At 54.8% G+C, this 57,671-nt stretch carries 54 protein-coding genes (2 of these 54 cut by a window edge); 27 read left to right on the forward strand and 27 right to left on the reverse strand.

Annotation, left to right across the window (positions count from 1 at the left end):
• On the reverse strand, positions 1 to 1,440 hold the 5' portion of the coding sequence (gene hrpB / locus B3511_RS15010) for an ATP-dependent helicase HrpB (RefSeq protein WP_286783699.1). 990 nt of this gene lie to the left of the window's left edge; only the first 1,440 of its 2,430 coding nucleotides appear in the window; it begins with the start codon at positions 1,438 to 1,440; its stop codon lies beyond the left edge, outside the window.
• Positions 1,441 to 1,513: 73 nt separating this feature from the next.
• Here hrpB and thpR point away from each other — a divergent pair, with 73 nt between their 5' ends.
• From thpR to panD, 9 genes are all read left to right on the forward strand, one after another.
• A complete protein-coding gene (gene thpR / locus B3511_RS15015; protein WP_040077114.1) occupies positions 1,514 to 2,044 on the forward strand; it encodes an RNA 2',3'-cyclic phosphodiesterase in 531 nt (176 codons plus the stop codon).
• A 12-nt stretch (positions 2,045 to 2,056) separates the two neighbouring features.
• On the forward strand, positions 2,057 to 2,761 hold the full coding sequence (gene sfsA, locus B3511_RS15020) for a DNA/RNA nuclease SfsA (protein WP_286783700.1): 705 nt from the start codon (positions 2,057 to 2,059) through the stop codon (positions 2,759 to 2,761).
• Positions 2,762 to 2,936: 175 nt separating this feature from the next.
• Positions 2,937 to 3,392 carry an RNA polymerase-binding protein DksA gene (gene dksA / locus B3511_RS15025; RefSeq protein ID WP_012016093.1) on the forward strand — a complete coding sequence of 152 codons (456 nt, stop codon included), beginning with the start codon at positions 2,937 to 2,939 and terminating at the stop codon, positions 3,390 to 3,392.
• 71 nt (positions 3,393 to 3,463) lie between these two features.
• Complete coding sequence (gene gluQRS, locus B3511_RS15030) at positions 3,464 to 4,354, forward strand: tRNA glutamyl-Q(34) synthetase GluQRS (protein WP_207293016.1); 891 nt, start codon at positions 3,464 to 3,466, stop codon at positions 4,352 to 4,354.
• A gap of 54 nt (positions 4,355 to 4,408) precedes the next feature.
• Positions 4,409 to 5,806, forward strand: coding sequence for a polynucleotide adenylyltransferase PcnB (gene pcnB, locus B3511_RS15035; RefSeq protein ID WP_207293808.1), 1,398 nt, complete (start codon positions 4,409 to 4,411; stop codon positions 5,804 to 5,806).
• Positions 5,803 to 6,282 (forward strand): 2-amino-4-hydroxy-6-hydroxymethyldihydropteridine diphosphokinase, encoded by a 480-nt coding sequence (gene folK / locus B3511_RS15040; protein ID WP_046884963.1) that lies wholly within the window; start codon positions 5,803 to 5,805, stop codon positions 6,280 to 6,282. Before pcnB ends, folK begins: the two co-directional genes overlap by 4 nt.
• A 122-nt stretch (positions 6,283 to 6,404) precedes the next feature.
• Positions 6,405 to 7,196 (forward strand): 3-methyl-2-oxobutanoate hydroxymethyltransferase, encoded by a 792-nt coding sequence (gene panB / locus B3511_RS15045; RefSeq protein ID WP_040077119.1) that lies wholly within the window; start codon positions 6,405 to 6,407, stop codon positions 7,194 to 7,196.
• 11 nt (positions 7,197 to 7,207) lie between these two features.
• On the forward strand, positions 7,208 to 8,062 hold the full coding sequence (gene panC / locus B3511_RS15050) for a pantoate--beta-alanine ligase (protein WP_286783701.1): 855 nt from the start codon (positions 7,208 to 7,210) through the stop codon (positions 8,060 to 8,062).
• An 86-nt stretch (positions 8,063 to 8,148) separates the two neighbouring features.
• Complete coding sequence (gene panD / locus B3511_RS15055; protein ID WP_039030334.1) at positions 8,149 to 8,529, forward strand: aspartate 1-decarboxylase; 381 nt, start codon at positions 8,149 to 8,151, stop codon at positions 8,527 to 8,529.
• A gap of 3 nt (positions 8,530 to 8,532) precedes the next feature.
• Here panD and B3511_RS15060 read toward each other — a convergent pair whose 3' ends face one another.
• The 4 genes from B3511_RS15060 to B3511_RS15075 form a co-directional block, all read right to left on the reverse strand.
• The gene (locus tag B3511_RS15060; protein ID WP_286783702.1) at positions 8,533 to 9,780 is read right to left on the reverse strand and encodes a polysaccharide deacetylase family protein; all 1,248 of its coding nucleotides are present in this window, start codon (positions 9,778 to 9,780) and stop codon (positions 8,533 to 8,535) included.
• A 63-nt stretch (positions 9,781 to 9,843) separates the two neighbouring features.
• A complete protein-coding gene (locus tag B3511_RS15065) occupies positions 9,844 to 10,284 on the reverse strand; it encodes a PTS sugar transporter subunit IIA (RefSeq protein WP_207293012.1) in 441 nt (146 codons plus the stop codon).
• Positions 10,285 to 10,397: 113 nt separating this feature from the next.
• Positions 10,398 to 11,168, reverse strand: coding sequence for an ABC transporter permease (locus B3511_RS15070; protein WP_040077124.1), 771 nt, complete (start codon positions 11,166 to 11,168; stop codon positions 10,398 to 10,400).
• Positions 11,165 to 12,091, reverse strand: a complete 927-nt coding sequence (locus tag B3511_RS15075) for an ABC transporter ATP-binding protein (RefSeq protein WP_040077125.1) — start codon at positions 12,089 to 12,091, stop codon at positions 11,165 to 11,167. The genes B3511_RS15070 and B3511_RS15075 overlap by 4 nt, the downstream gene beginning before the upstream one ends.
• A gap of 107 nt (positions 12,092 to 12,198) precedes the next feature.
• On the opposite strand from B3511_RS15075, the gene can reads away from it, so the two are divergent.
• Positions 12,199 to 12,861 carry a carbonate dehydratase gene (gene can / locus B3511_RS15080; RefSeq protein ID WP_040077126.1) on the forward strand — a complete coding sequence of 221 codons (663 nt, stop codon included), beginning with the start codon at positions 12,199 to 12,201 and terminating at the stop codon, positions 12,859 to 12,861.
• Between the two features lie 66 nt (positions 12,862 to 12,927).
• Here the strand turns inward: can and hpt are convergent, their stop codons facing one another.
• Positions 12,928 to 13,464: a hypoxanthine phosphoribosyltransferase gene (gene hpt, locus B3511_RS15085; protein ID WP_046884965.1), complete on the reverse strand. Its 537-nt coding sequence runs from the start codon at positions 13,462 to 13,464 to the stop codon at positions 12,928 to 12,930.
• A gap of 207 nt (positions 13,465 to 13,671) precedes the next feature.
• Between hpt and B3511_RS15090 the strand changes: the two genes are divergently transcribed.
• Complete coding sequence (locus B3511_RS15090; protein WP_046884966.1) at positions 13,672 to 16,062, forward strand: glucose/quinate/shikimate family membrane-bound PQQ-dependent dehydrogenase; 2,391 nt, start codon at positions 13,672 to 13,674, stop codon at positions 16,060 to 16,062.
• Positions 16,063 to 16,247: 185 nt separating this feature from the next.
• On the opposite strand, the gene cueO is transcribed toward B3511_RS15090, so the two are convergent.
• Positions 16,248 to 17,807, reverse strand: coding sequence for a multicopper oxidase CueO (gene cueO / locus B3511_RS15095; RefSeq protein ID WP_286783703.1), 1,560 nt, complete (start codon positions 17,805 to 17,807; stop codon positions 16,248 to 16,250).
• Between the two features lie 145 nt (positions 17,808 to 17,952).
• Between cueO and B3511_RS15100 the strand changes: the two genes are divergently transcribed.
• From B3511_RS15100 to speD, 3 genes are all read left to right on the forward strand, one after another.
• Positions 17,953 to 18,300: a YacC family pilotin-like protein gene (locus tag B3511_RS15100; RefSeq protein WP_040078596.1), complete on the forward strand. Its 348-nt coding sequence runs from the start codon at positions 17,953 to 17,955 to the stop codon at positions 18,298 to 18,300.
• 106 nt (positions 18,301 to 18,406) lie between these two features.
• Positions 18,407 to 19,276: a polyamine aminopropyltransferase gene (speE, locus tag B3511_RS15105; RefSeq protein WP_212477191.1), complete on the forward strand. Its 870-nt coding sequence runs from the start codon at positions 18,407 to 18,409 to the stop codon at positions 19,274 to 19,276.
• A gap of 1 nt (position 19,277) precedes the next feature.
• Positions 19,278 to 20,072 carry an adenosylmethionine decarboxylase gene (gene speD / locus B3511_RS15110; RefSeq protein ID WP_040077131.1) on the forward strand — a complete coding sequence of 265 codons (795 nt, stop codon included), beginning with the start codon at positions 19,278 to 19,280 and terminating at the stop codon, positions 20,070 to 20,072.
• Positions 20,073 to 20,103: 31 nt separating this feature from the next.
• On the opposite strand, the gene yacL is transcribed toward speD, so the two are convergent.
• From yacL to B3511_RS15125, 3 genes are all read right to left on the reverse strand, one after another.
• The gene (gene yacL / locus B3511_RS15115) at positions 20,104 to 20,466 is read right to left on the reverse strand and encodes a protein YacL (protein ID WP_040077132.1); all 363 of its coding nucleotides are present in this window, start codon (positions 20,464 to 20,466) and stop codon (positions 20,104 to 20,106) included.
• 190 nt (positions 20,467 to 20,656) lie between these two features.
• Positions 20,657 to 23,254 (reverse strand): bifunctional aconitate hydratase 2/2-methylisocitrate dehydratase, encoded by a 2,598-nt coding sequence (gene acnB, locus B3511_RS15120; RefSeq protein ID WP_286783704.1) that lies wholly within the window; start codon positions 23,252 to 23,254, stop codon positions 20,657 to 20,659.
• Between the two features lie 246 nt (positions 23,255 to 23,500).
• Positions 23,501 to 23,689 (reverse strand): hypothetical protein, encoded by a 189-nt coding sequence (locus B3511_RS15125; protein WP_286783705.1) that lies wholly within the window; start codon positions 23,687 to 23,689, stop codon positions 23,501 to 23,503.
• 123 nt (positions 23,690 to 23,812) lie between these two features.
• Here B3511_RS15125 and B3511_RS15130 point away from each other — a divergent pair, with 123 nt between their 5' ends.
• The 3 genes from B3511_RS15130 to B3511_RS15140 all read left to right on the forward strand — a co-directional run bounded on the left by B3511_RS15130 (position 23,813) and on the right by B3511_RS15140 (position 26,491).
• On the forward strand, positions 23,813 to 23,944 hold the full coding sequence (locus B3511_RS15130) for a hypothetical protein (protein ID WP_286783706.1): 132 nt from the start codon (positions 23,813 to 23,815) through the stop codon (positions 23,942 to 23,944).
• 206 nt (positions 23,945 to 24,150) lie between these two features.
• Positions 24,151 to 25,686 (forward strand): DUF3300 domain-containing protein, encoded by a 1,536-nt coding sequence (locus tag B3511_RS15135; RefSeq protein ID WP_286783707.1) that lies wholly within the window; start codon positions 24,151 to 24,153, stop codon positions 25,684 to 25,686.
• A gap of 10 nt (positions 25,687 to 25,696) precedes the next feature.
• Positions 25,697 to 26,491 (forward strand): DUF2950 family protein, encoded by a 795-nt coding sequence (locus B3511_RS15140; RefSeq protein ID WP_286783708.1) that lies wholly within the window; start codon positions 25,697 to 25,699, stop codon positions 26,489 to 26,491.
• Positions 26,492 to 26,540: 49 nt separating this feature from the next.
• Here B3511_RS15140 and lpdA read toward each other — a convergent pair whose 3' ends face one another.
• The 4 genes from lpdA to pdhR form a co-directional block, all read right to left on the reverse strand.
• Positions 26,541 to 27,965 (reverse strand): dihydrolipoyl dehydrogenase, encoded by a 1,425-nt coding sequence (lpdA, locus tag B3511_RS15145; RefSeq protein ID WP_046884973.1) that lies wholly within the window; start codon positions 27,963 to 27,965, stop codon positions 26,541 to 26,543.
• Between the two features lie 174 nt (positions 27,966 to 28,139).
• Positions 28,140 to 30,041 (reverse strand): pyruvate dehydrogenase complex dihydrolipoyllysine-residue acetyltransferase, encoded by a 1,902-nt coding sequence (gene aceF / locus B3511_RS15150; RefSeq protein ID WP_286783709.1) that lies wholly within the window; start codon positions 30,039 to 30,041, stop codon positions 28,140 to 28,142.
• A gap of 14 nt (positions 30,042 to 30,055) precedes the next feature.
• Positions 30,056 to 32,719 carry a pyruvate dehydrogenase (acetyl-transferring), homodimeric type gene (gene aceE, locus B3511_RS15155; protein WP_286783710.1) on the reverse strand — a complete coding sequence of 888 codons (2,664 nt, stop codon included), beginning with the start codon at positions 32,717 to 32,719 and terminating at the stop codon, positions 30,056 to 30,058.
• A 121-nt stretch (positions 32,720 to 32,840) separates the two neighbouring features.
• Positions 32,841 to 33,605 (reverse strand): pyruvate dehydrogenase complex transcriptional repressor PdhR, encoded by a 765-nt coding sequence (gene pdhR / locus B3511_RS15160; RefSeq protein WP_040077141.1) that lies wholly within the window; start codon positions 33,603 to 33,605, stop codon positions 32,841 to 32,843.
• A 533-nt stretch (positions 33,606 to 34,138) separates the two neighbouring features.
• Between pdhR and aroP the strand changes: the two genes are divergently transcribed.
• From aroP to B3511_RS15175, 3 genes are all read left to right on the forward strand, one after another.
• Positions 34,139 to 35,512 carry an aromatic amino acid transporter AroP gene (gene aroP / locus B3511_RS15165; RefSeq protein WP_154298787.1) on the forward strand — a complete coding sequence of 458 codons (1,374 nt, stop codon included), beginning with the start codon at positions 34,139 to 34,141 and terminating at the stop codon, positions 35,510 to 35,512.
• A 162-nt stretch (positions 35,513 to 35,674) separates the two neighbouring features.
• Positions 35,675 to 37,072 carry a glycoside-pentoside-hexuronide (GPH):cation symporter gene (locus B3511_RS15170; RefSeq protein WP_046884975.1) on the forward strand — a complete coding sequence of 466 codons (1,398 nt, stop codon included), beginning with the start codon at positions 35,675 to 35,677 and terminating at the stop codon, positions 37,070 to 37,072.
• Between the two features lie 10 nt (positions 37,073 to 37,082).
• Positions 37,083 to 38,033, forward strand: coding sequence for a family 43 glycosylhydrolase (locus tag B3511_RS15175; RefSeq protein WP_286783711.1), 951 nt, complete (start codon positions 37,083 to 37,085; stop codon positions 38,031 to 38,033).
• Between the two features lie 18 nt (positions 38,034 to 38,051).
• Here the strand turns inward: B3511_RS15175 and ampE are convergent, their stop codons facing one another.
• Together ampE and ampD are read right to left on the reverse strand one after the other, a co-directional pair.
• The gene (gene ampE / locus B3511_RS15180) at positions 38,052 to 38,906 is read right to left on the reverse strand and encodes a beta-lactamase regulator AmpE (RefSeq protein WP_040077145.1); all 855 of its coding nucleotides are present in this window, start codon (positions 38,904 to 38,906) and stop codon (positions 38,052 to 38,054) included.
• Positions 38,903 to 39,466 (reverse strand): 1,6-anhydro-N-acetylmuramyl-L-alanine amidase AmpD, encoded by a 564-nt coding sequence (gene ampD, locus B3511_RS15185; RefSeq protein WP_040077146.1) that lies wholly within the window; start codon positions 39,464 to 39,466, stop codon positions 38,903 to 38,905. The genes ampE and ampD overlap by 4 nt, the downstream gene beginning before the upstream one ends.
• Positions 39,467 to 39,553: 87 nt before the next feature.
• On the opposite strand from ampD, the gene nadC reads away from it, so the two are divergent.
• The 4 genes from nadC (at position 39,554) to hofC (ending at position 43,662) form a co-directional block, all read left to right on the forward strand.
• Positions 39,554 to 40,447: a carboxylating nicotinate-nucleotide diphosphorylase gene (gene nadC, locus B3511_RS15190; RefSeq protein ID WP_286783712.1), complete on the forward strand. Its 894-nt coding sequence runs from the start codon at positions 39,554 to 39,556 to the stop codon at positions 40,445 to 40,447.
• Between the two features lie 192 nt (positions 40,448 to 40,639).
• Positions 40,640 to 41,098: a prepilin peptidase-dependent pilin gene (gene ppdD / locus B3511_RS15195; RefSeq protein ID WP_040077149.1), complete on the forward strand. Its 459-nt coding sequence runs from the start codon at positions 40,640 to 40,642 to the stop codon at positions 41,096 to 41,098.
• Positions 41,088 to 42,473: a type II secretion system protein GspE gene (gspE, locus tag B3511_RS15200; RefSeq protein WP_286783713.1), complete on the forward strand. Its 1,386-nt coding sequence runs from the start codon at positions 41,088 to 41,090 to the stop codon at positions 42,471 to 42,473. The genes ppdD and gspE overlap by 11 nt, the downstream gene beginning before the upstream one ends.
• Positions 42,463 to 43,662, forward strand: a complete 1,200-nt coding sequence (hofC, locus tag B3511_RS15205) for a protein transport protein HofC (RefSeq protein ID WP_286783714.1) — start codon at positions 42,463 to 42,465, stop codon at positions 43,660 to 43,662. The genes gspE and hofC overlap by 11 nt, the downstream gene beginning before the upstream one ends.
• A gap of 31 nt (positions 43,663 to 43,693) precedes the next feature.
• On the opposite strand, the gene B3511_RS15210 is transcribed toward hofC, so the two are convergent.
• Entirely contained in the window at positions 43,694 to 44,737 is a 1,044-nt protein-coding gene (locus B3511_RS15210; RefSeq protein ID WP_040077152.1) for a GMP reductase, read from the reverse strand.
• Positions 44,738 to 44,964: 227 nt separating this feature from the next.
• Here B3511_RS15210 and coaE point away from each other — a divergent pair, with 227 nt between their 5' ends.
• Genes coaE through yacG form a run of 3 tightly spaced genes read left to right on the forward strand, consistent with a single transcriptional unit; the run spans position 44,965 to position 46,532 of the window.
• Positions 44,965 to 45,585: a dephospho-CoA kinase gene (coaE, locus tag B3511_RS15215; protein WP_040077154.1), complete on the forward strand. Its 621-nt coding sequence runs from the start codon at positions 44,965 to 44,967 to the stop codon at positions 45,583 to 45,585.
• On the forward strand, positions 45,585 to 46,328 hold the full coding sequence (gene zapD, locus B3511_RS15220) for a cell division protein ZapD (protein ID WP_040077155.1): 744 nt from the start codon (positions 45,585 to 45,587) through the stop codon (positions 46,326 to 46,328). The genes coaE and zapD overlap by 1 nt, the downstream gene beginning before the upstream one ends.
• A gap of 9 nt (positions 46,329 to 46,337) precedes the next feature.
• Positions 46,338 to 46,532, forward strand: a complete 195-nt coding sequence (yacG, locus tag B3511_RS15225; RefSeq protein ID WP_040077156.1) for a DNA gyrase inhibitor YacG — start codon at positions 46,338 to 46,340, stop codon at positions 46,530 to 46,532.
• Between the two features lie 34 nt (positions 46,533 to 46,566).
• Here yacG and mutT read toward each other — a convergent pair whose 3' ends face one another.
• The 10 genes from mutT to murG form a co-directional block, all read right to left on the reverse strand.
• Entirely contained in the window at positions 46,567 to 46,959 is a 393-nt protein-coding gene (gene mutT, locus B3511_RS15230; protein ID WP_286783715.1) for an 8-oxo-dGTP diphosphatase MutT, read from the reverse strand.
• 57 nt (positions 46,960 to 47,016) lie between these two features.
• Entirely contained in the window at positions 47,017 to 49,722 is a 2,706-nt protein-coding gene (secA, locus tag B3511_RS15235) for a preprotein translocase subunit SecA (protein WP_040077158.1), read from the reverse strand.
• Positions 49,723 to 49,782: 60 nt separating this feature from the next.
• Positions 49,783 to 50,283: a secA translation cis-regulator SecM gene (gene secM, locus B3511_RS15240; protein ID WP_212477213.1), complete on the reverse strand. Its 501-nt coding sequence runs from the start codon at positions 50,281 to 50,283 to the stop codon at positions 49,783 to 49,785.
• 250 nt (positions 50,284 to 50,533) lie between these two features.
• A complete protein-coding gene (lpxC, locus tag B3511_RS15245) occupies positions 50,534 to 51,451 on the reverse strand; it encodes a UDP-3-O-acyl-N-acetylglucosamine deacetylase (RefSeq protein WP_040077161.1) in 918 nt (305 codons plus the stop codon).
• Positions 51,452 to 51,552: 101 nt separating this feature from the next.
• Positions 51,553 to 52,704, reverse strand: a complete 1,152-nt coding sequence (gene ftsZ / locus B3511_RS15250; RefSeq protein ID WP_040077163.1) for a cell division protein FtsZ — start codon at positions 52,702 to 52,704, stop codon at positions 51,553 to 51,555.
• A 63-nt stretch (positions 52,705 to 52,767) separates the two neighbouring features.
• Positions 52,768 to 54,024, reverse strand: coding sequence for a cell division protein FtsA (gene ftsA / locus B3511_RS15255; RefSeq protein ID WP_046884982.1), 1,257 nt, complete (start codon positions 54,022 to 54,024; stop codon positions 52,768 to 52,770).
• Positions 54,021 to 54,860, reverse strand: coding sequence for a cell division protein FtsQ (gene ftsQ, locus B3511_RS15260; protein ID WP_046884983.1), 840 nt, complete (start codon positions 54,858 to 54,860; stop codon positions 54,021 to 54,023). The genes ftsA and ftsQ overlap by 4 nt, the downstream gene beginning before the upstream one ends.
• A gap of 1 nt (position 54,861) precedes the next feature.
• Entirely contained in the window at positions 54,862 to 55,782 is a 921-nt protein-coding gene (locus B3511_RS15265) for a D-alanine--D-alanine ligase (RefSeq protein ID WP_286783716.1), read from the reverse strand.
• A complete protein-coding gene (gene murC / locus B3511_RS15270) occupies positions 55,775 to 57,250 on the reverse strand; it encodes a UDP-N-acetylmuramate--L-alanine ligase (protein ID WP_040077168.1) in 1,476 nt (491 codons plus the stop codon). Before murC ends, B3511_RS15265 begins: the two co-directional genes overlap by 8 nt.
• A gap of 56 nt (positions 57,251 to 57,306) precedes the next feature.
• Positions 57,307 to 57,671, reverse strand: the final stretch of a protein-coding gene (gene murG, locus B3511_RS15275) for an undecaprenyldiphospho-muramoylpentapeptide beta-N-acetylglucosaminyltransferase (protein WP_286783717.1). Its footprint extends 700 nt past the window's final position; the window shows 365 of its 1,065 coding nt (coding positions 701–1,065); its start codon lies off the right edge, out of view; it ends in the stop codon at positions 57,307 to 57,309.

Here is a 57,671-nt window from a genome sequence, read left to right on the forward strand (position 1 = left end):
ACCGTTACTGTTCAAACGCTTCATCAGCGTTTTAGCGCGCTGCTGCCAGCCTGGCTGATGGCGCGAAAATGCCAGCGCCAGATCGCTATTCCCTCCGCGCGGTGGCTCCTCAAGAATAGCCGCCAGTTTCGCCGCCGTGGCGATTTCATCGTCGCCCTTTGCGCCAGCCAGCATTGCAGCCAGCCGCGGGTCATTGCCCAGCGCCGCCATTTTCTGGCCAAAGGCGGTGAGCCGCTCGCCTGCCAGCGCCCCAAGCTGGGTAAGCAAGCGCCGTGCGGCAAGCAGGTTGACGGCTGGGGGGTGATCCAGCCAGCAGAGCTGGGTCGGATCCTGACACCCCCACTGCAATAGCTCCAGCAGCAGGCCGCTCAGATCGCTTTGCAGGATCTCCGGCGTGGCTTGCGCCGCCGCGCGTTCTGCCTGCTCAAATGGGATCAGATGCAGGCAGATGCCCGGCTCCAGACGACCGGCGCGACCTGCGCGCTGGGTCATCGACGCCTGACTGATACGCTGGGTGATAAGCTTTGTTAGCCCGGTGCGCGGATCGAACTGGGCTACGCGCTCCTGGGCGGTGTCGACCACCAGACGGATCCCTTCAATGGTCAGGCTGGTTTCGGCAATATTGGTGGCCAGCACCACTTTACGCATCCCCTGCGCAGGCGGCAGGATCGCTTTACGCTGCTCGGCGAGCGTTAAGGCGCCGTAGAGTGGACAAAGCAGCACATCGCTTCCCACCCGGGAGGCGAGATGTTCCTGCACCCGCTGAATCTCTCGGGTGCCGGGCAAAAATAGCAACACGGACCCGCTCTCCTGACGCAGCAGCTCCGCGGTGGCGACGGCGACGGCCTCGTCGAAGCGCAGTTGCGCGGAAAGCGTCTGATAGCGGCGTTCCACCGGAAAAGTGCGTCCTTCAGAAGTGATAACTGGCGCATCCGGTAATAGCCGTTGCAGACGATCGTTATCCAGCGTTGCCGACATGATTAACAATTTCAGATCGTCGCGCAGTCCCTGCTGCACATCCAGCAATAGCGCCAGCGCCAGATCGGCCTGCAGGCTGCGTTCGTGATACTCGTCAAGGATCACCAGACCGATGCCCGTCAGCTCAGGATCCTGCTGCAGCATACGGGTGAGGATCCCTTCGGTCACCACCTCCAGCCGGGTGGCGTCACTGACGCAACTTTCGGCGCGCATTCGATACCCTACCGTCTCGCCCGGCTTCTCGCCCAAGAGTTCGGCCAGACGTTGCGCCACGTTACGGGCAGCGAGCCGTCTTGGCTCCAGCAGTATGATTTTGCCCGGAATGAGACCCTGGTTGAGGATTTGCAGCGGTAGCCACGTCGACTTACCTGCGCCAGTAGGGGCATTGAGCAATATCTGCGGCGCGTGTTGTAAGGCGGTGAGAAGTTCAGGAAGGACTGCGGCGACCGGCAACGAGGACACGTTTGGCTCCAGAGGGTTAACATTAGCGGGCGTACATTGTAGCATCGCCTCAAACCATAACCGAGCACCCCGAATGTCTGAGACGAAAAGGCTTTTTTTCGCCATTGAACTGCCCGCCCCGCTGCAGCGTAAGATTGTGCGCTGGCGCGCCGAGAACTTCGTACCTGAGGCAGGACGTCCGGTGCAGGCAGCGAATCTGCATCTAACGCTGGCTTTCCTCGGCGAGGTGAGCGATGAAAAGCGGCAGGCGCTGGCAGCCATGGCGGGTCGTATTCGCCAGCCGGGGTTTACCCTGCAGCTTGACGATGCCGGACAGTGGCTGCGTTCCCGCGTCGTCTGGCTGGGGACTCGCCAGCCGCCGCGTGGTTTATTACAACTTGCCAGTATGTTGCGGGCGCAGGCTGCACGCAGCGGCTGTTATCAAAGCCCCCAGCCATTTCATCCGCATATCACTCTGCTGCGCGATGCCAGCCACGCGGTAGCCATTCCGCCGCCAGGGTTTTCCTGGCACTTTCCGGTCACAGATTTCGTACTTTATGAGAGCGTGTTCGCCCGCGGGCGCACCCGCTATACGCCGCTTCAGCGCTGGACGCTGAACGAGTAATAAGGAATTTACATGCAGTTTATCCCGGCCTTACAACCCGCTATCCTGGTTCAGCGCTACAAACGCTTTCTTGCCGATGTGGTCACGCCTGAGGGGGAGACCCTCACCCTGCACTGCCCGAATACCGGCGCGATGACCGGTTGCGCCACGTCGGGCGATACCGTCTGGTACTCCACCTCGCTTAATGCTAAACGCAAATATCCGCATACCTGGGAAATTACCCAAACCACGCAGGGGGCGTTTATTTGCGTCAATACGCTACGGGCAAACCAGCTGGTAAAAGAGGCGATCGCCCTTGATATGCTTGCCGAACTGCGTGGCTACAGCAGTATCAAAAGTGAAGTGAAGTATGGCGCAGAGGGCAGCAGAATTGACTTTATGTTACAGGCAGAGGATCGCCCCGAGTGCTATATTGAAGTGAAATCAGTGACGTTAGCTGACCAAGATAACGGCTATTTTCCGGACGCGGTGACCCTGCGCGGTCAAAAGCATCTCCGGGAGTTGATAAGTGTAGCGGCGGCGGGCAAACGCGCCGTGTTGCTGTTTGCGGTTTTACACTCAGCAATTGAACGATTTTCACCTGCCCGCCATATTGACCCCAAATACGCGCAACTGTTGAATGAGGCACAAAAGCAGGGGGTGGAGGTTTTCGCTTATAAAGCGGAACTTTCTGCCGATAATATGACTCTGAGATCGGCTCTTCCCGTTACGTTTTAAGGGGCTAGTCGATTGACTATTAAGTATTCTGGTCGTGTGCGCAAATACGCTTTTCCTCACAGGCTTGTCAAGTGTTACGTTTAGATAATTGCCATCCGGAAAAGCATCTGCTATTTATAGCGGCCTGATTTTTCCCCCAACCGGGGATCGATAGTGCGTGTTAAGGAGAAGCAACATGCAAGAAGGGCAAAACCGTAAAACATCGTCCCTGAGTATTCTCGCCATCGCTGGGGTGGAGCCGTATCAAGAGAAGCCGGGCGAAGAGTATATGAACGAAGCCCAGCTGTCGCACTTCAAGCGAATCCTTGAAGCATGGCGTAATCAACTTAGGGATGAAGTGGATCGCACCGTTACACATATGCAGGACGAAGCTGCAAACTTCCCGGATCCGGTAGACCGTGCCGCTCAGGAAGAAGAGTTCAGCCTCGAACTGCGTAACCGTGACCGCGAACGCAAACTGATTAAAAAGATCGAGAAAACGCTGAAAAAAGTCGAAGACGAAGATTTCGGCTTTTGCGAATCCTGTGGTGTCGAAATCGGTATTCGTCGTCTGGAAGCGCGTCCTACAGCCGACCTGTGCATCGACTGCAAAACACTGGCAGAGATCCGCGAAAAACAGATGGCAGGTTAATCCCCGCTCTGTCAGCACGTTCACAAAGGCGGGAGTCTCTCCCGCCTTGTTACTTTTAGTCTCCCGGTACCATGCCTGAATCTGACTATATTGGCCGCTTTGCCCCCTCGCCTTCGGGTGAGCTGCATTTCGGTTCCCTTATCGCTGCCCTCGGCAGCTATCTGCAAGCGCGAGCCCGCCGCGGTATCTGGCGTGTGCGTATTGAAGATATCGACCCCCCGCGTGAAGTTCCCGGTGCGGCAGAGACCATTCTGCGTCAGCTGGAACATTACGGCCTGCACTGGGATGGCGACATCCTTTGGCAATCTCAGCGCCATGAAGCCTACCGTGAACGCCTGGCCTGGCTACGCGAGCAAGGTTTTTCATACTATTGCACCTGCACCCGCGCCCGTATTCAGAGCGTGGGCGGCGTGTATGATGGCCATTGTCGTACCCTGAATAATGGCCCCGAAAACGCTGCCGTTCGATTAATGCAGCACCACCCTGTGACCCAGTTTCATGATGGTCTGCTTGGCGAAATCCACGCAGACGCGCGGCTGGCGCGCGAAGATTTTATCGTACATCGTCGTGACGGGTTGTTTGCTTATAACCTGGCGGTGGTGGTCGATGATCATTTCCAGGGCGTGACGGAAATTGTGCGCGGTGCCGATCTGATTGAACCCACCGTGCGCCAGATTTCGCTCTATCAGCAGTTCGGCTGGGCTATCCCTGATTATGTCCATCTGCCGTTAGCACTGAATCGCGAAGGGTTAAAGTTATCAAAGCAGAACCATGCCCCGGCATTGCCGAAAGGCGATCCTCGCCCTGTGCTTATCAATGCTTTACAATTTCTCAACCAGGATGTAACACATGAGTGGCAGGATTTGCGAACCGAAGAATTGCTGCAAAAAGCCATTGCTGGCTGGACGCTAAATAGCGTGCCGAAAATCCAGCATTCTCAAACGCGTCTCGCTGAGCTATGATTAGCCGCTATTTTTTTGTCCTGAAGCCTGACACACACACTACCGAGGTGCACTATTTTTACCCGAGTCGCTAATTTTTGCCGTAAGGTGCTAAGCCGCGATGAGAGCATGGCGGACGACGTCATTGCTCAACACTCTATGTCGGTTATTCCGCGCGAGCAGCATGCTATTTCCCGCAAAGATATCAGTGAAAATGCCCTCAAGGTACTTTATCGCCTGAATAAAGCGGGTTACGAAGCTTATCTCGTAGGGGGTGGCGTGCGCGATCTGCTGCTTGGCAAAAAACCAAAAGATTTCGACGTGACCACCAGTGCCACGCCGGAGCAGGTGCGTAAATTATTCCGTAACTGCCGGCTGGTAGGTCGTCGCTTCCGTCTCGCCCACGTTATGTTTGGGCCAGAAATCATTGAAGTCGCCACTTTCCGTGGGCACCACGAAGGCACGCCAACTGACCGCACGACCTCCCAGCGCGGCCAGAACGGTATGCTGCTGCGTGACAATATCTTCGGCAATATCGAAGAAGATGCCCAGCGCCGCGACTTTACCATCAACAGCCTTTACTACAGCGTGGCGGACTTTACCGTTCGCGATTACGTCGGCGGTATGCAGGATCTGAAAGAGGGAATGATTCGCCTGATCGGCAATCCTGAAACCCGCTATCGAGAAGATCCGGTGCGCATGCTGCGCGCGGTACGTTTCGCCGCTAAGCTCGGAATGCGTATCAGCCCGGAAACCGCCGAGCCGATCCCACGTCTGGCGACGCTTATCAACGATGTGCCGCCGGCACGTCTGTTTGAAGAGGCATTGAAACTGCTGCAGGCAGGCTACGGCTTCGAAACCTATAAGCTGCTGCGTGAATACAGCCTGTTCCAGCCGCTGTTCCCGATCATTACCCGCAACTTCACCGAGCAGGGTGATAGCGCCATGGAGCGCATCATCAATCAGGTGCTGAAGAATACCGACACCCGCATTCACAGCGATATGCGCGTTAACCCGGCCTTCCTCTTTGCGGCGATGTTCTGGTATCCGCTGCTGGAAACGGCGCAGAAAATTGCGCAGGAGAGCGGTCTCGCCTATTACGACGCCTTTGCGCTGGCAACGAACGACGTGCTGGACGAAGCCTGCCGTTCGCTGGCCATTCCAAAACGCATTACCACCCTTATCCGTGATATCTGGCAGCTCCAGCTGCGTATGTCACGCCGCCAGGGTAAACGCGCCTGGAAGCTGATGGAACATCCAAAATTCCGCGCGGCTTACGATCTGCTGGCCCTGCGTGCCGAGGCTGAGAATAACCACGAGCTGCAGCGTCTGGCGCAGTGGTGGGGTGAGTTCCAGGTCTCTGCGCCGCCGGAGCAGAAAGATATGTTGACCGACCTGGGTGACGATCCGGAACCCCGCCGCCGTCATCGCCGTCCGCGTAAGCGTGCTCCGCGTCGCGAAGGGGCAGCATGACCCTGGCGTATATCGCCATCGGCAGCAATCTGGCCTCTCCGCTGGAGCAGGTTAATGCTGCCGTTCAGGCGCTGGGCGACATCCCGCAAAGTCGTATTGTCGCCCTTTCCGCTTTCTACCGTACACCTCCGCTTGGCCCGCAGGATCAGCCCGATTATCTCAATGCCGCTGTTGCGCTGGAGACCGCGCTCAGCCCCGACGCGTTGCTCGACCACACCCAGCGCATTGAGTTACAGCAAGGCCGCGTGCGTAAAGCCGAGCGCTGGGGACCCCGCACCCTGGATCTTGATATCATGCTGTTTGGGGATGCGGTGATCGCCACCGAACGTCTGACCGTGCCGCATTACGATATGAAAAATCGCGGGTTTATGCTCTGGCCGCTGGCTGAAATCGCCCCGCAGTTAACCTTTCCGGACGGTGAGTCCCTTACCGCCCTGCTGCAACGGCTGAACGCCGAAAAACCGGCACGCTGGTAGCCGTCTTTCTTTGTCGATTAACCATGAATAATTTATGGTTAATCGCTTAGCTAAAATCATTGTTCCCCCCAATCTTACTGTTAGAATGCGCAAAGATTTGCTTTGGGCTATCAGGAAACAGTATGAAACCAACCACCATCTCCGCATTGCAGAAATGCAAACAGGAAAAGCAGCGCTTCGCGACCATCACCGCCTATGACTACAGCTTCGCCAAACTCTTCGCCGAAGAAGGCATCAACGTCATGCTGGTGGGCGATTCGTTAGGGATGACGGTCCAGGGACATGATTCAACTCTGCCGGTGACGGTTGAAGATATTGCTTATCACACACGCGCCGTGCGCCGTGGTGCTCCGGCTTGCCTGCTGCTCTCCGATCTGCCGTTTATGGCTTATGCGACGCCGGAGCAGGCCTTTGAAAACGCAGCAACCGTGATGCGTGCCGGGGCGAATATGGTCAAAATTGAAGGTGGTGCCTGGCTTATCGATACCATCAAAATGCTCACCGACCGTGCCGTACCTGTCTGTGGTCATCTGGGGCTTACGCCGCAGTCGGTCAATATCTTTGGCGGCTATAAAGTGCAGGGGCGCGGCGACGCAGCCCAGACGTTGTTCGACGACGCGAAGGCTATCGAAGCCGCGGGCGCACAGCTGCTGGTACTTGAATGCGTGCCGGTTGAACTGGCGAAACGTATTACCGATGCGCTCTCTATCCCCGTTATCGGGATTGGCGCGGGCAATGTGACCGACGGCCAGATCCTGGTGATGCACGACGCCTTCGGTATTACCGGCGGTCACATTCCAAAATTTGCAAAGAATTTCCTCAGTGAAGCGGGCGACATGCGCGCCGCAGTCAGGCAGTATATTACCGAGGTTGAATCCGGTGTTTACCCGGCTGAAGAACACAGTTTCCATTAAGGAGTCTCGTTGTGCTAATCATTGAAACCCTGCCGCTGCTCCGTCAGCACATCCGTCGTCTGCGTCAGGAAGGTAAACGTATCGCGCTGGTGCCTACAATGGGCAACCTGCACGACGGGCATATGAAGCTGGTAGACGAAGCTAAAGCCCGCGCCGATGTGGTGGTGGTGAGTATCTTCGTGAACCCGATGCAGTTCGACCGCGTCGACGACCTGGCGCGGTATCCGCGTACGTTGCAGGAGGATTGCGAGAAGCTGAATAAGCGTCACGTTGATTTGGTCTTCGCCCCGGCACCGAACGAAGTCTGGCCGAAAGGGACCGAGGGGACCACCTACGTCGACGTCCCTGGCATCTCCACAATGCTCGAAGGTGCCAGCCGCCCTGGCCACTTCCGCGGGGTCTCTACTGTCGTCAGTAAGCTTTTTAATCTGGTCCAGCCGGATATCGCCTGCTTTGGTGAGAAAGATTTCCAGCAGCTGGCGCTGATTCGCAAGATGGTTGACGATCTGGGTTACGACATCGAGATTGTCGGCGTGCCAATTGTGCGCGCGAAAGATGGCCTGGCCCTGAGTTCACGCAATGGTTACCTCACCGCAGACCAGCGTAAACTGGCACCGGGTCTGTATAAAGTTATGAGCGACATGGTCGAGCAGCTGCAGCAAAAAGCATTAAGCAGCGAAGAGATTATTGCTATCGCTGAGCAGGCATTGAATGACAAGGGCTTTCGCGCGGATGATATCCAGATTCGGGATGCCGATACGCTATTGGCGCTTTCGACAACCAGCAAACGCGCAGTCATTCTGGTTGCCGCCTGGCTGGGTCAGGCGCGGCTGATTGATAACACAGTAGTTGAACTGGCTCAGTAATGGCTGAGCCGATAGAGAGCTAACGGATTAGTTACCCCTCCCGCTTATTGATCGGCGGGTTACGACAGAGAGTAAAGGTAAACGTAATGATTCGCAAAATGCTGCAAGGTAAGCTGCACCGTGTCAAAGTCACCCAGGCCGACCTGCACTATGAAGGCTCCTGCGCGATCGATCAGGATTTTCTCGACGCGGCGGGTATTCTTGAAAACGAAGCCATTGATATCTGGAACGTGAGCAACGGCAACCGTTTCTCCACCTATGCCATTGCGGCTGAACGGGGGTCTAAAATCATCTCCGTTAACGGTGCCGCTGCGCACTGCGCTAACGTCGGTGATATTGTCATTATCGCCAGCTTTGTCATGATGTCCGATGAAGAAGCGCGCCGCTGGCAGCCAAAAGTCGCCTATTTCGAAGGCGACAACGAAATGAAACGTACCGCGAAGGCTATTCCGGTCCAGGTTGCCTGAGTATTACCCCTGCGGCTGATTACTGATCAGCCGCGACATCGTCTCCAGGGAGTCCGTCCTGAGAATATATAACCGTTTGAGTAAAAACGGATTATCTCCCGGCTTCACCTTCCCTTTCACCGTTGTCACCGCCAGATGAAAACCGGCGTCGTTCGCTGCTTTCACCGCTTTATCGTTATAACCACCAAACGGATACGAGAGGTACAACACGTGCGGGTTGAACTGCGCCAACGCCCGCCGTGAGTGTTTAAAGTCCATCACAATATTATGGTAACTGCGGCTCAGCAGAATCGGATGATGATAGCCATCTACCCGATGCAGAAAATGGGTATGTGACTGGAAATCAAACACCGACTGAATTTCACGTAGCTCGGAGAGGCTCATAAACTGCAGCGCTTTGGGATCCCACTTCTGCGGATGGCGTTTAATACGCGACGAGATAATAAACGCGGTGGCGTTGAACCCGTACGCTTTCAGAATGGGGTAAGCATAGCGACTCACCGATTTTAAACCGTCGTCAAACGTAATCACTACCGCCTTCGCGGGCAGGTTAATCTTGTTACGGACATACCCTTCCAGCTGATAGAGGTTCAGCGTGGTGTAGCCCTGATCGCGCAGCCACGCCATCTGGTTATTAAACGCACGTACGCTGGTCGTGGTGGAGGTATGGCGAAAACGGGTGTTCTCTTCATCACGCAAAATGTGGTGATAAGTGAGTACCGGCAGGCCGTTATCTTCCTGCGCATCCAGGCTACTGACCCACGCGAGGCGATTACCGATACGAATCTGGAACCAGGTCTGGTTTAAACGATCTTTCAGCTTGCTCTGAATGGGATAACGCAGGTTATTTGCCAGAGTGCCAAAGGGGGCGCTGCCGGTATTTGGCGCGTTATAAACCGGGGTGTCTTTCCAGGTGATCAGATTCTGATTACTGAGGGGTTTATTCAGATCGCCGAGGCTGTCTTCTACGCGCTGCTTCCCCTGCACCTCTTCCAGATGGCCTTTATCAATAAAACCGGTGCCGAAGCCAAAGCGGAATTCAAAGTAATCGGCCGCGGTAGGCACGACGGCCAGAATCTGTCCGGCGCGAATATTGCCGACGTTAATCACCCCGTTGCCGACCTGCGCCCAAATCGCCGCATCTTCGGTGGTTTGCATATAGCGGGTGGGAAGCCCTTGCTGGCTTAACAGGCTGGCGGTCGCGCCGCCTGAGAGCAGCAGCAATAACAGAAGAACAATTCGCGAGAACATAAGAGCTTAATCGGGAGCTAAAAACTGGCGTCATTGTAACAAAAGCGACGCTGATACCAATGATTAATGTTTGTACGGGTCGTTTAGCAGGACAAAGGGGGGATTTTTTTGCTGCTGATGCCAGAGGCTGCTAACAAGCGGCGCACCCTGGGCCACGATGCGATCGCGAAAGGTCGCACTGTCCAGGGATTCACGCAGTGGATACATCGCCTCCAGAAGCGGATAGCTGATCCCGGTGATCACTTCACAGTTGCGGTGTTTATGGCTGAGCAGTGCCGCTGCGCGATACGGCGCGGCGCCGGTGATATCGGTCAGGAAGATGACACCCTCTCCGCTGTCGGTATGGTGTAGCGCATCGCACATCATGCGGCTCAGCATGTTAGTGCTCAGACCACGCCAGAAGTTGACCACCTGGCACTGTACCAGCGGTCCAAAGCTGGCCGTCAGCTGATCCAATAGCGCCTGCCCTTGTTCATCATGGCATGTGATTACCCAACCCAGCATACAATTCTCCTTTTGCAGAGGCGTAGTGTAGCGGCAGCCGGGATTTGCGGGGGTGATGACCGTCAAAAAACCGTATCTCATGACCCGGCGGCGGGCGCCGCCGGGCAGGAAGGTTAGGTACGCAGGCCGCGTCCCCGTTGAATCAGGGTGTAGCAGAGAAGATAAAACGCCACGATAAAGATCGCCAGCACGCCCACTGTCGTCACCAACGGCACATCAGAGATGCCAAGGAAACCGAAACGGAAACCGCTAATCATGTAGACGATGGGGTTCAGGTGTGACAGCGCCTGCCAGAACGGCGGCAGCAGCGTCAGCGAGTAGAACACCCCGCCAAGGTAGGTCAGCGGCGTCAGCACGAACGTGGGGATCAGGCTGATATCATCAAAGGTTTTCGCAAAGACAGCATTGAGCAGGCCTGCCAACGAGAAGAGTACTGCCGTTAACAGCAGCGTCAGCCCGACAAACAGCCAGGAGTGTACCTGGAACGGCACAAAGAACAGTGAAATTGCCGTTACCAGTACCCCTACGCACAAGCCACGTGCTACCCCGCCCCCTACGTAACCGGCGATGATCACATGCGTCGGTACCGGTGCCACCAGCAACTCTTCAATGTTGCGCTGGAACTTGGCGCTGAAGAACGACGATGCCACGTTGGCGTAGGCGTTGGTGATCACCGCCATCATAATCAAACCTGGCACGATGAACTGCATGTAAGTAAAGCCGTGCATCTCACCAATTCGCGACCCAATCAGATTGCCGAAGATAATGAAATAGAGGGTCATGGTGATCACCGGCGGCACCAGCGTCTGGATCCAGATACGCATAAAGCGGTTGATCTCTTTGGCCCAGATACTCTTCAGCGCCACCCAGTAAAGCTGCATCATGCGCTTTCTCCTTGTTTCTGATGGACCAGCGAGACGAACAGCTCTTCCAGTCGGTTGGCTTTGTTACGCATACTCAACACCTGAATCCCCTGGGCACTCAGCTGACTAAATACGCTATTAATTCCCTGCTCACGCAGAACTTCCACTTCAAGCGTGGACGTATCCACCAGCCGGTATTGATAGCCTTCCAGCTTCGGCAGCGCGCTTTTCGCCGCCAGATCGAGAATAAAGGTCTCTGACTTCAGCTTTGAGAGCAGGTTTTTCATGGAGGTGTTTTCCACCAGCTCGCCATGCTGAATGATGCCGATATTACGGCACAGCATCTCCGCCTCTTCGAGGTAGTGAGTTGTCAGAATAATGGTGGTGCCTTTGTCGTTCAGATCTTTCAGGAACCCCCACATGGAACGACGCAGCTCGATATCGACACCCGCGGTCGGTTCATCAAGTATCAGCAGCTTTGGCTCGTGCATCAGCGCACGGGCAATCATCAGACGGCGCTTCATACCGCCGGAGAGCATCCGCGCACGCTCATTGCGCTTTTCCCACAGGTCGAGCTGTTTCAGGTATTTTTCGCTACGCTCAACGGCATCTTTGCGCTCAACCCCGTAATAGCCCGCCTGGTTTACGACGATCTGCTGTACGGTCTCGAACGGGTTGAAGTTGAACTCCTGCGGCACCAACCCCAGTTGACGCTTGGCATTGACGACATCTTTTTCCAGGTCGTAGCCGAAGACGCTGACCCGGCCAGAGGTTTTATTAACCAGTGAGCTGATAATGCCGATAGTGGTGGATTTTCCTGCCCCGTTAGGCCCCAGAAGCGCGTAAAAATCACCGGCCTCCACCTTCAGATCTATACCACGGAGCGCCTGAACGCCGCCGGGATAGGTTTTCTTAAGCTGTTCAAGCTCCAGTGCAATCGTCATGGATTAGACTTACCTTAAGTTCTTTCACATCGAGTGTGGTTTTAAAAAAAATCACGTTGCCCTATATTAGCGCAACGCACTCACTTGGTTACAGGCCGTTAACCGCCATGAAAGACATAGATACACTCATCAGCAATAATGCACTATGGTCAAAAATGCTGGTGGAAGAGGATCCCGGCTTTTTCGAAACGCTGGCGCAGGCGCAGAAACCGCGCTTTTTATGGATAGGGTGTTCTGACAGCCGCGTTCCTGCTGAGCGGCTCACCGGCCTTGAACCCGGCGAACTTTTTGTCCACCGTAACGTCGCCAATCTGGTCATCCATACCGACCTTAACTGTCTCTCTGTCGTGCAATATGCCGTCGATGTTCTGGAAGTCGAACATATCATTATTTGTGGCCACTACGGCTGCGGCGGCGTTCAGGCGGCGGTTGAAAACACGGAACTGGGGCTGATTGACAACTGGCTGCTGCACATCCGCGATATCTGGTTCAAACATAGCTCACTGCTGGGAGAAATGCCGCAGGAGCGCCGCCTCGATACCCTGTGTGAACTCAACGTCATGGAGCAGGTGTACAACCTGGGCCACTCAACAATCATGCAGTCAGCGTGGAAGCGCGGGCAAAAGGTGACCATTCACGGCCTGGCGTACGGAATTCATGATGGCTTGCTGCGCAATCTGGAAGTGACCGCCACCAACCGCGAGACGCTGGAGCAACGCTATCGTTCCGGGATTGCCAACCTGAGACAGAAGCACGTTAATCACAAGTAAACGCCCGAAAAACAAAACGGCAACCTCAGTGTTGCCGTTTGTCTCTTACGGATCTCATCCAGCCGATCACTCGTCCAGCAGCACCACTTTGCCGATGTAAGGCAGATGGCGATAACGCTGAGCGTAGTCGATACCGTAGCCCACAACGAACTCATCCGGGATAGAGAAACCGATATACTCTACCGGCACGTCCACTTCACGACGGGTCGGTTTATCCAGCAGGGTACAGATGGCGAGGGATTTCGGCCCACGCAGGCTCAGGATTTCGCGCACTTTGGAGAGCGTGTTGCCAGAGTCGATGATGTCCTCAACGATCAGTACATCTTTACCGCGAATATCCTCATCCAGATCTTTGAGGATTTTCACATCGCGGGTTGTCGACATGCCGCTGCCATAGCTGGAGGCGGTCATAAAATCGACTTCATGGGATACCTGGACTTCACGGCACAGGTCGGCCATAAACATGAAGGAACCGCGTAACAGCCCCACCAGCACCATATCGGAACCGCTGTCTTTATAATGCGCGGTAATTTCACGGCCCAGCTCGGCGATACGCGCTTTGATCTCCGCTTCCGGGATCATCACTTCAACAGTATGTTTCATATTACTAACCGTTTGATTGTAAAACACATCTCTCAATGCGGATGAACCTGCGTCCGTCATCGATTCACAAGCGGGCCATTATAACAGCAAATGGATAGCCCTGGCGCATGAGATATAAAAAGCAAAATTTGTGATTCCGATCACACTTGTTAATACCTATAATTAATTGCTAGCAAATAATTAACAAAACTGACGAGTACATTTTCTATGGCTGAAACAAAATCTCAACAGCCCCGTCTACTGGTGACATTAACGGCGGTGTTCGCAGCTTTCTGCGCGCTGTATCTGTTAATCGGTGGCGTCTGGCTGGTCGCAATTGGCGGCTCCTGGTACTATCCGATCGCGGGTCTGGTGATGGTTGGCGTCACCGTCCTGCTGTGGCGTAGAAAGCAATCAGCACTGTGGCTGTATGCCGCTCTGCTCCTTGCAACAATGATTTGGGGCGTCTGGGAAGTCGGTTTCGATTTCTGGGCACTGACGCCGCGCAGTGACATCCTGGTCTTCTTTGGCATCTGGCTGATCCTGCCATTCGTCTGGCGTCGTCTTTGGGTGCCGTCCAGCGGTGCCGTTGCGGCGCTGGTCGTGGCGCTGTTAATCAGCGGTGGCATCCTGACATGGGCGGGTTTTAACGATCCGCAGGAAGTCAAAGGCACCCTGAGTAGCGAATCGACGCCTGCCGCAGCGATTTCGCAGGTGGCTGATGGCGACTGGCCGGCCTACGGGCGTAACCAGGAAGGTCAGCGTTACTCTCCGTTAAAACAGATCAACGCCGATAACGTTAAAGATCTGAAAGAAGCCTGGGTCTTCCGTACTGGCGACCTGAAAATGCCTAACGATCCGGGCGAACTGACCAACGAAGTGACGCCAATCAAAGTGGGCAACATGCTCTACCTGTGTACGGCGCACCAGCGTCTGTTCGCGCTCGACGCGGCCACCGGTAAAGAGAAATGGCACTTCGATCCACAGCTGAACTCCAACCCGTCGTTCCAGCACGTTACCTGCCGCGGTGTCTCTTACCACGAAGCGCGTGCCGATAATGCCAGCCCGGAAGTCATTGCCGACTGTCCGCGCCGCATTATGCTGCCGGTCAACGATGGTCGTCTGTTTGCCATCAACGCCGAAACGGGCAAGCTGTGCGAAACCTTCGCTAACAAGGGTATCCTGAATCTGCAGACCAACATGCCGGATACCACGCCGGGTCTGTATGAGCCGACCTCTCCACCAATCATCACCGATAAAACCATCGTGATTGCCGGTTCGGTAACGGATAACTTCTCTACCCGCGAAACCTCGGGCGTTATCCGTGGCTTTGACGTGAATACCGGTAAACTGCTGTGGGCCTTCGACCCGGGCGCGAAAGATCCAAACGCGATCCCGTCAGACGAACATACCTTTACCTTTAACTCGCCAAACTCCTGGGCCCCTGCCGCGTATGACGCGAAGCTGGACCTGGTCTACCTGCCGATGGGCGTGTCCACGCCGGATATCTGGGGCGGTAACCGTACGCCGGAGCAGGAGCGCTACGCGAGCGCCATCGTGGCGCTGAACGCGACCACCGGTAAGCTGGCATGGAGCTATCAGACCGTTCACCACGATTTGTGGGATATGGATATGCCGTCCCAGCCGACGCTGGCGGACATTACCGTTAACGGTAAAACCGTTCCGGTGATCTACGCTCCGGCGAAAACCGGCAACATCTTCGTGCTGGATCGCAGCAACGGTAAGCTGGTCGTCCCTGCTCCGGAAAAACCGGTTCCACAGGGCGCAGCCAAAGGCGACTACGTCAGCAAAACGCAGCCGTTCTCTGACCTGAGCTTCCGTCCGAAGAAAGACCTCAGCGGTGCAGACATGTGGGGTGCCACCATGTTTGACCAGCTGGTGTGCCGCGTGATGTTCCATCAGCTGCGCTATGAAGGTATCTTCACTCCGCCGTCTGAACAGGGCACGCTGGTCTTCCCGGGTAACCTGGGGATGTTTGAATGGGGCGGGATCTCCGTTGACCCTAACCGTCAGGTGGCAATTGCTAACCCGATGGCGCTGCCGTTTGTCTCGAAACTGATTCCGCGCGGCCCGGGCAACCCAATGGAGCAGCCGAAAGATGCGAAAGGCAGCGGTACCGAAGCCGGTATTCAGCCGCAGTATGGCGTGCCGTATGGCGTGACGCTGAACCCGTTCCTCTCTCCGTTTGGCCTACCGTGTAAACAGCCTGCCTGGGGTTACATCTCTGCGCTGGATCTGAAAACCAATCAGGTTGTCTGGAAAAAACGTATTGGTACGCCGCAGGACAGCATGCCGTTCCCGATGCCGGTTCCTGTGCCGTTCAATATGGGTATGCCAATGCTGGGTGGCCCAATCTCTACCGCCGGTAACGTGCTGTTCATTGCCGCAACCGCAGATAACTACCTGCGTGCGTACAATATGACCAACGGTGAGAAGCTGTGGCAAGGCCGTCTGCCAGCGGGTGGACAAGCCACGCCGATGACCTATGAAGTGAATGGCAAGCAGTATGTTGTCATCTCTGCAGGTGGTCACGGTTCGTTTGGTACGAAGATGGGCGACTACATTGTTGCTTATGCTCTGCCGGACGACAAAAAGTAAAAGCGAAACGGCAACTTCGGTTGCCGTTTTTAGTGTTTGTCCCCTCTCCCCGTGGGAGAGGGCCAGGGTGAGGGCATCAGGCCGCACCGGGTAAAAGCAAAACGGCAACTTCGGTTGCCGTTTTTTGTGTTTGTTCCCTCTCCCCATGGGAGAGGGCCAGGGTGAGGGCTTTAGTCAGCTCAGAGCTAAACCGTGAACCCCAGCATCATTCCCGTATCTTCATGTTCCAGCAGATGACAGTGCGCCATATAAGCAAACGCCTTCGGCGCGTCGTGATCAAACTTCACCAGCACCTCGCTCACGCCCCCTTCTACCTTCACGGTATCTTTCCAGCCTGAACGATGCGCGGCAGGCGCGTTGCCGTTTTCCGAGAGAATGCGGAACTGGGTACCGTGAATGTGGAACGGGTGCAGCATCATGTCCCCCTCGCCGGAGATGAACCAGCGTTCATACAGCCCTTTGGTCGCCGCGAACATCGGGGTGTTCATATCGAAGGCTTTGCCGTTGATCATATTAGCATTGTGCAAATCGAATCCATGCCCGCCATGGTTCATGCCGCCCATCTTGCCGTGATCCATATTCATATGGCCTTCCATCTGCCCGTGCTGCATACCGGACATTGCCTGATGGCCATAGCGCTTCATCAGGGCCTGCATGCCCATCATATCGAGCATCGGGTCCATCGAAAGCTGTAGCTTACGCTCCGTAAGCCCCTCCAGCGCGGGTAACGCCGGCAGGCTGGCCAGTTTATCGGGTAGCGTGCCGGAGGCCGCCACCAGGAGCGGCTGGACGCGCAATACCGGATGCGGCTTATCAAATGGCGCAACGGCCATCCCCATCTGGCTGACCGGCAGGGTCACCAGGTCAAATGCCTTACCGTCGCTGATATCCACCAACACCTCAAAGCGTTCGCCCATCAGCATCGGCAACTCGCTTACCTTAACCGGCTCCGGCAGCAGACCGCCGTCGCTCGCCACCACATACAGCGGGCGCTTGTCGCTGGTAGCAAAGTTGAGGGAGCGGGCGTTACACCCGTTGAGCAGGCGCAGACGCAGCCAGCCTTTGGGTGCGCTGTGCTGAGGATAAACCGCACCGTTGGTTAACAGCGTGTCGCCAAACCAGCCTACGGCTGCGCTCATCACGTCGAGCTGATAATCGATCTGCCCGTCGGCAGTAAACTTCTTGTCCTGCACAATCACTGGCACATCATCAATGCCCCACTGCTTCGGCAGACGCAGCAATCGGCTTTCATCGTCTTCAATCAGCACCAGCCCGGCTAATCCCATCGCCACCTGATGGCCGGTTTTGCCGTGCTGATGGGGATGAAACCAGCAGGTTGCCGCACGCTGTTGCGGCGTAAAAGAGACCGTGCGCTGACCGCCTGGTTTGATAACCCCCTGCGGCCCACCATCCACCTCGCCGGGCACTTCCAGTCCGTGCCAGTGAAGCGTGGTCTCCTGAGCGAGGGTATTGTGAATATTAACGGTAACAGCTTTACCCTGGCGCAGCTGGAGTGCCGGGCCGAGCAGATTACCGTTATAGCCCCATGTGGTGGCCTGATGTGGGCCAAAGGTGGTTTTCCCCTGCTGGACGACCAGACGGATTTGATTTCGTGCATCGGGAGCGATTAAGTCAGGGATAGGCAAAGCGGGCCTGTCGGCGGCAAATACCGCACGACTCCAGAGCGGAAGCGCGCTGGCGACACCCAGCGCAGCAGAATATTTTAAAAAATCACGGCGTTGCATGTTCATTTCCTTAATTCCAGCAGACGGGTATCAGAGCATAAACCCTCCCCTTAGCGGAAGGTCAATAAGTGCAGACAGAATAAAGATCGTCGCACCGGCGGGAAGTGTGCTAACGTTGAATTTCCGTGACGTATTGGTAGAAGCAATGAAGACGTTTTTCCGCACAATTCTGTTCAGCAGCCTTATGATTAGTTGCGCAAATAGCTATGCGCTGAGTGAAAATGAAGCCGAAGATATGGCGGATCTGACGGCAGTGTTTGTGTTTCTGAAAAACGATTGCGGCTACCAGAATTTACCCAACGGACAGATTCGTCGTGCTTTAGTCTTTTTTGCCCAGCAAAACCAGTGGGATCTCAGCAACTACGATAGCTTTGACATGAAGGCGCTCGGTGAAGACAGCTACCGCGATCTCAGCGGCATCGGCATTCCTACCGCGAAAAAATGCAAAGCGCTGGCCCGCGACTCGTTGAGTCTTCTTGCCTACGTAAAGTAACCTTTCTGACGCCTCCTTGTTGAAATTATGGCCGTGCAACCCCCGGGGTTGTTAGCTATGATGTTGCGCCTGGTTTTCTCGGGTGTTAACAAAGGAGGTATCACCAATGACCAAAAATGCGCTGTGGCATGAAACGCTGCACGATCACTTTGGGCAGTACTTTGCCGTTGATAACGTGCTGTATCATGAAAAGACCGATCATCAGGATCTGATTATCTTCGAGAACACGGCTTTTGGCCGCGTGATGGCGCTGGATGGCGTTGTACAAACCACCGAACGTGATGAATTCATCTATCACGAAATGATGACCCACGTCCCGCTGTTGGCTCACGGCCACGCCAAACATGTGCTGATCATCGGCGGCGGCGACGGCGCGATGCTGCGCGAAGTCTCGCGTCATAAGTCGATTGAAAGCATCACCATGGTGGAAATTGATGCCGGCGTGGTCTCCTTCTGTCGCCAGTATTTACCCAACCACAACGCGGGCAGCTACGACGATCCGCGCTTTAGCCTGGTCATCGATGATGGGGTTAACTTTGTTAATCAGACCACGCAAACCTTTGACGTGATCATCTCCGACTGTACCGACCCTATCGGCCCCGGTGAGAGCCTGTTTACCTCAGCATTTTATGAGGGCTGCAAGCGCTGCCTGAAACCGGGCGGCATCTTTGTTGCCCAGAATGGCGTCTGCTTCCTGCAGCAGGACGAAGCCCTCGATAGCCACCGCAAATTGAGCAATTACTTTGCCGATGTGAGCTTCTACCAGGCGGCGATTCCGACCTACTACGGCGGCGTGATGACGTTTGCCTGGGCCACGGATAACGAAGCCCTGCGCCACCTCTCCACTGAAATCATCCAGGCGCGCTTCCATCAGGCTAATCTGACCTGCCGCTACTATAATCCCGCGGTTCATACCGCAGCATTCGCACTACCACAATATCTGAAAGACGCACTGACATCTAAGGGGGTGAGCTAAATTGAAAAAGCTTAAACTGCATGGCTTTAACAACCTGACCAAAAGCCTGAGTTTTTGTATCTACGATATCTGCTATGCAAAGACAGCGGAAGAGCGCGATGGTTATATCGCCTATATCGATGAACTCTACAACGCCAACCGCCTGACTGAAATCTTGTCAGAAACCTGCTCAATTATCGGCGCCAATATCCTGAACGTTGCACGCCAGGATTATGAACCGCAAGGCGCCAGCGTGACCATTCTGGTCAGCGAAGAGCCGATCGATCCCAAGCTTATTGACCAGACTGAACACCCAGGTCCGCTACCTGAAACGGTGGTGGCTCACCTCGATAAAAGCCATATCTGCGTACATACCTATCCGGAAAGCCACCCTGAAGGCGGCCTTTGCACGTTCCGCGCAGATATTGAAGTCTCGACCTGCGGGGTGATTTCACCATTAAAAGCGCTGAATTACCTGATTCATCAACTTGAATCCGATATTGTGACCGTCGATTATCGCGTACGTGGTTTTACGCGTGATATCAACGGGATGAAGCACTTTATCGATCATGAAATAAACTCGATTCAGAACTTCATGTCCGAAGATATGAAAGCGCTGTACGACATGGTGGACGTGAACGTTTACCAGGAAAATATCTTCCATACCAAAATGTTGCTAAAGGATTTCGACCTTAAGCACTACATGTTCCATACCAAACCGGAAGATTTAAGCGAAGAAGAGCGTAAGGTCATTACCGACCTGCTCTGGAAAGAGATGCGCGAGATTTATTACGGCCGCAATATTCCGGCCGTATAAAAGGTACCGGGAGCAGGGATGCTCCGGTCCATTATTTCTGTTTCATAAAGTCGCGGTAAGCGGCCACCACCTGCAGGAAATCCTCTACGCCGCACAGCGACAGGCTCTCTTCGTCGTAGTAGTTCATCCCCTCTTCCATTTCGTCGCCGGAAAACTCCAGTTGATTAGCGCGAACCATCACCTCTTCGCCGTCCATCCACAGAGTGTATTCATGCCCGGCGCGTTGCCATGAGCGCTCGCTCCCTTTCACGGTGCGTGCCGCCTGTTCCACTTCATCCAGCAGGGCAAGGTTCTCTTTCACTTCTTCATTGAACCAGTGCCCGACCACTTCGTGGCCCATCGACATGCGCACTTTCACCACACCGGTGATATCGCGCAGAAATTCGTAATCCATGGTGTTTTCCTCTGCAAAGCCATTAGGGTAATTATCGCAGCAGAGAGGAAGAAAAAAAGCGTGGAGGGGGGAAGGAATGAAAATAAAAAGGTGAAAGCAAGACCCTGCGGCCTGATGCCCTCACCCCGTCCCTCTCCCACGGGAGAGGGTGCAAACACTAAAAACCGTCTCGTGGAGACGGTTTTGCTGTTTATACTGCCGTCTGGAAGATAACCCCGTCCGCTTTCTCTGTGTACTGAGAGAGCTGATCGAAGTTCAGATAGCGATAGGTATCAACAGCCGTCTTATCAACCTGAGCCACAAAGGTCTGGTACTCTTCCGGCGTTGGCAGCTTGCCAATCAGCGCCGCAACCGCCGCCAGCTCCGCAGAGGCCAGGAAGACGTTTGCACCGGTACCTAAACGGTTCGGGAAGTTACGGGTAGAGGTGGAGACCACCGTCGCACCGTCCGCCACGCGCGCCTGGTTACCCATGCACAGGGAGCAGCCAGGGATTTCGATACGCGCACCGCTCTTACCAAACACGCTGTAGTAGCCCTCTTCGGTCAGCTGAGCCGCGTCCATACGGGTTGGCGGTGCCACCCACAGGCGGGTTGGCAGCTGGCCTTTGTGGGTATCCAGCAGCTTACCGGCAGCACGGAAGTGGCCGATGTTGGTCATACAGGAACCGATGAACACTTCGTCGATCTTCTCGCCCTGCACTGCAGAGAGTGGACGCGCATCGTCCGGATCGTTCGGTGCACAGAGGATCGGCTCTTTGATATCAGCCAGATCGATGTCGATCACGGCCGCGTATTCTGCATCAGCGTCAGCTTCCAGCAGCTGCGGATCCGCCAGCCATTTTTCCATGCCCTGAATACGACGCTCCAGGGTACGACGATCGCCATAGCCTTCGGCAATCATCCACTTCAGCAGGACGATGTTGGAGGTCAGATACTCTTCAATCGGCGCCTGGTTCAGCTTGATGGTACAGCCTGCAGCAGAACGCTCAGCGGAGGCATCGGTCAGTTCGAACGCCTGCTCCACTTTCAGATCCGGCAGACCTTCGATCTCCAGGATACGGCCAGAGAAGATGTTTTTCTTGCCCTTCTTCTCAACGGTCAGCAGGCCCTGTTTGATAGCGTACAGCGGGATGGCGTGAACCAGGTCGCGCAGAGTGATACCCGGCTGCATTTTGCCTTTGAAGCGCACCAGCACGGACTCCGGCATATCCAGTGGCATAACGCCGGTCGCAGCGGCGAAGGCCACCAGACCGGAGCCCGCCGGGAAGGAGATCCCGATTGGGAAACGGGTGTGGGAGTCACCGCCGGTACCCACGGTATCTGGCAACAGCATGCGGTTCAGCCAGGAGTGGATAACGCCATCGCCCGGACGCAGAGAGACGCCGCCACGGTTCATGATGAAGTCTGGCAGCGTGTGGTGCGTGGTCACATCAACCGGCTTCGGATAGGCCGCCGTGTGGCAGAAGGACTGCATCACCAGATCGGAAGAGAAGCCCAGGCACGCCAGGTCTTTCAGTTCGTCACGGGTCATTGGGCCGGTGGTATCCTGAGAACCGACAGAGGTCATCTTCGGTTCGCAGTACGCGCCCGGACGGACGCCCGCGACGCCGCACGCGCGGCCAACCATTTTCTGCGCCAGAGAGAAACCACGGCTGCTTTCAGCCACGTCTTTCGCCTGACGGAACACATCGCTGTGCGGCAGACCGAGCGCTTCACGCGCTTTGGTGGTCAGGCCACGGCCAATGATCAGCGGAATACGGCCACCGGCGCGGACTTCGTCAATCAGCACGTCGGTTTTCAGCGCGAAGCTGGCCAGCAGTTCGTTGGTTTCGTGGTTACGCACTTCGCCTTTGAACGGGTAAACGTCAATCACGTCGCCCATGTTCAGGTTAGAAACATCCACTTCGATTGGCAGCGCGCCCGCATCTTCCATGGTGTTAAAGAAGATAGGGGCAATTTTGCCACCGAGGCACAGACCGCCGCCGCGTTTGTTCGGCACATGCGGGATATCATCGCCCATGAACCACAGCACGGAGTTGGTTGCCGATTTACGGGAAGAACCGGTACCCACAACGTCACCAACGTAGGCCAGCGGGAAACCTTTCTGCTGCAGGGCTTCGATCTGCTTGATCGGGCCCACGCTGCCAGGCTGATCCGGCTCGATACCTTCACGGGCGTTTTTCAGCATCGCCAGGGCGTGCAGAGGGATGTCCGGGCGAGACCACGCATCCGGTGCCGGAGAGAGGTCATCGGTGTTAGTTTCACCGGTCACTTTGAAGACGGTAACGGTGATTTTTTCAGCCAGCGCAGGACGGTTCAGGAACCATTCAGCATCGGCCCAGGACTGCATCACCTGCTTCGCGTAGACGTTGCCCGCTTTCGCTTTCTCTTCTACATCGTAGAAGTTATCGAACATCAGCAGCGTTGAAGAGAGCGCTTTCGCGGCAATCGGTGCCAGCTTGTCGTTATCCAGCGCATCAATCAGCGGATGAATGTTATAGCCGCCCTGCATGGTGCCGAGCAGTTCAATCGCTTTTTCAGGAGTAACCAGGGGGGAGGTCGCATCGCCTTTAGCAATGGCGGCAAGGAATCCGGCTTTGACATAGGCAGCTTCATCTACGCCAGGCGGTACACGGTTGATCAACAGATCTAACAGGAATTCTTCTTCGCCCTTAGGCGGATTCTTCAGCAGCTCGACGAGCGCGGCCATTTGGGTTGCATCTAAAGGTTTGGGTACAATTCCCTCGGCGGCACGTTCTGCTACGTGCTTACGGTATTCTTCTAGCACGACGGTTCTCCTCGCTCTCATTGTCATATGCGGCCGGCGTTCTCTTCACGCTCCTGTGAGACAGCAGTTTGTAGGGTAAATGCCCGATACCGCGTCGGGCAGCATAGCAGGATTTCTGCACAGTGTTAATCTGTTTACAAAAAAGCAACATTAAATACTTTGCTGAATCGTTAAGAATGGTATAGCAGGGAGAGAGGACGTGTTCAGGGCACAAAAAAACCGCCAAAAAGCGGTTAATTTGTTGCCTTAGGGTGGTAGCACACCGGGCTGGCAGATTTGCGGCAAAACCCCAACGCAGAGAATATTGCTCCCCTTCATATCGACTTGCAAGGTGATTTTTTTATTCTGCGCGGCGCCTTCCCGTTTTCGATGAAACCCTATGTAAATGCTGTTTTTCTCTTCTTCACATCCTTTAAATCCACTACGCTTTTCCACGGCCTGCTTCGCTGGTGTAGCAACCAGCCACCGGGCCCGGGAGCAGTTCCTTCCTCTACGTGGCAAAACCCCAATTTGCCTGGTTCTGCCTTTCCCGGTGAAGAATGAACCCGCGTAGCCTGAATGGGAACGCACGCAATGGAGATGCGAATTTATGCGCTGATCGTTGTGACCGGTTTACTGCTTACCGCACTGCACGGTGGCTGGAGCATATCCGACATCACGGTGCTGTTTGTTATTAACCTCGGCAACTAGCTGTTGGCCGCTCGCCAGAGCGGCCATCTGATTTACCCGATGCCTGTTCAGCCATCCGATATAATTGCGTAATAAATACTCACACTCTTTATCCGGATGCACCGGGCCATTACCAATAAAAGTCAAAAAGTAAAAGGGCGGGTGAATAATACTCACGCCAACCCTAATGCCTCGCGGCACAGCGCTGGTCTCGTTGGAGTCATATTATGAAGATGCCCTTTAAGCCCCCTCTGCTTGTCCTTCTGTGCAGTGCCGGGCTGTTCGCCGCCTCAGGCGCGATGTTCGTTAACAGCCGCACAACGGAGCCTGCCCCACCAGCACCAGCAGCACAACCCACAGCGGCACAACCTGCGGCCCCTGTCACCGATCCCGTCGTTGCGCCAGCCTTTACAGCCGCGCAGATCGATCAGTGGGTCGCCCCCATCGCGCTCTACCCGGATGCCCTGCTGTCGCAAATTTTGATGGCTTCGACCTACCCGACCAATGTCCTGCAGGCGGCACAATGGTCAAAAGACAATCCAAAAATGCAGGGCGACGCGGCCATTCAGGCCGCTGCTGCGCAACCGTGGGACCCGTCAGTAAAATCGCTGGTGGCATTCCCACAGCTCATGTCCCTGATGGGGGAAAACCCGCCCTGGGTACAAAACCTGGGCAATGCGTTTCTTGCACAACCGAAAGATGTGATGGACTCAGTGCAACGCCTGCGTTTACTGGCGCAACAGGCCGGAGCATTACAATCGACACCACAGCAAAAAGTCACCACAGTGACAAAATCGGCCCCGGCGGCAACTGCCTCCAGCCAGACGGCCGCTACCACTACACCCACCACAAGCCCAACGGTGATAAAGATTGAATCGGCCGACCCGCAGGTCGTGTATGTTCCAACCTATAATCCCAACACCCTGTATGGCACCTGGCCCAACAGCGCTTATCCGCCGGTCTATTTACCTCCCTCCCCCGGCGAGCAGTTTACTGACAGCCTGGTAAAAGGTTTAGGCTTCAGCCTGGGCGTGGCGACCACCTATGCCCTCTTCAGCAACATCAACTGGGATGACGACTGGGATCACCACCATCATGACGATGACTGGGATCATCACGGCGGCTATAACCGCAACGGTGATAACAACATCAATATCAACGTTAATAATTTCAACAAAATCAGCGGACAGCATCTGACGGACGCCAGCCGTCGCTGGCAACATAATCCGGCCTATCGGGAGGGGGTACCCTACCCTACCAGCCAGCTCAGCGATCGTTTTCACTCCACCCATGCGGCTGCCGGGCTGAGTTCGACACAACAAAAACCGGTCAACAGGGAGGGTCAGCGTCAGGCAGCCCTGAACCAGATGGAGAAATCGACGGGCAAAACCTTCGCGCAGACCGTGCGACCTGCCACCCGGGACGCGCAGCGCCAGGCGTCTACGGAACAGCTCAGGCAGATCTCCCAACGCAACAACTACCGTGGCTACGACAGCGGTCATCAAACGGCGCAACATGCGCGCCGCCAGCCCCTGGCACGCAGCCCCGAACACCGGGTTTCACACTCCGGGCAGCAACGTGATGTTCAGCAGCGCATCAACCAGAACCGCGCCAATGCGCTGAGTGGTAACGACAGCCGCTCCGCTAACTGGCAGGCCCAGCAGCAGCGCGGTGCGCAGAGCCGACAACTGGCGACTCGCCAACATCAATCCCGTCAAATGCCAGCCGGACATGCTGAACATCGTGAATTCCGTCACCGTTAAGGGAGCCGACATGAAAAATAAATTACTCTGCGGAGTGGCGATATGCCTGCTTTCGACCGCCGCGCTGGCGCAGCAATCTTTCAGCACGCCAGAGCAAGCGACCGATGCGCTGGCAACGGCCATCAGTGAGCAAAATGAAAGCGCGATGAGTAGCCTGCTGGGGGAAAACTGGCGCGATATCTTACCGCCGGAAGGGGTCGATCCCGGGGCTGTCGATCGCTTCATGCGCGACTGGAAAGTCCGTCATAACACGGTGGTTAACGGTGATACCGCACACCTGGTGGTGGGGAGCCACGACTGGCAATTACCGATACCCGTGGTAAGAAGCGCTTCTGGCTGGCACTTTGACCTCAAAGAGGCGGCAGAAGCGATCCTGACCCGCGAGATTGGCCGCAACGAACTGGCCGCGATAGACGCGCTGCACGTCTACGTAGATGCCCAGCAACGCTATTTTGCAGTCACTCAACGTTACGCCGACAAAATTGTCAGCACAGCGGGGAAGCAGGATGGCCTCTACTGGCCCGCCGCCCCCGGAGAGGCGCCCAGCCCGCTCGGCCCGGCATTTAGCCCAACTACACCCGGTGCGGGCTATCATGGATATCGGTTCCGCATTTTGCCGGAGGGAAAAGGCTTTGCCATGATAGCCTGGCCGGTTGAATACGGTCAGACAGGGGTGATGAGCTTCGTGATTAATCAGGATGATAGGGTGTATCAAACTAACTTAGGCCCTGATTCAGCCCAGAAAGCGCAGGCATTGACCGCCTATCGCCCGGATAAAACCTGGCAGCCTGTCGCCCCGGACTAAAGGCAAAAAAAAACGCCTCCGGAGGAGGCGTTTCGCATTCAGGAAGAACTTACTTCTTCTTCGCTTTAGCGTTTGGCAGGTCGGTGATGCTACCTTCAAACACTTCTGCCGCCAGGCCCACGGACTCGTGCAGAGTTGGGTGAGCGTGGATGGTCAGCGCGATGTCTTCAGCGTCACAGCCCATTTCGATCGCCAGGCCGATTTCGCCCAGCAGCTCGCCGCCGTTGGTGCCGACAATCGCACCACCGATCACACGGTGAGATTCTTTGTCGAAGATCAGCTTGGTCATACCGTCTGCGCAGTCGGAAGCGATAGCACGGCCAGAAGCAGCCCACGGGAAGGTGGCGGTTTCGTAGCTGATGCCTTTCTCTTTCGCTTCTTTCTCAGTCAGACCAACCCAGGCAACTTCTGGCTCAGTGTAGGCGATAGATGGGATCACTTTTGGATCGAAGTAGTGTTTCATGCCGGCGATAACTTCCGCGGCAACGTGACCTTCGTGAACACCTTTGTGCGCCAGCATTGGCTGACCAACGATGTCGCCGATAGCAAAGATGTGCGGCACGTTGGTACGCAGCTGCTTGTCAACGCGGATGAAGCCACGGTCGTCCACTTCCACGCCAGCTTTGCCCGCGTCGAGGTTTTTACCGTTCGGCACACGGCCGATTGCCACCAGCACGGCGTCGTAACGCTGTGGTTCAGCAGGGGCTTTTTTGCCTTCCATGGAAACGTAAATACCGTCTTCTTTCGCTTCAACGGCAGTCACTTTGGTTTCCAGCATCAGGTTGAACTTCTTGCTGATGCGCTTGGTGAAGACTTTAACGATGTCTTTGTCAGCAGCCGGGATAACCTGGTCGAACATTTCAACCACGTCAATCTCTGAACCCAGCGCGTGGTACACAGTACCCATTTCCAGACCGATGATACCGCCACCCATAACCAGCAGGCGCTTAGGCACTTCTTTCAGCTCCAGCGCATCGGTAGAGTCCCACACGCGTGGATCTTCATGTGGAATGAACGGCAGTTCAATTGGACGAGAACCCGCGGCGATGATCGCGTTGTCGAAGTTGATCACTGTTTTACCGTTCTCGCCTTCCACTTCCAGGGTGTTCGCGCCGGTGAATTTACCCAGACCGTTTACCACTTTCACTTTACGGCCTTTGGCCATACCCGCCAGACCGCCGGTCAGCTGAGTGATAACTTTCTCTTTCCAGGTACGAATTTTGTCGATGTCAGTTTTCGGCTCACCGAAGACGATACCGTGTTCAGCCAGTGCTTTGGCTTCTTCGATAACTTTCGCTACGTGCAGCAGCGCTTTAGAAGGGATACAGCCGACGTTCAGACAAACACCGCCAAGGGTGTTGTAACGTTCTACGATGACGGTTTCCAGACCTAAATCCGCCGCGCGGAATGCTGCGGAATAACCTGCCGGGCCTGCCCCAAGTACTACGACCTGAGTTTTGATTTCTGTGCTCATCATGACCTCTTAATTTATACCCGTCGTCCACCGGGTCGTTCTATCCGCCCGTATTTTACAAAATTGTTAACAATTTTGAAACAACAAACGGCTCATGAATTCTCGCTTTCGCAGTAACCTTGCTGACGCGCCGAGGTTACCAGAAAAAAGCCGGCCGACTGGCCGGCTTTTCGATTACATCACCAGGCGGCGAATGTCGCTCAGGGTGTTGTTGATGATGGTGATGAAACGCGCACCATCAGCACCGTCGATCACGCGGTGGTCGAAGGAGAGAGAGATTGGCATCATCAGACGCGGCACAAACTCTTTACCATTCCACACCGGCTCCATCGCGGACTTGGACACACCGAGGATCGCCACTTCCGGCGCGTTCACAATCGGCGCGAAGTGGGTAGTACCCAGGCCGCCGATGCTGGAGATAGTGAAGCAGCCGCCCTGCATTTCGCCGGCAGTCAGCTTACCATCACGCGCTTTTTTGGAGATGGTGGTCAGTTCACGGGACAGCTCGGTAATGCTCTTCTTGTTCACGTCTTTGAAGACCGGAACAACCAGACCATTTGGCGTATCAACCGCAACACCGATGTTGATGTATTTCTTCAGCGTCAGCTTCTGGCCATCTTCAGACAGGGAGCTGTTGAAGCGAGGCATCTGTTCCAGCGCCGCAGCAACCGCTTTCATGATGAAGACCACTGGGGTGAATTTCACATCCAGTTTACGCTTCTCAGCTTCGGCGTTCTGCTGTTTACGGAACGCTTCCAGATCGGTGATATCGGTCTTGTCGAAGTGAGTAACGTGCGGGATCATCACCCAGTTACGGCTCAGGTTAGCACCCGAGATTTTCTGGATACGGCCCAGTTCCACTTCTTCGATTTCGCCGAACTTGCTGAAGTCCACTTTTGGCCATGGCAGCATGCCCGGGATACCGCCGCCAGCGGCAGCAGCAGGTGCAGCTTCGGCGCGTTTCACCGCGTCTTTCACGTAGCTCTGAACGTCTTCGCGCAGGATACGACCTTTACGACCGGTCCCTTTCACTTTCGCCAGGTTCACACCGAACTCGCGCGCCAGGCGACGAATCAGCGGTGTTGCGTGGACGTAAGCGTCGTTTTCAGCGAACTCAGATTTGCCTTCCGCTTTTGCAGCAGGGGCCGCAGCAGGTTTAGCAGCCTGAGCCGGTGCAGCAGCCGGAGCTGGAGCAGCAGCGGCAGCCGGAGCGGCCGCAGATGCAGCGCCTTCTACTTCGAAGACCATGATCAGAGAACCGGTAGAGACTTTGTCGCCGGTGCTGATTTTGATCTCTTTAACGGTACCGGCGAACGGCGCAGGGACTTCCATAGAAGCCTTGTCGCCTTCTACGGTGATCAGTGACTGTTCAGCGGCAACTTTGTCGCCCACTTTTACCATCACTTCGGTCACTTCAACTTCGTCACCGCCGATGTCCGGTACGTTAACGTCTTTCGCACCGCCAGCCGCTGCTGGTGCAGCCGCCTGGGCCGGAGCCGCTTCGGCTTTCGCCGGAGCCGCCGCGCCTTCAGCGCCAGCCACTTCAAAGACCATGATCAGGGAGCCGGTAGAGACTTTGTCACCGGTGTTGATCTTGATCTCTTTAACGGTACCCGCGAACGGCGCCGGGACTTCCATAGAGGCTTTGTCGCCTTCTACAGTGATCAGGGACTGTTCAGCTTCAACTTTGTCGCCCACTTTCACCAGGATTTCAGTGACTTCAACTTCGTCACCGCCGATGTCAGGCACGTTAACGTCTTTCGCTGCCGCAGCAGCAGGTGCTGCAGCCGGAGCGGCTTCTTTCTTCTCTTCTGCCTTAGCAGGTGCAGCATCAGCTGCACCGTCGGCGGAATCGAAAATCATGATCAGTTTGCCGGTCTCGGTTTTATCGCCAACAGAGACTTTGATCTCTTTAACGATGCCAGCCTGAGGAGACGGGACTTCCATAGAGGCTTTGTCGCCCTCTACGGTGATCAGCGACTGTTCAGCTTCAACTTTGTCGCCTACTTTGACCAGGATCTCGGTGATTTCAACTTCATCAGCTCCGATGTCCGGTACATTGATTTCGATAGCCATTATTCTTTTACCTCTTACGCCAGACGCGGGTTAACTTTTTCTGCATCGATGTTGAATTTGGTAATTGCATCCGCAACCACTTTCTTATCGATTTCGCCACGTTTAGCCAGTTCGCCCAGGGCTGCTACAACCACGTAAGAAGCATCAACTTCGAAGTGGTGACGCAGGTTTTCGCGGCTGTCAGAACGACCGAAGCCGTCAGTACCCAGAACGCGATAATCATCCGCTGGTACGTAAGTACGAACCTGCTCAGCGAACAGTTTCATATAGTCAGTAGATGCCACCGCTGGTGCATCGTTCATCACCTGAGCGATGTACGGAACGCGCGGAGTTTCCATTGGGTGCAGCATGTTCCAGCGTTCACAATCCTGGCCATCACGCGCCAGTTCAGTGAAGGAGGTCACGCTGTAGACATCGGAACCCACACCGTAGTCTTTCGCCAGGATCTGAGCCGCTTCACGAACGTGACGCAGGATAGAACCGGAGCCCAGCAGCTGAACTTTACCTTTGCTACCTTCGAGGGTTTCGAGTTTGTAGATACCTTTACGGATACCTTCCTCGGCACCTTCCGGCATAGCCGGCATGTGGTAGTTTTCGTTCAGCGTGGTGATGTAGTAGTAAATGTTCTCTTGCGCTTCACCGTACATACGGGTCAGACCGTCGTGCATGATGACTGCCACTTCGTACGCGTAAGACGGGTCGTAAGAGATACAGTTAGGGATAGTCAGAGACTGAATGTGGCTGTGACCATCTTCGTGCTGCAGACCTTCACCGTTCAGAGTCGTACGACCGGAAGTACCACCGACCAGGAAGCCGCGAGCCTGTTGGTCGCCAGCCTGCCAGCACAGGTCACCGATACGCTGGAAACCGAACATGGAGTAGTAGATGTAGAACGGGATCATCGGCAGGTTGTTGGTGCTGTAAGAGGTCGCAGCAGCCAGCCAGGACGCGCCTGCACCCAGCTCGTTGATACCTTCCTGCAGGATCTGACCTTTCTCGTCTTCTTTGTAGTATGCAACCTGCTCACGGTCCTGCGGGGTGTACTGCTGGCCGTTCGGGCTGTAGATACCGATCTGACGGAACAGACCTTCCATACCGAAAGTACGCGCTTCGTCGGCGATGATTGGAACCAGACGATCTTTGATCGACTTGTTCTTCAGCATCACGTTCAGGGCACGCACGAAAGCGATGGTGGTAGAGATCTCTTTGTTCTGCTCTTCCAGCAGCTGAGAGAAGTCATCCAGCGCAGGCAGTTCGAGTTTCTCGGTGAAGTTAGGCTGACGAGCAGGCAGGTAGCCTTTCAGCGCCTGACGACGTTCGTGCAGGTACTTGTGCTCTTCAGAACCTTCCGGGAAGGTGATGTAAGAGAGGTTTTCAACCTGCTCATCGGTCACTGGAACGTTGAAACGGTCGCGGATATAACGCACGCCGTCCATGTTCATTTTCTTAACCTGGTGAGCGATGTTTTTACCTTCAGCGGTATCACCCATGCCGTAACCTTTAACGGTGTGGGCCAGGATGACGGTCGCTTTACCTTTGGTTTCCTGCGCTTTTTTCAGTGCAGCGTAGACTTTCTTCGGATCGTGACCACCACGGTTCAGCGCCCAGATCTGCTCATCAGTCCAGTCTGCAACCAGTGCGGCGGTTTCAGGGTATTTGCCGAAGAAGTGCTCACGCACGTAGGCACCGTCTTTGGATTTGAAGGTCTGGTAGTCGCCGTCAACGGTTTCGTTCATCAGCTGGATCAGTTTACCGCTGGTGTCTTTACGCAGCAGCTCATCCCAACGACCGCCCCACATGACTTTAATCACGTTCCAGCCAGCACCCGCGAAGATGCCTTCCAGTTCGTTGATAATCTTGCCGTTGCCGGTTACCGGACCATCCAGACGCTGAAGGTTACAGTTGATGATGAAGCACAGGTTGTCCAGCTTCTCACGGGTTGCGATGGTAATCGCACCTTTAGATTCTGGCTCATCCATCTCACCGTCGCCCAGGAAGGCGTAAACGGTTTGCTCAGAGGTGTCCTTCAGACCACGGTGTTCCAGATACTTCAGGAATTTAGCCTGATAGATCGCACCGATTGGACCCAGACCCATGGATACGGTCGGGAACTGCCAGAATTCAGGCATCAGTTTAGGGTGCGGGTAAGAAGACAGACCTTTACCGTGAACTTCCTGACGGAAGTTGTTCATCTGCTCTTCAGTCAGACGACCTTCCAGGAAGGCACGTGCATAGATGCCCGGAGAGATGTGGCCCTGGAAGTACACCAGGTCGCCGCCGTCTTTCTCGTTGGCCGCACGGAAGAAGTGGTTAAAGCACACTTCGTAAACGGTGGCAGAAGACTGGAAGGATGCCATGTGGCCACCCAGTTCCAGGTCTTTCTTGGATGCGCGCAGAACGGTCATGATGGCGTTCCAGCGGATTGCAGAACGGATACGACGTTCCAGATCCAGATTGCCCGGGTATTCCGGTTCGTCTTCGACGGCAATCGTGTTTACGTAGTTGTTAGCCCCTGCACCTGCAGCCACTTTCACGCCGCCTTTGCGAGCTTCAGAAAGCAGCTGATCAATCAGATACTGAGCACGCTCAACACCTTCTTCACGGATGACCGATTCGATCGCCTGTAGCCAGTCGCGAGTTTCGATCGGATCCACGTCATTTTGGAGACGTTCTGACATGGGGGTATTCCTTATCTATCTAATACGTTGATTTGTCTGGAACCTGTCCCATTGTATTTTCGCCAGAAAACACAATAAGACAGGTTCTGCGTTTAGTTGCCGCGCTCTAAAAAACTGGCGCTTAATCCTTTCGTTGCTGTATGCGGCGTAATGAACGTTCGCGACGCGACTGTTCACGGCTGCGGTCCAGCAAGATTTCCTCAATGAAAGCCAGGTGACGGTGCGACGCTTCACGCGCCTGCTCCGGCTCCCCGGCCATTATCGCCTCGAATACTCGGGTGCGATGGTTGCTTACCAGTGGGAGCATTTCCCGACGGGCATACAACAATTCAAAATTCTGACGAACGTTCTGGGCCAGCATCGGCTCCATGCAGCGTAGCAGATGGAGGAGCACAACATTGTGGGCTGCTTCGGTAACAGCGATTTGATACTGGACAACGGCATCGGACTCGGCGTCTAAATCGCCGGACTGCTGTGCCCGTTCAATGGCTTGATGCAGTTCGCGAATACGGTCGCGATCGGCATCATTGCTGCGCAGGGCCGCGTAATAAGCCGCGATGCCTTCAAGCGCGTGACGGGTCTCAAGCAAGTCAAACTGGGATTCTGGGTGGTCAGAGAGAAGTTCTACCAGCGGATCGCTGAAGCTCTGCCACAGGCTGTTTTGCACAAAAGTTCCGCCGCCCTGGCGACGAAGCAGCAGGCCCTTGGCTTCGAGACGTTGGATCGCCTCACGCAGCGAGGGGCGGGAAACGTCGAACTGTTTTGCCAGCTCGCGTTCAGGCGGGAGTTTTTCGCCGGGGCGCAGTGTCCCCTCGAGGATTAAAAACTCCAGCTGCTGCTCTATCACATCAGAAAGTTTAGGTTGGCGAATTTTGCTGTAGGCCATATTCCCTGTCTTACGCCTTTTGCCCGGAGTAAATTGGTCTTACCAATTTCATGTTCGTATCGCTAAAGTAACAAAGTATTCACCTTGTGTCCATATTGGTTTTGATTGAAATCATTAAACCCGGCACATTTTAACAACCTTACAGAAATAACGTTTCAGAAATGTAACTTTGCCCAAATGAAATTATTACCCATAAAGAGGCAGTTTTAACTTTAATGAAACGCAAAATACTCAATCTGAACCGATTCACCTCGCCAAATTATGAAATATGCGCCACTTAGAGAGCATTTTTATTCTATACACAGATAAAAGGGGTTAAACGAGTCGATTAACAACTGGTTTCTTTTTATTCAACTCGTCATCCTCCTTTCATAAAGCAGGTGCATTCGCGGGCGCTTAACACTATTCTGGCGTTAACGGAAGTCATGGCCTGTATTTTAGGCCAATTCCACCGTAAAGAAATAAATACACGAAATGGAATTTCATAATTACACACGCCTGAGCGTGAACATAACAAACACACACGAGGTTTCATGATGGAAGGTCAACAGCACGGCGATCAGCTAAAGCGCGGCCTTAAAAACCGCCATATTCAGCTTATCGCGCTGGGCGGCGCTATTGGCACGGGTCTGTTCCTGGGCAGCGCGTCCGTTATTCAGTCTGCGGGTCCTGGCATTATTCTGGGTTATGCCATAGCCGGCTTTATTGCATTTCTGATTATGCGCCAGCTGGGGGAAATGGTCGTGGAGGAGCCTGTAGCGGGTTCATTCAGCCACTTCGCCTATAAATACTGGGGAAGCTTCGCCGGGTTTGCATCTGGCTGGAACTACTGGGTGCTGTACGTCCTGGTGGCGATGGCTGAGCTGACCGCGGTGGGTAAATACATTCAGTTCTGGTACCCGGAAGTCCCGACCTGGATTTCCGCTGCAGCCTTCTTTGTCATTATTAACGCCATCAACCTGACCAACGTAAAAGTGTTTGGTGAGATGGAGTTCTGGTTTGCCATTATTAAAGTCATTGCCGTCGTCGCCATGATCCTGTTCGGCGGCTGGCTCCTGTTCAGCGGTAACGGTGGTCCACAAGCCACCGTGCGTAATCTCTGGGAACAGGGCGGGTTCCTGCCGCACGGCATGACCGGTCTGGTGATGATGATGGCGATTATTATGTTCTCCTTCGGCGGCCTGGAACTGGTGGGCATTACCGCCGCCGAAGCCGACAACCCGGAACAGAGCATCCCGAAAGCGACCAATCAGGTTATCTACCGTATTCTGATCTTCTATGTGGGTTCACTGGCCGTGCTGCTCTCGCTGCTGCCGTGGACGCGCGTTACCGCTGACACCAGCCCGTTCGTACTGATCTTCCACGAGCTGGGTGACACCTTTGTGGCGAACGCGCTGAACGTTGTTGTCTTGACCGCTGCGCTCTCCGTTTACAACAGCTGCGTTTACTGCAACAGCCGTATGCTGTTTGGCCTCGCCCAGCAGGGCAATGCCCCGAAAGCGTTGCTTAACGTCGACAAGCGTGGCGTACCGGTGAACACCATTATTGTTTCAGCCGTGGTCACTGCATTGTGCGTGCTGATCAACTACCTGGCACCGGAGTCGGCCTTTGGCCTGCTGATGGCGCTAGTGGTTTCTGCCCTGGTCATCAACTGGGCCATGATCAGCCTGGCGCACATCAAGTTCCGCCGTGCCAAGCAGCAGCAGGGCGTCAAAACGCGCTTCCCTGCCCTGCTCTATCCGCTGGGTAACTATGTCTGTCTGCTGTTTATGGCAGCGGTGCTGGTGATTATGCTGATGACGCCGGGTATGGCTATCTCTGTGTATCTCATCCCGGTCTGGATCGTGATCCTCGGCGTGGGCTACCTGTTTAAGCAAAAGAACGCCAAAACGGTAAAAGTACAGTAATCCTGCCTCTCTCTGTGCCCCTCTGCGGGCACAGAGCCTGTTACCTTCCTCACACTTTCTCATCCATAGCACATTCTTCCATATCAGCGCCTTTATACTGCAACGCATAAATTGCTTTGGCAGCAAATAATTCTCTCCATATCGTAACGCGGAGAAATGTCGATGGATAACAATAAACTTTCAGTGAAAGAAAAGATCGGCTATGGGATGGGTGACGCGGGATGTAACATCATCTTCGGCGCCATAATGTTGTTTGTTAACTATTTTTATACGGATATTTTCGGGCTGGCGCCTGCGCTGGTCGGCGTATTACTGCTGTCGGTGCGCGTCATCGATGCAATAACCGATCCGATTATGGGGGCTATCGCCGACCGAACCCGCAGCAAATATGGTCGTTTTCGTCCATGGTTGTTGTGGATTGCCTTCCCTTACGCGCTGTTTAGCATTCTGATGTTCACCACCCCGGAGTGGAGCTATAACAGCAAAGTTATCTATGCGTTTGTCACCTATTTCCTGCTGTCACTGACCTATACGGCCATCAATATTCCGTACTGCTCCCTCGGGGGCGTGATCACCAATGATCCTAAAGAGCGCGTGGCCTGCCAGTCTTACCGTTTTGTCATGGTCGGTATTGCTACGCTACTGCTGTCGCTGACATTGCTGCCGATGGCTGACTGGTTCGGCGGAGAAAACAAAGCGAAAGGCTACCAGATGGCAATGACGGTGCTGGCGCTCATTGGTACCTGTATGTTCCTGTTCAGCTTCTCTACCGTGCGCGAACGAGTACGCCCTGCGGTACAGACCAACGATGAACTCAAAAACGACCTTAAAGACGTATGGAAAAACGACCAGTGGGTGCGCATCCTGCTGTTGACCATCTGCAACGTCTGCCCGGGCTTTATCCGCATGGCCGCCACCATGTATTACGTCACCTGGGTTATGGGTGAAAGCACTCATTTCGCCACCCTATTTATCAGCCTGGGCGTGGTGGGCATGATGATCGGCAGCATGCTGGCGAAAGTGCTGACTGACCGCTGGTGCAAACTGAAAGTCTTCTTCTGGACCAATATCGTGCTGGCGATATTCTCTTGCGCCTTCTACTTCTTCGACCCTAAAGCCACGATGACCATTATCGTGCTCTACTTCCTGCTGAACATCCTGCACCAGATCCCGTCTCCACTGCACTGGTCGCTGATGGCGGATGTGGATGATTACGGCGAGTGGAAAACCGGCAAACGTATTACCGGTATCAGCTTCTCCGGCAACATCTTCTTCCTGAAGCTGGGTCTGGCGATTGCCGGGGCGATGGTCGGTTTCCTGCTCTCCTGGTATGGCTACGATGCGGGTGCCAAAGCGCAAAGCGCAGACGCCATCAATGGGATCGTCCTGCTCTTTACCGTCATTCCGGGCGTAGGGTATCTGATTACCGCAGGTGTGGTTCGTCTGCTGAAAGTCGACCGTGAAACCATGAAGCAGATTCAGGCGGACCTGGAAAAACGCCGTACCAACTATCGAGAGCTGAGCGACTATCAGGATTTGAAAGCCGCAGAGACTAAATAAGGAGCGCGAAATGCGTCACTGGCCAAACCCGTTTATTGAGCAACGTGCCGATCCCTATATTCTCCGGCATGAGGAACAGTATTACTTTATCGCCTCGGTGCCGGAGTACAACCGGCTGGCGATTCGCCGCGCCGATACCCTGGAAGGCCTGCGTGATGCGCAAGAGGTGGTGGTCTGGCATAAACCGGACAGCGGCCCGATGGGTAATCTCATCTGGGCGCCCGAGCTGCATGCGATAGACGGCAAGTGGTATATCTACTTTGCCGCCGCCCATACTCAGGCGCTGGATGAGCTCGGGATGTTCCAGCATCGAATGTACGCGCTGGAGTGTAGCGACAGCGACCCGCTCACCGGTACGTGGGTGGAGAAAGGGCAGATTAAGACGCAGTACGATACGTTTGCCCTGGATGCCACCACCTTTATTCATCAGGGCAAACGCTGGTATTTATGGGCGCAGAAAGCGCCGGATATTGCCGGGAACTCCAATCTTTATCTGAGCGAAATGGAGAATCCCTGGACGCTGAAAGGCGAACCCGTTCTGCTAAGCAAACCGGAATTTGACTGGGAGTGCCGGGGCTTTTTGGTGAACGAAGGGCCGGCTATCTTAAGCCATGGTAAGCGTCTGTTTATCAGTTACTCCGCCAGCGCGACCGATGAAAATTACTGTATGGGCCTGCTGTGGATCGAGAAAGATGCCGACCCGCGTAATCCGGCGAACTGGCACAAATCGCCGCAGCCGGTCTTCACCACCAGCTATGAAAACCGTCAGTACGGCCCGGGGCATAATAGCTTCACGCAGACGGCTGATGGGGAAGATGTGCTGGTCTATCATGCGCGCAACTATACCGAGATAGAAGGCGACCCGCTTTACGATCCCAACCGCCATACCCGCCTGAAGTTAGTTCACTGGAACGAAAACGGGATGCCAGATTTCGGCATCCCGCCTGCAGATAGCGAGTAACAGTTACGGCACGCAGATTTATATCAGCGTGCCGTAAATCGTTAGCAGCGCCACAATCACCACGATAACAAACGAGGTTTTCTTGGCCATCGACACGGCAGCTTTTGGCGTGGCGATTTTGTCGGTATGCGGCTCGCGCGCCAGCGAGAACTGCGCCAGACGGGTCAGAACCTGATATTGCGAGGTGCGGCGATCCCCGAGCGACGCAAACCAGGCAGGTAACGCTTTTTCACCATGACCAATCAAGGCATAGACTACACCGACCAGGCGCACCGGCAGCCAGTCCAGCACATGCAGAATGGCATCAATGCCTGATTGCAGTCGTTCGTGTGGTGTCAGGTAACGCGCCAGCCAGCTCTGCCAGGCGCGTAAAAACGCATAGCCCATCAGCAGCACCGGGCCCCACGGGCCGCCAACCACAAACCAGAACAGCGGCGCCAGATAGAAACGGTAGTTAATCCACAACAAGGCATTTTGCAGCTCGCGCAGAAACTCCCGCTCGTCGCAGTCAGGCGGCACACCGTGAATAAGAGTTAATTCGCTGGCCATGGCACCCCGGGCGTGGCTGTCGTTGCGCGCAGCCGCTTTCAGGTAAGCGTGGTAGTGCAAACGCACTTTCCCGGCACCAATACAGAGCACGCCGAGCAAAATCCAGACCACCAGCAAAGGGACGTTAAAAAAGAGGCCGTGTAAGGCGCGTAACAGCAAGAAGACCACCAACATGACGCCGGCGGTCATTATTAACGTACGCAGTAACGAGAAATGTTTAATCCGACGGAAAAAGATCTCCGACCGGTGATCCAGTTGCCAGTGTTCGCCCAGCTTAAATAAGCGCTCAGCGATCATAACCAGCAGTATGGTGAACAACGTCATGTCATCTCCTTGTCTGACGAAGCGTTAAGCATGGCGTGGAATCGGCTCCAGTCAAAGGCCGGGCCGGGATCGGTTTTTCTCACCGGTGCGATATCACTATGCCCGGTAATGTGGTTAGCCATTTCCGGATAGCACGCGATCAGCAGGCGGGTTATCGCAACCAGCGCATGATATTGCGCATCGGTATAGGGCAGCACATCTGTGCCTTCCAGCTCTATTCCGATGGAGAAATCATTACAGCGTTCTCGCCCTTGATAAGTCGATACGCCCGCATGCCAGGCTCGCTTGTCAAAAGGAACATACTGGACGATTTCGCCATCACGGCGAATCAGGCAGTGGGCAGAAACCCGCAAATGCGCGATTTCCGCAAAGAAGGGGTGCGCGTTGGGATCTATCGTTCCGGTAAAGAGCGCGTCAATCCATGGGCCCCCGAACTCCCCCGGTGGCAGACTGATGTTATGCACCACCAACAGCGAGGGGGTGACCTCTTCAGGGCGGCAATCGTGGTGTGGCGAGGGCACACGCCGTGCATCCACCAGCCATCCATGTTCCAACTGCATGCGGGCTCTCCTTATTTATGGTGCTGATACCCGGTTCAGAGTAGCATGTTTCAATCTTATGATTCGTTACCAATTTGGAGTTTTATCATGCCGCCTCGCCGCTACAACCCCGACCAGAGACGTGACGCACTTCTGGAACGTATTAATCTGGATATACCGGCAAGTGTCGCGCACGCCCTGCGCGAAGATCTGGGAGGCGATGTTAACGCCGACAACGACATCACTGCTCTGCTTTTGCCAAAAGAAGCGCACTCTCAGGCGGTGGTGATCACCCGTGAAGCGGGGATCTTCTGTGGTAAACGCTGGGTAGAAGAGGTCTTCACCCAGCTGGCGGGAGATGAGGTGCAGGTTACCTGGCATGTTGCGGATGGCGATAGCGTGACCGAAAATCAGCCGCTGTTTGAACTCAATGGCCCTTCCCGCGTATTGCTGACGGGTGAACGCACCGCACTCAATTTTGTGCAAACCCTGTCAGGCGTGGCCAGCGAAGTCCACCGTTACGTGGCCTTACTGGAAGGTACGCATACTCAGCTACTGGACACCCGTAAAACCCTACCAGGCCTGCGCACGGCGCTGAAATACGCCGTTATCTGCGGTGGTGGAGCGAACCATCGCTTAGGGTTATCCGATGCGTTTCTGATTAAAGAAAACCACATTATCGCCTCTGGCTCCGTACGCCAGGCGGTAGAGAAAGCCTTCTGGCTGCATCCGGATGTGCCGGTAGAAGTGGAGGTAGAAAGCCTCGATGAACTGGAAGAGGCGCTGAAAGCCGGGGCCGATATCATCATGCTGGATAACTTCACGACCGATCAGATGCGTGAAGCGGTGAAACGTACCCAGGGCCAGGCTCGCCTGGAGGTCTCGGGCAACGTCACGCATGAAACAATCCGTGAGTTCGCCCAGACAGGCGTTGACTATATCTCCGTCGGAGCGCTGACCAAGCACGTGCGCGCGCTCGACCTGTCGATGCGTTTTAAATAGTTCCCGCTCACCCGGCCGGCGCTCCGGTCGGGCTTTTCTCCGCCCCCTTTTACGATCCTTCTCGCAGCGTTGTTTCTCCTCTCTGCAAGCGCGTCATAACCTTCTGAAGCCGCCTCCACGAAACCATTTTTGTCGCTCGCCCTGACGATAACAGGCTGACACAGTGTCGCCAGTCAACCACAGGAGCGACACATGAACAGACAACAAGGATTTACGCTAATTGAACTGATGGTGGTCATAGGGATCATCGCGATACTGAGCGCCATTGGCATACCCGCTTATCAAAACTATCTGCGAAAAGCGGCCCTCACCGACATGCTACAAACCTTTATTCCTTACCGCACCGCAGTCGAACTCTGCGCGCTGGATCATGGCGGAACGGATAGCTGCGACGCGGGTGCGAATGGTATCCCCTCTCCGGCGACGTCCCGCTACGTCTCTGCGATGTCTGTCGCCAATGGTGCTGTGACCCTGACGGGTCAGGAGAGTCTGAATGGCCTGAGCGTAGCCCTGACCCCAGTCTGGGATAATGGCAACGGCATTACGGGCTGGACTCGCACCTGCACGATCAGCGATGACAGCGCCCTGAAGCAGGCCTGCGAAGATGTGTTCCGCTTTACGGATCCAGCAGGAGAGGCAGATGAATCCTGAGAAACTGATGGCGCTGTGTCAGCGCCATAACGCGCTACTCCTCAACAGCACCGAGGCACGGTTGAGCATTGCCGTGCTGGGCCAACCGGCGCCAGAGATGCTGGATGCACTGCGCTTCGCAACGCAAAAAAACGTCGATATTGAATGCTGGAGTGCCGAACGCATGGAGAAATACCGGCAGGCGGCCTCGCAATCCCATCTTCCCGTCCAGGCCGATACCGGGCGTTCGGCGGTGGAGATCCTCAACCGTACGCTGAGTCACGCCCTTGAACAGCGCGCTTCGGATATTCATATCGAACCTGCAGATGAGAGCTGGCAAATTCGGCTACGCATTGATGGCGTGCTCTATTCCCAGCAGCCCCTCTCCGTGGCGCTGGGTACTAGCCTGACGGCACGACTTAAGGTGCTTGGCAATCTCGATATCGCCGAACGTCGGCTGCCACAGGATGGGCAATTCACGGTTGAACTCTCGGGCGCACCGGTGTCATTTCGCATCGCCACCCTGCCCTGCCGTCGCGGCGAAAAAATCGTACTCCGCCTGCTTCAACAGGTACAACAAGCCCATCAGCTTGACCAGTTGGGGATGGCCTCTTCTCAGTTGCACTGTTTTCGTGAGGCGTTGATGAAACCACAAGGGCTAATCCTGGTGACCGGCCCCACCGGCAGTGGGAAAACAGTCTCCCTATACAGTGCCCTTCAGGCGCGCAATGCGCCTGAAGTGAACATCTGCAGCGTTGAGGATCCCATCGAAATCCCCCTGGAGGGGCTGAACCAGACGCAGATCAATCCCCGGGCAGGATTGACGTTCCAGAGCGTACTGCGCGCTTTTCTTAGGCAAGACCCGGATATCATTATGGTGGGCGAAATCCGTGACGGTGAAACAGCGGAAATTGCTATGAATGCGGCACAAACCGGACATCTGGTGCTTTCCACCCTGCACACCAACTCAACGGCGGAGACGCTGGTGCGTTTGCAGCAGATGGGGGTGGCGCGCTGGATGATCTCATCGGCGTTATCACTGGTTATCGCGCAACGCCTGGTACGCCGACTCTGCCCTCATTGCCGCCAACAAACAGAACGCGAGGTGCCGCTGCCCGGCACATTGTGGCCAAGGCCGCTGCCGCACTGGCTGCCCGCTGGCTGTGACCGTTGTTATCATGGTTTTTATGGCCGGGTGGCGATATTTGAAGTGATGGCGATCAGTAGCGATCTTCGCCTGGCCATTGCGCGCGGTGCGCCAGTTGAAGAGATTGAAGCGCATGCACGTCAGGCAGGCATGATGACGCTGTTCGAACATGGCTGTATGGCCGTGGAAGAAGGGAAAACCACGCTGGAGGAGCTGGTGCGCGTGTTAGGAATACCTCATGGCCAGTGAACAGCTTTGGCGATGGCGCGCCCTTAATCAGCAGGGCGTAAGCATAGAGGGGGCCATCCTGGCCCCTGACCGTGAAAGTGCATGGCAAAAGCTGCAAGATAAGGCGCTTTTCCCGCTGTCACTGCGCCGCGGCACGCTGCGTCAGGCGCGCTGGCAGCCCCAGCATCGCTATGAGGTCATCCATCAGCTGGCAACGTTGCTACAGGCAGGTTTAACGTTATCGGCCTCTCTGGAGCTACTTGCACAGCAACATCCGGTTAAACCCTGGCAGGCGCTATTGCAGAGCGTCGCCGAGGATCTCAGCGCGGGTAACCCCTTTTCCGACACGCTCAAGAAATGGCCTGCCGTGTTCCCGCCGCTCTACATCTCAATGATGAAAACCGGAGAACTGACCGGTAAGCTCGATGAGTGTTGCCGTCAGCTCGCTATTCAGCAAAAAACGCAACAGCAGCTCAGCGCAAAGGTTAAAAAGGCACTCCGCTACCCGATTATCATCCTTTCGCTGGCCATCGCCGTCGTACTGGCGATGGTGACGATGGTCTTACCCGAATTTGCTGCTATCTACAAAACCTTTAATACACCTTTACCCGCACTCACGCAGGGCGTGATGGCCGCAGCCGCGTTTTTACAACGCTGGGGTTGGGTCTTTTTGGTTCTGCTGGTTGCTGCTGGTTTAGGCCTGCTGGGGCTGCGTCGCCACCCGCCCTGGCAAAGGGTGACGATGCGCCTGCTCCTTAGGTGCCCCCTGATCGGTACGCTTGTGCGGGGTCAAAAGCTTAGCCAAATATTTACCGTGCTGTCACTCACCCAACAGGCAGGCATCACCTTTCTGCAGGGGCTGGAGAGCACCGAAGAGACAATGGAGTGCCCATTCTGGCGCGACAAACTGCAGGCGATTCGCCACCGCGTGATGCAGGGCTCGCCCATCTGGTCAGCATTCAACACTGCCGGCCTGTTTACGCCACTCTGCATTCAACTGGTTCGCACCGGCGAAGTTTCTGGCGCACTGGATACCATGCTCTATAACCTGGCGCAGCATCATAATGCGAAGACCTTTCAACACGCGGATGACCTCGCGTCTCTGCTGGAACCGCTCCTGTTGATTGTGACGGGCGTCATTATTGGCACGCTGGTGGTGGCGATGTACTTGCCTATATTTCATTTGGGGGATGCGATGAGCGGGGGATAACGCTGGCGCGCTGAGGCGCCAGCGAGAAGGATTACAGGCTATTGAAAACGCGGTTTTCCTGTTCCTGAACGCGGATAAAGGTCGTGCGCTTAGTCAGCTCTTTCAGGCGAGATGCACCCACGTAGGTACAAGCTGAACGCAGGCCGCCCAGAATGTCGCGTGCGGTGTGATCCACCGGGCCACGCAGAGGCAGCTTCACGGTTTTTCCTTCAGCGGCGCGGTATTTCGCTACACCCCCGACGTGTCGGGTCATGGCGGATTCGGAACTCATGCCGTAGAAGAGCATGAATTTCTCGCCATTCTCTTCAACGATGTTGCCACCGCTCTCTTCATGCCCTGCCAGCATCCCACCCAGCATCACGAAATCTGCGCCGCCGCCGAACGCTTTAGCCACGTCACCGGGTGTGGTGCAGCCGCCATCGCTGATGATTTGCCCGCCCAGGCCATGCGCCGCATCGGCACACTCAATGACTGCAGAGAGTTGGGGATAGCCGACACCGGTTTTGACGCGGGTTGTGCAGACGGAGCCCGGACCGATACCAACTTTTACGATATCAGCGCCAGAAAGAATCAGCTCTTCACACATTTCGCCGGTTACCACGTTGCCCGCGATAATGGTCTTCGTTGGCCAGGCTTCGCGCGCCTTGCTAACGAACTGTACGAAGTGTTCGGAGTAACCGTTAGCCACATCGATACAGACAAAGTTCAGGGCCGGGTTAGCGGTAAGGATTTGTTTGGTTTTCTCGAAATCGGCATCAGAGGTGCCGGTAGAAACCATGACGTGCTTCAGCACGTTCTCGGAAGCGGCGCTGGCGAACGCACTCCACTCTTCCACGCTGTAATGCTTATGCACCGCGGTCAGAATGTCGAAGCTTGCCAGAGCAGTCGCCATCGCAAAAGTACCCACGGTATCCATGTTGGCGGCGATAATTGGCACACCAGACCAGGTCTGACCGGAATGTTTGAAGGTGAATTGACGTTCGAGTTCAACGTCTGAGCGGCTCTTGAGGGTAGAGCGTTTAGGGCGGATAAGAACGTCTTTAAAACCTAACTTCAGATCTTCTTCGATACGCATTAGCGGATTCCTGGGGTCAATGGCGAAAAACGAAACTCACAACTCCAGTGACGCTATCATACGCACTAATACTGGCTGCGCAAGACTGCGAAATTCTCTTTTTTTACGCTACAATCCTATAAATTTACCTGCTCAAAAGTAAGTAAACAGGGCTAAACCTTGATTGCTGAATGATTAAATTTTAAGCAATTGATTTTAATAATGAATAATTCCCAGGATTTTGTTTAATGGGGTACATCGTTGCGTTAACGGGGGGCATTGGCAGTGGCAAAAGCACTGTTGCTGACGCCTTCTCTCATCTGGGTGTCACGATAATTGACGCCGATATTATTGCCCGTCAGGTGGTAGAACCCAATACACCCGCACTTCAGGCCATTGCCGAACATTTTGGTAGCCAGCTTATTGCGCCGGATGGCACGTTAAATCGTCGCATGTTGCGCGAGCGTATCTTCTCTCATCCCGACGAAAAAGCCTGGCTCAACGCCCTCCTCCACCCCTTAATTCAGCAAGAGACTCAACGGCAGATTGCTGCAGCAACCTCACCTTACGTGATGTGGGTGGTCCCCCTGCTGGTGGAGAATCGTCTGCACGATAAAGCCGATCGGATTCTGGTGGTCGACGTCTCTCAAGAGACCCAAATTCAGCGCACCATGGCGCGTGATAACGTTGCGCGCCATCATGCGGAAACTATTCTGGCCGCGCAGGCCACGCGTGAAGCACGCCTTGCCGTCGCGGATGATGTTATTAATAATGACGGCGCACCGGATGCCATTGCATCCGCTGTTGCCCGCCTGCATGCACAATACCTGCAACTTGCAGCGCAGGCCGATTCACAGGAAAAGCCATAATGCACACCCACATTCTGTTTGAGCATCCGCTCAATGAAAAAATGCGTACCTGGTTGCGCATCGAGTTTTTAGTCCAGCAGCTGTCAAATTCTCTTCCGGTTAATAACCACACCTCAGCCCTGCACTTCTTTCGCAATGTTGGCGATCTGCTGGATGTGTTAGAGCGCGGTGAAGTCCGTACGGAGCTGTTAAAAGAGCTGGAGCGCCAGCATCGTAAACTGCAGGCATGGGCTGAAGTCCCTGGAGTAGATAACAGTCGTATCGACGCGCTGCGTCAGCAGCTAAAAAACAGCAGCGGAATACTGATGAGTGCGCCGCGTATTGGCCAGTTCTTGCGTGAAGATCGTCTGATTGCGCTGGTACGTCAGCGTTTGAGCATCCCGGGTGGCTGCTGTAGTTTTGATTTACCCACCCTGCACATTTGGCTGCATATGCCCCAGGCGCAACGTGATGCGCAGGTCCAGAGTTGGCTTCAGAGCCTGGAGCCGCTTATTCAGGCCTTATCCTTAATTCTGGATTTGATTCGCAACTCGGCGCAGTTCCGTAAACAGACCAGTCTGAATGGTTTTTACCAGGATAATGGAGAAGATGCCGACCTGCTGCGTCTGAATCTGGCGCTGGACGAGCAGCTCTACCCGCAGATTTCAGGCCATAAAAGCCGTTTTGCGATCCGTTTTATGCCGTTAGATAGCGAACATGGCGTGGTGCCAGAACGTCTCGATTTCGAGCTGGCGTGTTGTTAAGGAGTAAAGATGTCTGATGTTACGACAGTAAACTGCCCGACCTGCGGTAAAGCCGTGGTCTGGAGCGAGCAAAGTCCGTTTCGCCCATTTTGTTGCAAGCGTTGTCAGCTTATTGATCTGGGTGAATGGGCTGCCGAAGAGAAACGTATTCCCAGCGCGGGCGATCTCTCAGACAGCGATGACTGGAGCGAAGAACAGCGCTAAGACGCAAAGCCTGCCGGCGCATAGACCGGCAGACTCACTGGCCCTGTTTCAGGCGTAAAATCACCGGCTCGTTCGCAGGTGGGAACTTCTCCGCATCCAGCTCACTTTGCGCAACCCAGCTCCCTGGCTGCCCCTCCTTGCCCCACGGCTCACCGTCCCAGCTCTCCACCAGCCAGAACCACAGAGTGATATGGCGATCGGGAAACTGGTACTCCAGTTTTTCATAAAGCGTCGCACCCTGAGGAGTGATGCCAACCTCTTCCTGTAATTCACGCACCAGCGCCTGCTCTGCACTTTCGCCCGCTTCAATTTTACCGCCCGGAAATTCCCACTTGTTGGCCATATGGGCATCGGCGGCACGCTGAGTGATAAAAATTTGCTGTTTCGCGTTACGGATAATACCGGTCGAGATATTCAATACTTTCATCGAATTACACCTATAAAAAAGGCGCAGAACGCTGCGCCTTTTTAGTCAGTTCATCACTTAGCTCAGGCGACCGTGGCACGCCTTATATTTTTTACCCGAACCACATGGGCAGGGATCATTACGACCCACTTTGCGATCCCCACTCTGCGCGGCAATGGCGGCTGCAGCCTCGCTGTCATCCGTCTGGTGGCTCAGCTGCTGCATCTGAGCCAGACGCTCGGCTTCTTCACGACGCTGCTGCTCCATCGCTTCCACCTCTTCCGGCATACGGACCTGAACTTTGCTCAGGGTGCTGATCACTTCATATTTGAGTGACTCCAGCATGGCGGCGAACATCGCAAAGGATTCACGCTTGTACTCCTGCTTAGGATCTTTCTGCGCATAGCCACGCAGGTGGATACCCTGACGCAGATAATCCATCGCAGCCAGGTGCTCTTTCCACAGAGAGTCCAGCGTCTGTAGCATTACGCCTTTTTCGAAGTGGCGCATCATCTCTGCACCCACAACCTCTTCTTTGCGTTTATAGACTTCTACCGCAGAAGCGAAGATGCGTTCACGCAGCGTCTCTTCATGCAGCTCTGGCTCTTTATCCAGCCACTCTTTAATCGGCAGGTCGAGATCGAAGTCGTTTTTCAGGCGCTCCTGCAGCCCTTCCACGTCCCACATCTCTTCCAGGGACTGCGGAGGAATATGTCCGTCGATAGTCGCTTTGAAGACGTCTTCGCGGATGCTGTCGATGGTTTCGCTCACATCAGACACGTCCAGCAGTTCGTTACGCTGGGTGTAGATCGCACGACGCTGGTCGTTCGCTACATCATCGTATTCCAGCAGCTGTTTACGAATATCGAAGTTGCGGCTTTCTACTTTACGCTGTGCGTTGGCAATCGCTTTGGTCACCCATGGGTGCTCGATGGCTTCGCCCGGCTTCATCCCCAGCTTACGCATCATGCCGGAAACGCGATCGGAGGCGAAGATGCGCATCAGGGCATCTTCCATAGACAGGTAGAAGCGAGAAGAACCGGCATCACCCTGACGACCCGCACGGCCACGCAGCTGGTTATCGATACGACGTGATTCGTGACGTTCCGTGCCGATAATATGCAAGCCACCTGCGGCCAGCACTGCGTCGTGACGCACCTGCCACTCGGCTTTGATCTGAGCAATCTGCTCCGGAGTTGGATTTTCCAGCTCGGCCACTTCAGCCTGCCAGCTACCACCCAGCATGATATCGGTACCACGGCCTGCCATGTTGGTGGCGATGGTCACGGCAGAGGGATAACCCGCCTGCGCAACGATATCTGCCTCTTTCGCGTGGAATTTGGCGTTCAGTACGTTGTGCTTGATACCTGCTTTCGTCAGTTCATTCGAGACCACTTCCGATTTTTCGATGGAAATCGTACCTACCAGCACCGGTTGACCGGCAGCGGTACGATCGCGAATATCTTCAATGATGGCCTGAATTTTTTCTGCTTCGGTCATATAGACCAGATCCGGCATGTCCTTACGAATCATCGGACGGTTGGTCGGCACCACAACGGTATCCAGCTTATAGATAGAGCTGAATTCGAAGGCTTCAGTATCTGCCGTACCGGTCATGCCTGCCAGCTTCTCGTACAGACGGAAGTAGTTCTGGAAGGTAATAGACGCCAGCGTCTGGTTTTCATTCTGGATGTCGACGCCCTCTTTGGCTTCGACAGCCTGATGCAAACCGTCGGACCAGCGGCGGCCCTGCATGGTACGGCCAGTGTGCTCATCAACGATGATCACTTCGCCGTCTTTCACAATGTAATCAACGTCGCGGGTAAACAGGACGTGTGCACGCAGCGCAGCGGTGACGTGGTGCATGAGCATGATATTGGTCGGGGAGTAGAGTGACTCACCCTCGTCCATAATGCCCTGCGCAACCAGCAGCTCTTCAATTTGCACCAGGCCGCGTTCGGTCAGGTTAACCTGACGCGCTTTTTCATCCACAGAGAAGTGGCCTTCACCCTGGAAGGTATCCGAGTCCTCTTTTTCCTGACGAATCAGATGTGGGATGATTTTGTCGACCTTGCGGTACATTTCAGAGCTGTCTTCCGCCGGACCTGAGATGATCAGTGGCGTACGTGCTTCATCGATGAGAATGGAGTCAACTTCATCCACCAGCGCATAGTGCAGTTTACGCTGTACGCGCTCTTCCGGGCTGAACGCCATGTTGTCACGCAGGTAGTCGAAGCCGTATTCGTTGTTGGTCCCGTAAGTGATGTCGGCGTTATACGCTTCACGCTTGGCGGGTGCTGGCAGACCAGACATGTTGATGCCTACGGTCATGCCTAAGAATTCGAACAGTGGACGGTTGTTTTCGGCGTCACGCTGCGCCAGATAGTCGTTGACGGTTACTACGTGAACGCCTTTACCGGAGAGCGCGTTCAGGTACGCCGGCAGCGTTGCGGTCAGGGTTTTACCTTCACCGGTACGCATCTCTGCGATGCAGCGATCGTTCAGGACCATACCACCCAACAGCTGCACGTCGAAGTGACGCATCCCAAATACGCGCTTACTCGCCTCACGTACCACAGCAAATGCTTCAGGAATCAGGCTTTCTACGGTCTCGCCTTTTTCAAGACGCGCGCGGAATTCAGCGGTCTTCGCTTTCAGCTCGTCATCGGACAGTTTTTCCATTTCTGGCTCAAGGCCATTGATGACGGTGACAGCTTTACGCATGCGGCGCAGGGTACGATCGTTACGACTACCAAAAACTTTAGTTAATAATTTGATTAGCATAATAAAATCTCAAACATCCCGGTCAGGATAGATAAATTAAGTGATTAAAAAACGATTAATTTAACTGAGATGTTGAGGCCCGGCGCGGATACCCTGCACCTGGCTTATCCAGGCGGATACAAAGAAGGTCGATTCCGGGGCTAATGAGATAACCGCAGGCTGAGGCAGAGTAGCCAGCGGTTTACTCTGCTGCGTTAGCAGCGTGTTGAGCGTATCAAGCAGCGCAAGATGGTGCGCCTGTACTGGCAGCGACTCTTCAATGGCAGGCAGCGCCTGCGGCGCCATCGCAAATGAGAGATGACGAATGACGGTACGAATCGCATGCTGGTGCCAGTAATCCACCGTGAAATTGGTACGGCGGTTCGCTTCCAGCAGCGCAAGATTGGTGAAATTAACGCGGGTGGTGAAATCATGGGTGGCGGACGTCTTCGCCGGCGTCGATGCCTCAGCGCTGTTGCTGAGCGCAGGCAAACCGAGACTCGCCGCGACCATCCCCAACAGGAGATGCGGCCAGAAGTAACGTCTGCCAAATTGTCGCCAGCGCGTCAGAATTCCGCTCAATTGCCCCACCACATTAAGAGAGCCATCAGGCTCACAATTTGATTTTGTTTATTTTCGCGTCCAGATATTACCACCAAAGGCCATACACAGCAGCAGTAATGAGGCACAGAGAGAGTTAAAAATGGTCATGAAACCAGCAAACGCGCCGTTGACCGCAAAATTCAGGAAAGACAAAAACAAAAAAGACTGGTATCCCTGGCCGGAGAGAGTGCCAGGTTAACCAGTCTATTTTAGTTAACGGGTGTAACCGTTAGGCCAGAACAGTGCTTGGTGCTTTGAACGCCAGCGGCAGTTCTGCTTCGTCCTGGAAGGTCACATATTCCCATGCTTCCTGTTTCGCCAGTACAGCCTGCAACAGTTTATTGTTCAGCGCATGACCGGATTTATACGCGGTAAACGCACCAATAATGTTGTGACCACACATAAACAGGTCGCCAATCGCATCCAGCATTTTGTGACGAACAAATTCATCTTCAAAACGCAGGCCGTCTTCATTCAGTACGCGATAATCGTCAACAACGATGGCACAATCGAAGCTGCCGCCCAGGCACAGGCCACGGGATTGCAGATATTCGATATCACGCATGAACCCGAAAGTACGGGCGCGACTGATTTGACGCATAAACGCATCAGCAGAGAAGTTCATCGCATAGCGTTGGGTGCTGGAATCAATCGCCGGATGGTTAAAGTCGATGGTAAAGTCCAACGAAAAACCATTAAACGGTCTGAATTCAGCCCATTTGTCGCCATCTTCAACGCGAACGGTCTCTTTGATACGAACAAATTTCTTCGCACTGTTCAGCTCTTCGATGCCGGCATCCAGCAACAGATAGACAAACGGTGCAGCACTGCCGTCCATAATCGGGATTTCTGGCGCATCGACTTCAACAATAATGTTGTCAATACCCAGACCCGCCAGCGCGGCGTTAAGGTGCTCTACGGTAGAAATCCGCACGTCATGCTCGTTCACCAGGCAAGTACAGAGCATAGTATCACGCACAGATTTGGCATCGGCCGGGAAATCTACCGGTGGATTCAAGTCGGTGCGACGATAGATGACCCCGGTGTTTGCCGGCGCAGGGCGCAGCGTCAGCGTGACTTTCTTGCCGGTATGTAAACCGACACCCGTCGCCTGAACGATACGTTTTAATGTCCTTTGTTTGATCATCGTATAATCTCGCCAAATTACTTATCCAACCGAGAGTGTATATCACTATCGGCAGGGCAGTTTAGCACAAAGAGCGCAAATCCCCAAATTCCAGCCTAATCCTAGTCAGCTTGCTTACGCAGGAACGCTGGGATGTCCAGATAATCCGGTTCTTTCTGGGTTTGCGGTGTATTGTCATTAACCACTTTCGCGGCCGGTTTCTGCTCCTGCGTCAGCGGGGTCATACCATGCTGCGGGTAGCGATCCATAACTGGCTGCTGAGTCTGTTTGTTAGTGACAAGCGTGATCTCAGGGCGCTTGTCCATGCCGATGCCAGTTGCAACAACGGTAACGCGCAGTTCGTCGTTCATCTCTGGATCCAGAGAGGTACCGATAACCACGGTCGCGTTGTCGGAAGCGAACGCACGAATGGTGTTACCCACCGTTTCGAACTCATCCAGACGCAGGTCGAAGCCGGCGGTGATGTTAACCAGCACGCCGCGCGCACCAGAGAGGTCGATATCTTCCAGCAGCGGAGAAGAGATCGCCATTTCAGCGGCTTCTTCAGCACGGTCTTCACCGCTTGCCACGCCGGAGCCCATCATCGCGTAGCCCATTTCGGACATCACGGTGCGAACGTCTGCAAAGTCGACGTTCATCAGACCCGGACGGGTAATCAGCTCAGCGATACCCTGAACGGCGCCTTTCAGCACGTCGTTCGCAGCACCGAAGGCATCCAGCAGGGAGATACCGCGACCCAGCACTTTCAGCAGCTTGTCGTTCGGGATAGTAATCAGCGAGTCCACATGTTTGGACAGCTCAGTAATACCCTGCTCCGCAAACGCCATACGTTTTTTGCCTTCAAAGTTGAAAGGCTTAGTGACGACAGCAACGGTCAGAATACCTAAATCTTTTGCAACTTCAGCCACCACTGGCGCAGCACCCGTGCCGGTACCACCACCCATGCCAGCTGCGATGAACACCATGTCTGCACCATCCAGCGCAGCACGCAGTGCTTCACGGTCTTCTTCGGCTGCGTTACGGCCGACTTCCGGGTTAGCCCCAGCGCCCAGACCTTTCGTGATGCCGCCACCGATCTGAATCGTCTGGCCGACAGCCGTCTTTCGCAGGGCCTGAGCGTCGGTGTTAACTGCAAAGAATTCCACGCCTTCGATGCGTTCACGCACCATGTGCTCTACGGCGTTACCGCCGCCGCCACCGACGCCGATGACTTTAATCACCGCGTCGTTGGTTAATTCCATAGGTTCAAACATAGTTTCTCTCTCCGTTGTGCCTGTCGCCCGAAACCGTTAATTCTCTCCGGTCTCTTAAAAAAATTAAAACTCTTTTCGTAGCCAGGTGTTGATTCGTTTAATCCACGACCCCACCGACGCACGTTTTTCCACTTCTGCTTCACCGCTGAGATGGGTTTCCTTCCCGTAGTGAAGCAGGCCCACGGCCGTAGAGTAATAGGGCTCCTGGGCATAATCTGTCAGACCGGTGATATTCAGCGGGGCCCCGATACGCACCTGCGTATGGAACACGCGCTGTGCGCAGGCCGCAAGACCTTCAATTTGCGCCGCACCGCCGGTTAATACAATCCCCGCCGCAAGATGATGTTTCACTCCCTGCTGGCGAAGCTGTTCCTGTAATTGCAAAATCTCTTCGTTAACAAGGTTCAGCAGCTCGGTGTAACGCGGCTCAATAACCTCTGCCAGAGTCTGACGCTGCAGACTGCGAGGAGGACGTCCCCCTACGCTTGGCACTTCAACGCTCTCGTCTTTACCGACGATAGAGCCGAGCGCACAGCCATGGCGCACTTTAATCGCCTCTGCATCGCTCGGTGGCGTGCCGAAGGCGTAAGCGATATCGCTGGTTACCACGTTACCCGCATACGGGATCACTTTGGTATGACGCAATGCACCACCGGTATACACCGCCATGTCCATTGTACCACCGCCGATATCCACGACACAGACGCCCAGTTCACGTTCGTCTTCAGTCAACACCGAATAACTGGCTGCCAGACCGGCGAAAATAAGTTGGTCAACTTTGAGGCCACAACGTTCAACGGCTTTGACGATGTTCTTCGCCATATCGTTGTGACATGTGATCAAGTGCACTTTTGCCTGCATACGTACGCCTGAAAGCCCGACCGGATTTTTAATGCCTTCCTGATAGTCGATGGCATATTCCTGCGGGATCACATGCAGGACGCGATGCTCATCACGCACGCGCACGGATTTCGCCGTATGGACCACGTTCTCAACGTCTTCCTGTGTCACTTCTTCTTCTGAAATCGGCACCATACCGATTTCATTCTGGCAGCTGATATGCTTGCCAGAGAGCGCCAGATACACAGAGGAAATCTGGCAGTCTGCCATTAATTCTGCCTGATCGATGGCGCGCTGTACGCACTTCACCACCGACTCGAGGTCGTTTACCCCACCTTTATCCATACCACGAGACGGGCAACTGCCCACGCCAATGATATTGACCATACCGTCGGGCAGAACTTCCCCTACTAAAGCGGCTACCTTCGCGGTGCCTATCTCCAGTCCAACTACCAGTTTTCTGTCCGTCGCCTTGATCATTGTTGTTCTGCCTGTACCTGTGCCTGATTTTGTTGCTGCCTGGTTTCCTCATCCGGCGCCGGGATCCACCCCACCGACGCGCCTGAGTCATAGCGCAAATCAACGTAGCTTATCCGTTTGCCATCGGCCTGCGCCTGTTGTTGCAGAACCGGATAGAGTTCTACAAATCGCGCCAGACGCTTCATGGTGTCGCCGCGGCCAAGGTTGAGCTTGATGTCATTCGTCAGCGTTAACTGCCATGAACGTCGCGCTGTCATCGCCGCATTCTTTAACGTAAACCGATCCTTAGCCAACACCTGCCCCATGTTACGAAAACCTTCCAGCACTTCATTTTCGCTGCCTTCCGGCCCATATAACATGGGTAAATTTTGCTTGCTGACGCGATCGGCAGGGACGCTGAAGGAATTTCCGTCTGCGTCAACCATATGCTGATCATTCCACCGCGCAATGGGCACAAATTCAACCAGATGAATCTTCAATTCATCGGGCCACTGCTTGCGTACGCTTGCCTGTTTTATCCACGGCAGACGTTCAATCTGGCTCTGGATGATGTTGACGTCCTGAGTCATAAAGGTTCCCGGCGATCCCAACGCCAGGATTGACTGGCGTATATCGTCGTTACGGGTGTAATGACGATCGCCGGTCACCACCAGTTTCGACAGGGGTAACCGCTGCGCATCTTCCATCCAGCCCAGCACCATCCAGCCGCTGACAAACACGGTACATAGCACGGCAAGCAGGAAGATAATCCCTGCAAGACGCGTTCCATTATTGCGACGAGACGAATACTCTTCCTCTTCGTCACGATTTCGCGTGTTCAGCGCAGCCTGAGACATATCAGCGCGCCTGATCCAGAATACGTACAACAAGCTGGGAGAAGCTCATGCCTGCCTGACGCGCCGCCATGGGCACCAGACTGTGGCTGGTCATTCCTGGAGAGGTGTTCGCCTCCAGCAGGTAAAACTGCCCATCACTATCCTGCATCACATCAATACGACCCCAACCACGACAACCTAAAACAGCCCACGCTTTAAGGACCAGAGACTGTAATTGCGCCTCATCCTTCTCTTCCAGACCTGCTGGGCAGAAATATTGCGTCTCATCAGAGAGATACTTCGCCTCATAATCATAGAAGGTTCCGGCTGGTTGGATACGAATCGACGGTAAAATTTCTTCACCAAGCATGGCGACGGTAAATTCCGGCCCGCTGAGCCATTTTTCAATCAGAACTTCTTCATCATGTTGAAATGCCAGCGCTAATGCTGAAGATATATCGTCTGCATTGTCCACTTTAGACATGCCAAAGCTGGAGCCTTCGCGGCTGGGCTTAACAATAACCGGCAAACCCAGCGCGGCAATTCGCGAAATAACGCTGTCTGGCAGGCCTAATTCAAATTCGCGGCGCGTAACAGCAACCCATGTAGCGACCGGTAAGCCCGCCCCCTGCCACAACAATTTGCTGCGCAACTTATCCATAGAAATGGCCGACGCCATGACGCCACTGCCGGTATAGGGCAAGCCAATCAAATCCAGTAACCCCTGCAGGGTGCCATCTTCACCGCCACGACCGTGGAGGGCGATGAAAACCTTATCAAATCCCATCTCTTTCAGGCGCGTGACATCCGTCTCCTTTGGATCGACCGGGTGCGCATCAATGCCACCTTCGCGAAGACCCGCCAGTACTGCTTCGCCAGAGTTCAGAGAAACGTCGCGTTCAGCGGAAGTCCCGCCAAGCAGGACGGCGATCTTATCAGCCATGGCGTTCTTCCTCCGAATTTTGCGGCTTCAGTTTGATTTCAGCTAAGTTACGGGCGATCTTGCCGATATTTCCCGCACCCTGAACCAGAATCAAATCATTACCGGTCAGCACGGGGGCGAGCATCGCCGCTACCTGTGCGTGGTCGGGGACCAGAATTGGGTCAATCTTACCGCGCCCACGAATGGTACGACACAGCGAACGGCTGTCCGCGCCCGGAATTGCCGCTTCACCCGCAGAGTAAACATCCAGCATCAGCAGGGCATCCACCTGTGACAGGACGTTAGCGAAGTCATCATAGAGATCGCGAGTACGGGTATAGCGGTGAGGCTGGAATACCATCACCAGATTTTTATCCGGCCAGCCGGCACGCGCTGCCTTAATGGTGGCATCCACTTCCGTAGGGTGATGTCCATAGTCATCTACCAGCATAGCGGTACCGGTTTTGCCGTTAACCTCTGCCAGCGGGAACTCCCCAAGGAAATCAAAACGACGGCCAGTGCCCTGGAAGCTCTCCAGCGCGCGCAAAATTGCCTCGTCTTCAATGCCCTCTTCCGTTGCCACAGCAACCGCCGCCGCAGCGTTTAGCGCGTTGTGACGACCCGGCGCGTTCAGGGTGACCTGCACCAGCTCTTTATCCTGGCGGGCCAGTGTAAAGTGCCCCTGAGCACCAATCTGCTGATAGTTCTCAACGCGCACATCGGCATCTTCACTGAAGCCGTAAGTAGTTATCTGACGCCCCACTCGCGGCAGCAGCTCGCGGATGACCGGATCGTCCACGCACATTACTGCACGTCCATAAAACGGCAGATTGTGCAAAAAGTTGATGAATGTTTGCTTTAAATTTTCGAAATCGCCCTGGTAAGTATCCATGTGGTCGGCTTCGATGTTGGTAACAATCGCCACCATCGGTTGCAAATGCAGGAATGACGCATCACTTTCATCCGCTTCAGCAATCAGGTAACGGCTGTGACCCAGACGTGCATGCACGCCTGCCGCTTTCACCAGCCCGCCGTTCACGAACGTCGGATCGAGACCCGCTTCGGCATAAATACTGGAGACCATCGCCGTCGTCGTGGTCTTACCGTGAGTTCCGGCAACAGCGATGCCGTGACGGAAACGCATCAACTCAGCCAGCATTTCGGCACGGCGGATTACCGGGATACGCGCTTCGTGCGCAGCTACAATCTCCGGGTTATCGGCAGAAATCGCGCTGGATACCACCACCACACTCGCGTCACTGACGTTTTCCGGGCGATGGTTGAAATAGATTGTTGCGCCAAGCGACGCCAACTGTTGCGTAACAGGGTTCGGCGCCAGATCAGAACCGCTGATCTGGTAACCTTCATTCGCCAGCACTTCGGCAATACCGCCCATACCGGCGCCGCCGATGCCAACGAAGTGAATGTGCCGGACGCGACGCATCTCGGGCACGATTGAACGCAGTTTCGCCAGTTGTTGTGTATTCATTCTCTAAACGCCATCGACTACTTAAAATTCGTGCAGCGCAACACGCGCTGCGAGGGTTAAGCCTGGGCTGCCAGGCTCACTTCTTTTGCTACCCGCTCGGTGGCATCCGGGATCGCGGCCGCGCGTGCGTGCTGCGCCATCTCCAGTAATGTCTCCCGGTTCCAGCCCGCCAGGGTGGTGGCGACCGCATCTGCGGTAAACTGCGGCTGTTCAAAGATTTTTGCGGCGCCGGCTTTCTCAAGTGGCAACGCATTCCAGTACTGCTGACGGTCTTTATGCTGGAAAGGCACAAACAGCGCCGGCAAACCGGCGGCAGCAATTTCGCTTACCGTCAACGCACCAGAGCGGCAGACCACCACATCGGCCCAGGCGTAAGCGGCGGCCATGTCGTCAATAAATTCGGTGACCTTATGCTGCGGCT

Source organism: Leclercia sp. UBA1284, from assembly GCF_002308415.1.
GTDB classification, from domain to species: Bacteria; Pseudomonadota; Gammaproteobacteria; order Enterobacterales; family Enterobacteriaceae; genus Enterobacter; species Enterobacter pneumoniae.

Coding starts and splice junctions, on each gene's coding strand:
- cueO (WP_286783703.1), bottom strand. CDS start 17,807: ATGCAACGCCGTGATTTTTTAAAATATTCTGCTGCGCTGGGTGTCGCC.
- lpxC (WP_040077161.1), bottom strand. CDS start 51,451: ATGATCAAACAAAGGACATTAAAACGTATCGTTCAGGCGACGGGTGTC.
- hpt (WP_046884965.1), bottom strand. CDS start 13,464: ATGAAACATACTGTTGAAGTGATGATCCCGGAAGCGGAGATCAAAGCG.
- B3511_RS15175 (WP_286783711.1), top strand. CDS start 37,083: ATGCGTCACTGGCCAAACCCGTTTATTGAGCAACGTGCCGATCCCTAT.
- B3511_RS15210 (WP_040077152.1), bottom strand. CDS start 44,737: ATGCGTATCGAAGAAGATCTGAAGTTAGGTTTTAAAGACGTTCTTATC.
- B3511_RS15070 (WP_040077124.1), bottom strand. CDS start 11,168: ATGATGCAGCTTTACTGGGTGGCGCTGAAGAGTATCTGGGCCAAAGAG.
- zapD (WP_040077155.1), top strand. CDS start 45,585: ATGCACACCCACATTCTGTTTGAGCATCCGCTCAATGAAAAAATGCGT.
- B3511_RS15075 (WP_040077125.1), bottom strand. CDS start 12,091: ATGACGATTGCACTGGAGCTTGAACAGCTTAAGAAAACCTATCCCGGC.
- yacL (WP_040077132.1), bottom strand. CDS start 20,466: ATGGATTACGAATTTCTGCGCGATATCACCGGTGTGGTGAAAGTGCGC.
- B3511_RS15135 (WP_286783707.1), top strand. CDS start 24,151: ATGAAGATGCCCTTTAAGCCCCCTCTGCTTGTCCTTCTGTGCAGTGCC.
- coaE (WP_040077154.1), top strand. CDS start 44,965: ATGGGGTACATCGTTGCGTTAACGGGGGGCATTGGCAGTGGCAAAAGC.
- ftsA (WP_046884982.1), bottom strand. CDS start 54,024: ATGATCAAGGCGACGGACAGAAAACTGGTAGTTGGACTGGAGATAGGC.
- gluQRS (WP_207293016.1), top strand. CDS start 3,464: ATGCCTGAATCTGACTATATTGGCCGCTTTGCCCCCTCGCCTTCGGGT.
- ftsQ (WP_046884983.1), bottom strand. CDS start 54,860: ATGTCTCAGGCTGCGCTGAACACGCGAAATCGTGACGAAGAGGAAGAG.
- B3511_RS15100 (WP_040078596.1), top strand. CDS start 17,953: ATGAAGACGTTTTTCCGCACAATTCTGTTCAGCAGCCTTATGATTAGT.
- thpR (WP_040077114.1), top strand. CDS start 1,514: ATGTCTGAGACGAAAAGGCTTTTTTTCGCCATTGAACTGCCCGCCCCG.
- dksA (WP_012016093.1), top strand. CDS start 2,937: ATGCAAGAAGGGCAAAACCGTAAAACATCGTCCCTGAGTATTCTCGCC.
- ppdD (WP_040077149.1), top strand. CDS start 40,640: ATGAACAGACAACAAGGATTTACGCTAATTGAACTGATGGTGGTCATA.
- aceE (WP_286783710.1), bottom strand. CDS start 32,719: ATGTCAGAACGTCTCCAAAATGACGTGGATCCGATCGAAACTCGCGAC.
- yacG (WP_040077156.1), top strand. CDS start 46,338: ATGTCTGATGTTACGACAGTAAACTGCCCGACCTGCGGTAAAGCCGTG.
- nadC (WP_286783712.1), top strand. CDS start 39,554: ATGCCGCCTCGCCGCTACAACCCCGACCAGAGACGTGACGCACTTCTG.
- lpdA (WP_046884973.1), bottom strand. CDS start 27,965: ATGAGCACAGAAATCAAAACTCAGGTCGTAGTACTTGGGGCAGGCCCG.
- B3511_RS15060 (WP_286783702.1), bottom strand. CDS start 9,780: ATGTTCTCGCGAATTGTTCTTCTGTTATTGCTGCTGCTCTCAGGCGGC.
- mutT (WP_286783715.1), bottom strand. CDS start 46,959: ATGAAAGTATTGAATATCTCGACCGGTATTATCCGTAACGCGAAACAG.
- murC (WP_040077168.1), bottom strand. CDS start 57,250: ATGAATACACAACAACTGGCGAAACTGCGTTCAATCGTGCCCGAGATG.
- aceF (WP_286783709.1), bottom strand. CDS start 30,041: ATGGCTATCGAAATCAATGTACCGGACATCGGAGCTGATGAAGTTGAA.
- aroP (WP_154298787.1), top strand. CDS start 34,139: ATGATGGAAGGTCAACAGCACGGCGATCAGCTAAAGCGCGGCCTTAAA.
- panD (WP_039030334.1), top strand. CDS start 8,149: ATGATTCGCAAAATGCTGCAAGGTAAGCTGCACCGTGTCAAAGTCACC.
- speE (WP_212477191.1), top strand. CDS start 18,407: ATGACCAAAAATGCGCTGTGGCATGAAACGCTGCACGATCACTTTGGG.
- ampE (WP_040077145.1), bottom strand. CDS start 38,906: ATGACGTTGTTCACCATACTGCTGGTTATGATCGCTGAGCGCTTATTT.
- B3511_RS15170 (WP_046884975.1), top strand. CDS start 35,675: ATGGATAACAATAAACTTTCAGTGAAAGAAAAGATCGGCTATGGGATG.
- panB (WP_040077119.1), top strand. CDS start 6,405: ATGAAACCAACCACCATCTCCGCATTGCAGAAATGCAAACAGGAAAAG.
- can (WP_040077126.1), top strand. CDS start 12,199: ATGAAAGACATAGATACACTCATCAGCAATAATGCACTATGGTCAAAA.
- folK (WP_046884963.1), top strand. CDS start 5,803: ATGACCCTGGCGTATATCGCCATCGGCAGCAATCTGGCCTCTCCGCTG.
- B3511_RS15065 (WP_207293012.1), bottom strand. CDS start 10,284: ATGCTGGGTTGGGTAATCACATGCCATGATGAACAAGGGCAGGCGCTA.
- hofC (WP_286783714.1), top strand. CDS start 42,463: ATGGCCAGTGAACAGCTTTGGCGATGGCGCGCCCTTAATCAGCAGGGC.
- B3511_RS15090 (WP_046884966.1), top strand. CDS start 13,672: ATGGCTGAAACAAAATCTCAACAGCCCCGTCTACTGGTGACATTAACG.
- B3511_RS15265 (WP_286783716.1), bottom strand. CDS start 55,782: ATGGCTGATAAGATCGCCGTCCTGCTTGGCGGGACTTCCGCTGAACGC.
- ftsZ (WP_040077163.1), bottom strand. CDS start 52,704: ATGTTTGAACCTATGGAATTAACCAACGACGCGGTGATTAAAGTCATC.
- ampD (WP_040077146.1), bottom strand. CDS start 39,466: ATGCAGTTGGAACATGGATGGCTGGTGGATGCACGGCGTGTGCCCTCG.
- secA (WP_040077158.1), bottom strand. CDS start 49,722: ATGCTAATCAAATTATTAACTAAAGTTTTTGGTAGTCGTAACGATCGT.
- B3511_RS15140 (WP_286783708.1), top strand. CDS start 25,697: ATGAAAAATAAATTACTCTGCGGAGTGGCGATATGCCTGCTTTCGACC.
- B3511_RS15130 (WP_286783706.1), top strand. CDS start 23,813: ATGGGAACGCACGCAATGGAGATGCGAATTTATGCGCTGATCGTTGTG.
- sfsA (WP_286783700.1), top strand. CDS start 2,057: ATGCAGTTTATCCCGGCCTTACAACCCGCTATCCTGGTTCAGCGCTAC.
- pdhR (WP_040077141.1), bottom strand. CDS start 33,605: ATGGCCTACAGCAAAATTCGCCAACCTAAACTTTCTGATGTGATAGAG.
- gspE (WP_286783713.1), top strand. CDS start 41,088: ATGAATCCTGAGAAACTGATGGCGCTGTGTCAGCGCCATAACGCGCTA.